Source organism: Paenibacillus sp. BIHB 4019 (assembly GCF_002741035.1).
Classification (GTDB): domain Bacteria; phylum Bacillota; class Bacilli; order Paenibacillales; family Paenibacillaceae; genus Pristimantibacillus.
Map to the genome: position 1 here is coordinate 7,145,343 of NZ_CP016808.1, position 57,671 is coordinate 7,203,013.

The window sequence follows — 57,671 nt, forward strand, 5'->3', positions numbered from 1 at the left end:
GTGAACAGCCAAATTAGCTGCAGCCTGCTGAAATCAGCAAAAGCGACCACTGGAGGGAGGCCCTTCAGTGGTCGCTTTCTTAATTTGCACATACCATCTTCATAATGTTGTTTCATGCTTAAGCCTGCAACTTCCTTCCGCTTCCTCCGCAGCACGGGCAGCGCTCCGTCAGCTGGCCCGCCGCACCCTCCCGCGCCTTTTTGCGGGTCACTTCCATAAGCCCCAGCCTTGTCCAGCCAACGACCGAGCATTTTGTCCGGTCCCGCCTTGCCCATTCATTCAGGCGTGCCATAATCCGCTCGCGGTTTGGTTCATTTTCCATATCGATAAAATCAATAATAATGATTCCGCCCACATCACGAAGCCGCAGCAGCCGGGCAATCTCATCAGCCGCCTCTAAATTCGTGCGGAAAACAGTATCTTCTAAATTCGTAGCACCTGTAAATTTGCCCGTATTCACATCAATAACGGTTAAAGCTTCCGTCTCTCCCCATATGAGAGAGCCGCCGCTTGCGAGCCGAATATTCGGCTGGAATGCTTCATGGACCTGCCTAGTGACGTCAAAAGCATCAAAAAGCGCAAGCGAGGCATTTTTGTCATACAGCTTGAGCCGTTTCTCAAGCTGGGGTGTCATTTCCCTCAGCAGCGCAGCTGCTTCCTGCAGGCGGGATGCATCATCAATCCATACCTCTTCCACTTCCATATCCAGCGTATCGCGGACAATTCGCCGCAGCAGCCCGGCTTCCATATGAAGGCCCATTGGTGCTTTGGCTACCTCTGCCTGGGTTATTATACGATCCCAGATAGCGCGAAGCTGGGCAACATCAGCGGCAAGCGACTGCTCGGTTTCTCCCGAGGCCGCCGTCCTAAGGATGATGCCTTCCTCGCCTTGCAGCAGCTGTTCGCCAACATTGCGCAGTCTGGCACGCTCGCTGTCGGCAGCAATTTTTCTCGAAACGCCTACATATCCAGCCTGCGGCATGAGCACCAGCCAGCGCCCCGGCAATGTAAAATGGGTCGTTACCCTGGCCCCCTTGCCGCCAAGCGGCTCCTTCATCACCTGTACAATAAGCTCTTGGCCTGGCCGAACAAGCTCTTCAATCGAGGGCTTTGTTTCCGGCTGCTTCTCCAAATTGGGATGCAATAAATCATCTATATAAAGAAAAGCATTTTTGCCAAGGCCAATATCTACGAATGCCGCCTGCATGCCAGGCAATACGTTAATGACACGCCCTTTGTAGACATTGCCTACGAGGCCGCTTTTCTCCGACCGTTCCATAAAAAATTCCATGAGCCGGCCATCCTGCAAAACAGCTGTTTGAAGCATTTCTCCGTCACTGTGCATCAACATTTGCTTCATCTCTCAAACATCACCCGCCAGCTCTCACGTTTTCTTCTATATTAACACAAGTCGCGGCGTCAGTTCCTTATCTGTTTTTGGATTCCTTAAGGCAGCAGCTCAATAACAGGCCGGTTCGGATTGCGCTCAAGCAAATAACGATCTACAACACGCTGCTCTGGAGCCACCCTGGCTATGCTGGAGCCGCGCTCCATAATATAAAACAGGTGATACCGCTCGCGCCACAGCAAACGGACGGCATAAACCGCAGAGTGCCTGCCATCCACCACGATAGGGCTGGCAAGCACGCCTTGCGCCATTTTACGGATCGCTACCTGGTCGCGATGCATAAGAAAGCGAAGGAATAAATACGGGATGCTCCGATTATAGGTCCAGTTCGTCATAAACAGAAACGTTCCAATGACGAGCAGATTCATTTGAATGCCGCCGCCGGGACGCAGCAGCCCCAGCAGTGAAACGCTGATCATCAAGCTGCTAAGCACAAGGCTGATGCGTGCCGTCCAGCGCATGACGCTGTAAAAGTTCAAGCTATAGCTAAGGGCAGCCTGCAGCAGCTTCCCGCCATCAAGCGGATAAATCGGCAATAAATTGAATAAGCCAATCATCATATTGGCATTAACGACATAGGCCGACCATTCGGAATCCCACAGCCCTAACTGGCCGAGACCCCAGGCAGCTAGTCCCATCCATACATTTTGCAGCGGGCCGGCTATCGCTACGAGCGCATCCTCTCCTGCCGGCAGGCTGCCCGCATCCTCCACTTCAGCCACACCGCCGAACGGCAGCAGCTTAACTTCACGAATATGCCAGCCAAAATAACGCGCCACCAGCACATGGCCTGCTTCATGGACAATAACGATTAAAAACAAGGTAAACAGCTCGACAAAATAACCTGTTAATACCGAGGCCGCCATTACCAGCACAAACAACGGATGCACCGACCAGCGAATGCCCCTCCATTTAACCAAGCGGGATCACGCTTACCGGATCAATATAGCGGTCGTTTTGCTTAATTGCAAAATAAAGCAGGCTCGGTTCCTCGCCGCTTGCTCTGCGCAGGCTCCCGACCTGGTCGCCCGCTTCTACCCAATCATTCACGCCAACCGATGCATACCCTAGCTTGCCATATACGCTGACTCGTTCATCCGCATGCTGAACTACGACGGTTACTCCATCATCCGATGGCTCCGAGACTACAAGCACTCTGCCCGTCTCCACCGCATTTACCGCTTCCTCCGATGACCCTGCAAGCTCAACACCATTCAGCAGCTCGGCAAATGTACGTACGATAGCACCGCCCTCAAGCGGAGCAACGATAGGCAGCTTGACAGTCCCTTCGGCAGCCGTCGCCTCCTTCTGCTCCTCTTGAAAAATCGGAATAAACGTCGGCGCTCCTGCAAACGTTTCTTTATACCACTTGGCCGCACTTGCAAAATCCAGCTCATCATGAAGCGCCTGTGCTACATAAGTTCGGCTCTCCAATGCCCACTCCTCATCGGTCTGGTATAAGCCCCATATGCCGGCGAACAATACAGCTGCCGCAATCATTTTCCAGCGCAGCTCACGAAAAAAAGGATGTGGTCGTCCCCCTTTTGGCGGTTCCGCATACGGCGGTTCTCCCGGCTCATTTCTGTATCGATAATCGATACGGCTCGTCCGGCTTCGCTGATCATCCTGTATCTGCGTCCAGCCATCCCAAGGATTCGGGCTCTCTTTCCACAGTTTCTCCGGATCCCGCTCCTCCTCATCCAGCACGGGATAGGACGGCGGCACAGCCGGCACACTGTATTCCACTCTTGAAAGCCGCTCTTGCATGAATCCATCCCGAACAGGCTGCTCCATCAATCGTCTAATTTTCTCTTCTCGGCGCTTGCGCACCGCTTCCTTCGTATCCATCATCCGTTCCTCCCCCTCTCGCTTGTCAGAGAGCTTGTTTCCTTCTACATCCTTATGAGGAAACACGGACAAGTATGCAAATCCAGCAGGCAAAAAGAAAAAGAACGCCGCCTTCTCTTCACAGAGAATGGCAGCGCCCTTCCAAGCAGCAGCTTATGTGGTTATTCAGCCAGCTCATATACTTCCTGATGGGCCTTTATACTGAATACGATACCAATACAAATCATATTCAGCAGCAGTGAGGTGCCGCCATAACTGATGAATGGCAGCGTGATGCCGGTAATCGGCATTAGTCCGATCATCATGCCGATATTTTGGAAAATCTGGAATACGAACATCGACGCGATGCCTATCGTCATATAGGAGGCCCGCAAATCATGACATTTGAAGGCGATTATTATAATTCGATAAATGAGCAGGAAATACAGCAGCAATAATACAGCTGCCCCCTGAAACCCAAACTCCTCGCCGATGACAGCAAAAATGGAATCCGAATACGGGTAAGGAATGAACTTTCCATTTTTCATCTCGCCCTGAAGATAGCCATCCCCCGTAAGCCCGCCGGAGCCTATTGCAATTTTAGCATTTTGGGATTGATAGCTTGCATCAGCAGATGCTTCCTCAGGATGCATAAACGTATTAATCCGATTGTACCAGTGCGTTAATTCTTTTTCTTTCAAATACGTATATATTTCTGTATTGAACATATTAAACAGCGTCATGAACAAGATTAAACCGCCGACAACGACAGCAAGCCCTACAAGAACATGCTTATATTTAACATTTCCAATCCACAGCATTCCGAGCACGATAACCAAATAAATAATCGCATTTCCTAAATCGGGCTGCATCATTACAAGTGCGAACGGCAATAAAGAAAAGGCCGCAATCGGTAATAAATCTTGAGAAAAGCCTAATCTATCGCCTTTTCTTCTTCCCATGATGTAGGCAATACCGATAATCAAAAAGATTTTCATGATCTCTGCCGGTTGAAAGGAAAAGCTGCCGAGCTTAAACCAGCCTTTCGCTCCATTGATGACAGAGCCGAAGAAATATACCATTATGAGCAATGTAACACCAAATCCGTACAATACATGCCAGGTTTTCAGTAAAATACGATAATCAAACAATGCGGCAAAAATAGCAATAAAAAAGCCTACTGCATAAAATATCATCATTTTATTTTCTGAACCAGCATAATTCGTATCATGAAAAGTTGCACTATGGATAACAAACAAACTAATAACCATCAGACAGACCAGGATTGCAATAATACCCCAGTCAATTTTTTTGAATTTATTTAGCACAAGGCAATCATCCTATTCCCAAAAACTTGCGGAACCGTTTGAAGGCGCCTGCCTTCTCGTCTAGCAGCATGAGTGGAACCATATCGCCCAAAATGCGGCGGGCAATGTTGCGGTAAGCAATCGCCGCGCGCGAGGAAGGGTCCATTACGGTTGGCTCCCCCGTATTTGCGGATTTGATAACCTTCTCATCGTCCGGCACGATACCGAGCAAATCAACGGCAAGCACCTGGCAAATTTCATCAATATCGAGCATTTCGCCGCTCTTCACCATGTTCTGGCGAATGCGGTTAATGATGATTTTGGCGGCGATGCCTTCTTTCTCAAGCAGGCCAATTACCCGGTCTGCATCGCGAACGGCAGCATTTTCTGGTGTTGTAATGACAATAGCGCGATCTGCACCAGCAATCGCATTACGGAAGCCCTGTTCAATTCCGGCGGGGCAGTCAATAATGACATAATCAAATTCCTTCTTTAGCTCCAGCACCATGTCTTTGACCTGTTCGGGCGATACATCATTTTTGTCCTTCGTTTGGGCAGCTGGCAGCATGTACAGCTCGTCAAAGCGCTTGTCCTTGATCAGCGCTTGATTCAAGCGGCAGCGGCCTTCTGCCACATCGATAAGATCATAAATAATGCGGTTTTCCAGTCCCATAACAACATCCAAATTACGCAGTCCGATGTCGGTGTCAACCATACATACCTTCTTGCCAAGCAGAGCCAGTGCCGTTCCCAGATTAGCGGACGTAGTCGTCTTGCCAACGCCGCCTTTTCCAGATGTGACAACAATCGCTTCTCCCATAAGTTACACCCCTCTTAACATAATCGGATTATTGCGTAAACGGTATAATTGCGAAATTTTATCCATTTGCATCGTTCCCTCATTCAAAAAAGCAAACTCCATCGCCGGATCGCCCGACATCCATTCCTCTGGCGGCCTGCTAATGATATCTGCTATGCGCAATTGCGTCGGCCGCATCAGCGATGCCGCAATAATAACATCCGTTCGTCCGTTCACACCCGCATGAGCAACGCCGCGCAGCGCGCCCATCACATAAATATCGCCGGTGCTTATAATCGTTCCTCCCGGGTTTACATCCCCCGTCAGCAGCAAATCGCCTTCACGCTCCATCGTTTGGCCCGATCGAATAATTCCGCTAATGAGCTGAATGCCCGGCGGCGGCGGCGGCTGGCTGCCTTCCGCGGACTCCGATTCCACCGATTGTACAATCAGATTGCCCTGCGCGCGAATGACCGATCGAATCCGTTCTTTATCCTCATCGCCGAGCTGCCTAGTTCCCAGCTTGACATGGACGTGTACGAGCGGGCCGGTGAGCAGCTGCTGATGGGTTTTCTCGAGCTTGTAGTGCAGCTCATCAAGCAATAAATCAAGCTCACAACTATCGTCGAGAAGGAACACGAGACCTTCCTTGACGCCTTTAATCATAATATGCTGCTTTTCGGCCACGATTGTCCCTCCCCAACGTATTGCATTCTTTTCGAAACAATCGAATTCCTGCTTTTTCCGCCAATTTATTCCTCATCCTGGTCCTGATTAAGCTTCGCATCCTGCTCATACAGCTTTCGAACAGGCACATAAATAATCAAGGCAAAGGCAAGCTGCAAAAATAAGCTAGGCAAAATATGATCCAGCAGCGCGTAAGCATACGACTCCTCCGTCAACCGGAAAAGCGAATAAATGAAATAAACGGCTGAATCGTATGCGATGCATGCAAAGCCAATGACGGACAGGCAAGTGAGCAGCGTGCTGCGGCGGCGATCGAACAGCAGTCCGGCAAAATAGCCGATCAGCCCCATCATAAACGTATGAACGCCGAGCAAATGACCGTAATAGACGATATCCTGAATAAGTCCGATACCTAAACCAAACAGCAATGCGCGATGGCGGCCGCTATACAGAGCAGCATATAAGATAAAGACAAAACTGAAATGCGGGATAATTTTACTCGAATAATCCGCCGGAATGATCCAAGGCATAATGCTGCCTTCTATAATAAAAAGCAGAAACAACAGCAGGATAAGCCGATTTGTGCTCATCATACTCATTTGCCCGCATCCTCCGATGCAGCGACCTCGACGACAAACACCTCTTTAAGCTGGTTCAAATTAGCTGCCATCTCAATAGAAGCCGTATACGTCAAGCCAAAGTTGCCTTCTTCCTTCGTCTCTACTGTTCCAATTACAAGACCACGCGGATAAACGCTGTCGCTCCCTGAAGTAACAACCAGGTCACCCACAATCATTTTGTCGTTCTCGGCGATTCTCGTCATAATCAGCCGCTGCGTCTCATCATCATAGCTGGTAACCATGCCGAAAGAGTCGCTTTTGCCGAGAATAGTCGCCGCAATCGCATTGGAAGTCGGCGACTTGTCATCCAGCTCCGTAATCGGCATGACGGTTGCCGTATTCGGCCTCACTTGGCTGATGATACCGATAATGCCGTCAATTGTCGTAACCGCCATATTCTGCTTAATGCCACTCAGCGAGCCCAGATTGATTTCCAGCGTCTTGCTATATGGATTATTATCAATGGCAATGACATGGGCAATCCGGTAGTTGTAATTGTTAATTTTTTTCTGCTGCTCGGTAAAATTCAGCTCTTTCTGCAAACGCTCATTTTCTTCCTGCAAAAAGTTATAGCCGATTTTGTCGCGTGCATAAGCCGCTGCTGTCAGTCTAAGGTACTCATTCTCCTCATAAATCGACCGGAGATTGCCAATATCCTCAAAGAAACCCGCTATTGAAGCAGCGGGCACATAAAACCATTGCTGAACGAATCCGACTGAATCTCCGATAAACTTCTCCGGCATACTCAGCTCCTTACGGTCACTTAGCGAGAAGCCGATGACCACAATGAACAGAATAAACCCGAACATAAGCATAAACATGCGCTTATTTCTAAACAGCTTAAACAGCTCGATCACCTGCCTGTTCTAATCACATTTTCATTTTTGCCTAATGGACGGAAAGCTCTCCTAGCGTCTCGAACGACCGCCTGAGCCGCCTCTGCTCTTGAACAAATGAATATGGTCAAGCGAACGGCCGGTACCTATAGCTACACAGTCAAGCGGGTTGTCCGCAACAATGACCGGCATGCCTGTCTCGCGCTGCAGCAGCTTGTCCAGATTGCGAAGCAGCGCTCCGCCGCCCGTTAGTACAATGCCGCGATCCATAATATCCGCAGATAACTCTGGCGGGCATTTTTCAAGTGTAATTTTAACAGCATCCACGATAGCTGTCACTGTATCCGCAAGCGCTTCGCTTACTTCATCCGATGTTATCGCAAGCGTCTTAGGCAGGCCGGATACGAGATCACGGCCTCTAATTTCCACCGATTCCGGCGGATCAAGCGGCAGTGCTGTACCCAGATCCATCTTAAGCTGCTCCGCGGTACGCTCCCCAATCATCAAATTGTAAAAGCGTTTAATGTATTGGATAATCGACTCATCCATTTCATCCCCAGCAACGCGAATCGAACGGCTTGTTACAATGCCGCCAAGCGAGATTACTGCCACCTCTGTCGTTCCGCCGCCAATATCAACGACCATGCTGCCCGTCGGTTCCCAAACTGGCAAATCAGCGCCAATCGCTGCAGCGAACGGCTCTTCAATCGTATAGGCTTCGCGGGCTCCTGCTTGCTTCGCAGCATCTTCAACAGCACGCTTCTCAACTGCAGTAATGCCAGACGGCACGCAAATCATGACGTTCGGGTGGCGCGGAAACAACGATTTCTGCTTTTGCGCTGAACGGATAAAATATTTGATCATCGTTGCTGTCGTTTCGAAGTCGGCAATTACGCCATCCTTCATTGGACGTACGGCGCGAATATTGCCCGGCGTTCTGCCGATCATTTTTTTCGCTTGCTCGCCAACTGCTTCTATCGTTTTCGTATCGGTACGCAGGGCTACCACAGACGGCTCCCTCACGACAATTCCTTTTCCTTTTACGTATACAAGAGTATTAGCTGTTCCCAAGTCAATGCCAAGATCTTTCGATAAACCACCAAACATGTTAGTGCTCCCTTCTGAAATGCCACAATCCTTCTTATTATATTACATGTAGCCTTGTTCCTTCAAACTAATAAACCTTCCATCACCAATAACCAAATGATCCAGCACTTCAATGCCTACCAGCTCGCCAGCAGAGACGAGCCTCTTCGTCAGCGCAATGTCTTCAGCACTGGGCGTAGGATCGCCGCTCGGATGATTATGCACGCAAATGAGCGAGGCGCTGCTGCATTTAATAGCCGCACGAAATACTTCTCGCGGATGAACGAGCGACGCATTCAGCGTGCCCATCGATAGCGTCTCTTGGGCGATAATGTGATTTTTCGTATTTAAAAAAAGACAGACGAAATGCTCCTTTTTCAAATGACGAAGCTCATCCATGACATAATTCGCCGCATCCTCTGGCCTCTGCACCGTAACAACGTCGCCATTGCCTGTACGAGACACTCTGCGTCCGAGCTCAAGTCCTGCACGCAATTGAATCGCTTTCGCCGGGCCAATGCCGCGAATCGCTGTCAGCTCTTCCAGGCTCATATCCATCAAGTTGCGCAAATTGCCACATTCCTTCATGATATTACCCGCAAGATGGACAACTGATTCCTTTTTCGTACCCGTTCGCAAAAGAATAGCCAATAATTCCGTGTGACTGAGCGCTTCGGCCCCATATTTAATTAATCGCTCTCTTGGACGTTCTTCCTGTGGGACATCACGAATGAATTGGCGCTGCGACTCCATGCCCATCCCTGCTTTCGTAAGTTAGCTTGAAGTACGTGGATCAAAATACATGTATGCGATACGCCGCCAGCATGTCTGACAGCAGTGACAACGGCAACCCGACTACATTGAAATAACAGCCCTCGATCCGCTCAACAAGCGTAGCCCCATAACCTTGAATGCCATAAGACCCGGCTTTGTCATGCGGCTCTCCAGTAGCTATATACCGATTAATCTGGTCTTCCTTAAGCGGCCTCATATGCACCTTCGTCATGCGATGAGCCGAGGATTGTTCACCATTATGCGTTAAAACACAAGCTACACCTGTATATACTTCATGAGCTCTGCCTTGTAGGCTGCTCAACATCGCAAAAGCATCTGCCTCATCTGCTGGCTTGCCCAGCACATGGCCATCCACAACGACAATCGTGTCCGCGCCAACGACGATAGAGGGTTCCGTATTTCCCTGCTTCCGCAAAAGCTCAGCCGTTGCCCGCGCCTTGCGCAAGGAAAGCTGTTCTACAATTTGCTCGGGGCTCCAATCGGAGGGCACGCTTTCGTCCGCTTCCGAGGACAAAATATAAACCGGCAAGGAAAGGTCAAGAGAGGCGACCAGTTCCTTCCGGCGCGGAGACGACGATGCCAGCACGAACTGGCTGATCGGATTCATAGGTATAGCGCTCCTTCGTTTAAACTTACAGTTTGCGATAAAGCCATATAGCCACTATAACACCAATAATACTGAATAAGCTAATTTGGAAGTTAATCGTCATTGTAAAGCTCAGTACATACAAATCAACGGCAGGAGACCACGAAGCCTCAATCGCTTTGGTCAAGAAAGTTATTCCCGGTATCGACTCCAGCCAGCGTGCCACCAAGGCCCCCGCAAGCAGACCGAGCACTAGGAAAAGCAATAACATCCAGCCGTTTTTCTTCATTGTTCAACGCCTCTCGCCAAGTAATGACAACTGCTCTCTATTATACCTTAGTATGATTTCCGTTTACAATGCGCGTATAGTCTCAAACCACGATTTTTGTGTCAGGATCGCTTCCATTAGAGCTCGCTGCACCGACCACAAGTGCGCCTGGGAAGGATTTTTATCATATTCCGTAAGCGACGAAGCCGCCGTATTTACCGCTTGAACAACCGCACCCATCGACGCTTTACCCGCCTCGCCTTGAAGGCCAGACTCCATCGCCTTTATGCTGAGCGTCCATTTTTGATGCTCCGTCCGCCAAGCCTTCGCCGCATTTTCGCCAAGCGGCGCAAGAACCGGCTGCTCCAGTTGGGCCAGCGCCAAATCGTCCAGCATGCTTATCAAGGCATTCGTCTGCTCAAAAAAACTGCTTGCAGCTGCCGCCTTCCCCGTAAAAGGAAACTGCTCTGGTGCCTGAACAATAAGCTCTTTCACATATACCTCGGTACCAGGCAGCATTTTGCTCAGCGCAATTGCCCTGCTGCGATCGCCCGCCATCCCCGCATATACCCGAAAGTCGTCTGCTGTTGCCGCAGCAGCAGACGCAAGTCCCCTGCTAGCCAGCTCCTCCATTGCAGCATCTCTGCCCTCTGAGTTGCTAAATACGCCATATTGCAGCAAATGGTAGGCCTGTGGCTGAATGGCCAGTTCCACCGTTTCAAGCGGCGCAGCCGAGCTTCCGCTGTTTCCCGCACCTGTTCCCGTACCCAAGCCATTTTCCGCATTTTGCGATGCTGGATTCCCGCTGACCGCGCTCGACTGCCCGCTCCCTGGATTAGAAGAGCTAAGCGAGGAGGAATCCAAAAATAAAGACAACAGCAAATAACCGAATAAGGCTCCCGTTGCCAGCGCCCCTGCTACCGATAAAAAAACATTGATCCAAGATGGCGAATGTCCAAGCCTGCGTATCGAGCGAACCGGACGGTTGCCTAGATCAAGCTCAGGCGAATGCCGCTGGCCGTCATCAGCCCATCCATAGCGGATATTTTCTGGCCCATGCTCCATTGCTTCGCTTTTGCGTTTAGAGCCGCTGTAAGAAGGAGCCTGCTGTTGAAGGTCATTAAACAGCGGGAAAGCTTCCTTCTCCTCCCCCCTTTGCTGCTCTTCAGAAACGAACGCAGGCGGCTCATTGTCTGCGACATGCCTGGATGTTTTCGACGCTATGGACGAATCGGCAGGAGAATGGGTACGATTAACTGCCGCTGTATTAGATTCGTCAGGCAAGTGATGGTCCGACTCGCGAATCAACTGCTCCAGCTGATCCATCTCCTCATCGACCTGGGTGCTCCATGGACTGAACTGCTCATCTGAATAAGAGGCTGTATTTTTATATAAGGGGATGACTCTCGCAAAATCTCCCTGCTTCGAAGCACTAGGCTGCGCAGCAGCAGCTGGAACTTCCGCAGCTGGCTCCGCTGCGGCCATCTGCTTGTTTTCGGAGCGCGAAGCTTGTCCGGCTTGGTCGAAACGGTACGTAATGCGGTTTTTTGAGTTCATGTCACTCTCTCCTTGTCTCATTCTTCTATTCCTACTCTATGAGACCATTAAGAGATTTATGATTATGAACAAACGGATACGTAAATAACATTCGCAGCTTACCTCAAGTTTCGTACAGTCCACAACCTTTTTTGCTATAAAAATCTAAGGGAATTGTATCCAGCCCATCAATGCTGCGCTAGCTCATTGGAAAACTTTATTTAAATGGCGTCAAAGACATTGCCATCGTCTGGGCGCAGCTCCTTCTTATTACGCAACAAAAAACGCTGGAAAACGATTTTCACGTTTTCCAGCGTTTAATGGAGCTGCCTCATGCAGTGGATACCTGCTTTATTTACGTCCTGCCTTTAACCATTTAGCTAAAGCATCCGCTGTTTTCCAAATATCGCCGGCTCCCATCGTGATGACAAGATCGCCAGCCGAAGCAGCTGTCTTCAAATACTCCAGCACTTCTTCCTTTGTTGCAATAAAAGTCGTATTCGCATTGCTGTTCGTCTTAATCAGCTCAACCAGCTTCTGCGAGTTGACGCCTTCAATTTGCTGCTCGCCAGCTGGCGAATAAATATCGGTAATGATGACCTCGTCCGCTTCCGGAAACGCCCGGCTGAACTGGTCGAGAAGGAAATAGGTACGCGTGTAGCGCTGCGGCTGGAACACAGCTACAATCCGTTTGCCCGTCGCTTTGGCAGCACTGATCGTCGCGCTGATCTCGGTAGGATGATGGGCGTAGTCGTCAATAACGAGAATATCCTCTACTTCGCCGAGCACTTGGAATCGACGCTTGGCCCCAATGAATTCACGAATAGCGCCCGCAATTTGTGCAAATGGCAGCCCTGCTTCCAGACAGGTAATAATAGTAGCCATCGCATTATATACATTATGTTTACCTGGTACAGACAGTTCAACCTCGCCCAAGAGCTTTCCTAGATGGGTCAATTGGAACGATACTTTGCGGTCACCCAGTACGACTTGCTCCGCTTTGTATTGGGCCTCGCCATCAATGCCGTAAGTAACGAGCTGAGATGGATCGAGCGATTGGCTTGCATACAGCTTGCTGATGATCTCGTCAATATTGTCATCGTCAGCACATACGATAGCTTTGCCATCTTGCTTTACCTGCGACAGAAATTGAACGTAGGCATCTTTCAGCTTGCCAAAATCACCGTCATAATTTTCCAGATGATCCGGCTCAATATTGGTTACAATCGCAATCGACGGATGGTAATGCAGGAAAGAGCCATCGCTCTCATCTGCCTCCGCTACTACGTATTCGCCGCTTCCGGCTTTAGCATTCGTACCCACGTTTACGATCTCGCCGCCAATAATGTAGGTTGGATCCGTTCCGCAGTTTTCCATCACAAGGGCAATCATCGACGAGGTTGTCGTTTTGCCATGAGCGCCTGCAACGGCGACGCCCTTGCCTTCATTCATTAGCTGGGCAAGCATTTGGGAGCGATGCAGCACCGGAATATTTAGCGCCTCCGCCGCGCGCCGCTCCACATTGTCTTTGGTCAGTGCTGTGGAGTAAACAACAAGCTCCGCACCTTTAATATTTTCCGGTTCATGACCGATATAAATTTTTGCGCCTTTCGCCACCAGCTTCTCTGTGAGTTCCTGACGAGCGACATCAGAACCAGTTACCGTATAGCCCTTCTCCAGCATGACGCGGGCGATAGCACTCATCCCGTAACCGCCTATTCCGATGAAATGAACATGTTTTGCTGTATTCAAAGACGGTTCACCAACCTTTTTCAGAATCCGAGTTGTACAATAAGCGGGCGCGAACGTCCGCTATTAAATAAAGCGTTCCGGTCACAACCCCAAGGTCTGTTTCCCCGGTCAAATGCTGCAGCTGCTGAAGCGCCGCTTTCCAGTCAGGCTCTACAACCAGCTCAAAAGCCTCTTTTCCCTGCACAGAACGTATTAGATCAGCCAGCGCCTGCGCATCTTTTTTGTTGCGAAAATCAGGCTCGGTCACAATTAGCGTATCTACTATTGGCAGTATATGCTTCATAACCTCACGATGATTCTTATTATCCAGCATACCCATCATTAGGATTAAACGATCATAGCGATAGGTTGTTTTTAGTGCAGCAGCAAGCGTCTCCGCTCCTTCAGGATTATGCGCTCCATCAATGAGAATACGCGGGGAATGCGACACCATTTCCAGACGTCCAGGCCATGCCGCAAGGCGCAGCCCCTCCTCCAGCGCATCATCCTCCACGATAAGAGCCGCATATTGGCGAAGCACCTCAAGCGCCATCACTGCAACCGCTGCATTCGTGCGCTGATGGGCGCCGTTTAGCGTAATCGTGAGCGGATGGATAGGGCGGAAAAGCCCATCGAAACGGAACGTTTGCTCATCCTCGCGAACCGAAAGCGCCGTCTCGCTGAACTGCTCGCCTAGCAAATACAGCGAGCTTTTGCTGTCCATCGCCTTTTGCCGAATAACTTCGATCACTTCTGGCTGCGTAACCGCACTCACGACAGGAACGCCAGGCTTAATAATGCCTGCCTTCTCCGCCGCTACCTTCTCCAGCGTATCGCCAAGGCGATCCATATGGTCATGCCCGACATTGGTAATGATGGAGAGAACAGGCGTCACAATATTTGTAACGTCCATTCGTCCGCCAAGCCCCGTTTCCCATACGACATAATCGGGATACGTTACCTTCGCGAAATACAAGATGGCCAGCGCCGTAGACACCTCGAACATCGTCGGAGAGCCCTGCTCGGTTGCCGCAATTTCCTCAACGACAGGCTTTAGCACATTCGACAGTTCAAGCAGTGTCTGCTCCTCGATATCAGCGTTATTATATTGAAAACGATTCGTAAACTTCGTAATGTATGGCGATGTAAACGTACCTACATCATAACCGCATTTAATAAGCGTGCTTGTCAAAAAAGCACAGGTAGAGCCTTTGCCGTTCGTTCCAGCCACATGGATAAATTTCAGTCTGCGATGTGGATTACCGAGCCGCTCCATTAAGAGCAGGACTCGTTCAAGACCAGGCCTTATCCCGAAAGGAATAAGACCATTTATCCAATCTACTGCTTCCTGGTACGACTGCAGCCCGCCGCTTTCCGGCTGGCCCAAGAGCTGATTCGTCATCGTAGAAACGCCTTCTTTCTTCCCGGTGTCTATCCGCGTAAATCCGCGATTCTAGCTTGAACCTTATCGCGTTTGTCCGCATAATCCTTCATTTTGGAGCGTTCCTCTTCGATGACCTTCGCAGGCGCCTTCGCTACAAAGCCCTCATTGCCGAGCTTCTTCTCAATGCGGGTTACTTCGCCATTCAGCGTCGCAAGCTCTTTTTCAAGGCGGGCAATTTCCTGCGAAATATCAATCAGCCCTGCTAACGGGAAGTACAGCTCCGCGCCCGTAACAATACTGCTCATCGCCTTATCCGGAGCTGCTAGCGCAAGACCTGCCTCCAGCTTCGAGGTTCCGCAGAACCGGCGGACAAATTCATCATTGCGGGCCAAAATGATCGCCTCGGCTTCGCTCGTCGGCTTAATCATCAGTTCGATTTTTTTGCTCATCGGCACGTTTACTTCCGCGCGAACGTTACGCACCGAACGGATAATATCCATCAGCAGCTCCATTTCCTTCACCGCTTCAGGCGCTTCCAGCGCAGCATCGTATTCCGGCCATGCTGCAAGTGTAATCGTCTCGCCTTCATGCGGCAGATGCTGCCAAATTTCCTCACTGATGTATGGCATAAACGGATGAATAAGGCGCTGCGTGCGATCAAGCACATAAGCAAGTACCGATTTAGTCGCTTGTTTTGCTTCTTCATCGCTGCCATAAAGGTTAAGCTTCGCAAACTCGATGTACCAGTCACATAGGTCATCCCAAATGAAGTTGTACAACTGGCGGCCCGTTTCTCCGAACTCGTAGTTGTCCATCAAGCGGGTTACTTCGCGAACGGTTTCGTTCAGACGGTGCAAAATCCAGCGATCCGCCGTACCCAGCTTGCCGGTAATATTAATGTCGCTTGCGGTGAAACCTTCCAAATTCATCAGCGCAAAGCGCGAAGCATTCCAAATTTTATTGGCAAAGTTGCGCGACTGCTCCACCTTTTCAAAGCGGAAGCGCAAATCCTGCCCCGGCGTGCTGCCTGTCGATAGCATATAACGCATCGCATCTGCGCCGTACTGTTCAATGACTTCGAGCGGATCAACGCCGTTGCCAAGCGACTTGGACATTTTATTGCCGTTTGCATCGCGTACGAGACCGTGAATCAGCACGTCCTTAAACGGCTTTTGCTCTGTGAACTCCAGTGCAGTAAATATCATGCGAGATACCCAGAAAAAGATAATGTCATAGCCCGTCACCAAAACATTCGTCGGATAGAAGCGTTTTAAGTCCTCGGTCTGCTCTGGCCAGCCAAGCGTCGAGAATGGCCATAGACCCGAGCTGAACCATGTATCCAGAACATCCTCGTCCTGGCGCAGCTCCGTGCTGCCACAAGAAGAACAGCTCGTTACATCTTCGTTTGCAACATGCATTTCGCCGCAGGCGTCGCAATACCAAGCAGGGATACGGTGTCCCCACCACAGCTGGCGGGAAATACACCAGTCATGTACATTTTCAATCCATTGCAAATAAATTTTCTCAAAACGGTCTGGAACGAAGTTTACGCCTTCGCCGGATTTTTGCGCATTAATCGCCTGCTCCGCGAGCGGCTTCATTTCAACGAACCATTGCGTGGACAAATACGGCTCAACAACCGCACCGCTGCGCTCGCTGTGGCCAACCTGATGCACGTGATCCTCGATTTGAACGCACACGCCCTGCTCCTGCAAATCCTTCACGAGCTGCTTGCGGCAGTCGAAACGGTCAAGTCCCGCATAAGGGCCAGCTTCCGCATTCATCTTGCCGGACTCGTCCATAACGATAATTTGCGGCAAATCATGGCGAAGGCCTACCTCGAAGTCATTCGGATCATGGGCAGGCGTAATTTTTACAGCGCCGGAGCCAAATTCCTTGTCAACGTATTCGTCGCCAATAATCGGAATCTCGCGTCCAATGACCGGCAATACAATCATTTGACCAATGAGGTGCTGGTAACGCTCATCTTCAGGATGAACAGCAACCGCGCTATCGCCCAGCATCGTTTCCGGACGCGTTGTCGCAACCGTAATATGCCCTGAGCCGTCCTTCAATGGATATTGCAAATGGTACAAATGGCCGTTCAGCTCTTTATGCTCAACCTCAATATCGGACAAAGCCGTTCTAGCAGCCGGATCCCAGTTGATGATTTTTTTGCCGCGGTAAATGAGGCCCTTCTTGTAAAGCTGTACAAACACCTCGCGCACAGCCTTCGACAGCCCCTCGTCAAGCGTGAAGCGTTCGCGCGAATAATCCAGAGACAGCCCCATTTTTGCCCATTGGCCGCGAATTGTTCCCGCATATTGCTCCTTCCAATCCCAGACCTGCTCCAAAAAAGCCTCGCGTCCCAGATCGTAGCGGGATTGTCCTTGCTCGCGAAGCTTCTGCTCCACTTTCGTCTGTGTGGCAATGCCTGCGTGGTCCGTTCCCGGCAGCCACAAAGCATCAAAGCCCTGCATCCGTTTAAAGCGAATGAGAATATCCTGCAAAGTGAAATCGAGCGCATGCCCGATGTGCAAAATTCCCGTTACGTTCGGCGGGGGAATAACGATCGTATAGGTCTCGGCTTCCGGGCGCTTGCCCGCTTCGAAAAATTTTCCATCCATCCAGAAGTCATACCACTTCAGTTCAGCGGCTTTCGGGTCGTAGGTCGTCGGCATCGCCGGCGTCGTTTGATTTTCAGACATAAGCTCCATCCTCCACATATCGCATAATGGCATCATTACTTTAATTTTGAATACAAAAAAACCTTCCGCCCTTATAGCAAAGGACGAAAGGTTAGCTTCCGTGGTACCACCTTTGTTCCGCGCGTCTTGCAGCTGCACGGCACTCAAACAGATAACGGCTGTGGCCGGCTTGAATTAACGAATAACTATCCGCTTGATTCAAGCAACTCCAGGGCGACTTGTACGAGTAAAATCCTGCGGAACTCTCAGCACTAACGGCTCCGCTCTCTGAAGGCTTGGCTGCGTACTCTTCCCCTTCAACGTCGTTCGTTGACTTTAAGACATATTTATTTAATAATACCCTCTTTGTGAAAAAAAGTCAAACAACAAGACACATTCAAGCTCTTTTATACTTGCTGGGCAAATAAAAAAGAGCTTTGACTGTTATTTCACAGGTCAAAGCTCCTTTTATTTAACAGCCTGCTGCTACGGAATATAAAGCAGCTGCCCTTCCGCTACCGCCGACTCATTCAAGCCGTTGTACAGCAAAATCTCACGCGGGTTCAAGCTGTAGCGCACTGCAATGGAATCAAGGGTCTCGTCGCGCTGCACGATGCATACCCGGATTTTACGGAATTCATGCTCATCGGATTGCTTCAAAAATAAATTGCGCCACTCGATTTCATCGCCTGCCGGCTGCTGAGCCTTCGTCTGCTCAAGCGCATAATCCGCCGCCTCCTGCTCAGCCTGCCGCGCCAATTGCTCGCGCTTGCTCGTTTGCAGCAGCGTCACAAGCCCGACGCCTGTTGCAGGAGCTCCAGTTGCTTCCGGCGCCTTGCTGCCAAAGGCAATGCGCATCTCCTGCTTCTCCGGCTCCGCTTGCTGCTCCGCACCAGCTTCCTCCGCCTCCTGCCATTCGCTCAAACGCTCCAGCTCGCTATCCTGCCACGGGGATGTATCGTAGCTGCTCTGCTCTGCTCCCGCCGGAATGTACGTTTCCTCTGCCTGCTGCGGTTGCCCCCCTGGGCTCCAGCCAAAGTCCTCCGCCTGTTGATAGGCAGAAGCTCCCTGCTGCCTTTCCTGCGCAATGCCATGACCAAGCCCAGTTACGGCTGGCTGCTGTGCAAAAGCAGGCGGTGGATTGAAATTAGCGTTAAAGTTCGGCTGTGCCCCGGAATGATTCTGCCCTTGAAACCACTCTGCTGCTGACCAGCCTGCATCACGCGGCGAAGGCGAGATCGTAACGCCAGCCCCCGGCCCTTCTGCTTCCTCGCTTTCATCAGCCACTTCATACGCCCGCTCATTATATGCATTATTAGCATTGTAAGCCTCAATCTCGGATTCAGACTCAGCGAACTGTTGAGCCCCAATAAACTCTTGAGCCTCATTGTACTCTTGTGCCACATTATACCCTTGATTCTGTCCCTGCTCTTCCCTGAAAGGCACCTGCCCTTCCTGTCCAGCAAAATAGGGTTCAGCTTGCAGCCCATAAGCGGTCTGGCCAGCCACCTCTGCCTCGTCAGCGGCAAATGGTTCGCCCCCGCTACGCTGAAGCTCCTCTTCGTACGAAGCCTGGCTCGTATCTACGCGATCATGGACGACGGTGAATGGCTCCTCGCGCCACGCTTCCTCCAGTTCCTGCTGCGGCTCCACAAGAATGCCGCGCAGCGACAGCACACCGGTAATGTTAAGCGTTCGCGAGGAGAGCAAATCTACGTCAAAATTATCAATTTCCACCGTCACATCGTCCAGCCGTGAAATCCGGTTCAGCGGCATCGTAATTTCGACGGGAATGAAATGCTCCAATGCCTGAAGCGGAGCGGCTTCGTTCGTACTGCGATATACCCCGCTCAGCAGCAGCTGGCCTTTCAAAACTGCATGATCCCCCTGCTCAACAACCTGAATGCGAGGCACAAGCTCAATTTCTTCCAGTTCATCGATATCGGCAACTTCATCCGACAGATGCACGCGTTCATACACGTCAAAGCGCAAGCCTTTCGTTTGATCCGTCACGCTCAAGTCCTCCCTCCCTATACTGACCCATTTCGCCGCAGTCCCTTAGACAATGCTTGGGCTAAAAATGCTACTCTCACTAATTATCTATATGGGCATAGGGGGGAGAGCATGACTATCTTTTGCAGCAGCTATAATTTAGCTCGCAATTCGGTAAGCCAATCGGGCTCTGGCGCCGCAACTTCCACAGGCGAATCAGTCCACGGGTGGGCAAAAATAAGGCGTTCGCCATGCAGCGCCTGCGTCTTCAGCAGCTGCACAGAGCCGCCATAAAGCGAATCGCCAAGCAGGGGATGGCCCAAGTGGCTCATATGGACGCGTATTTGATGCGTACGTCCCGTCTCCAGCTGCAAACGGACCAGCGTCGCTCCGGCATACATCTCGGCCGTTTCATAATGGGTGACAGCGGCATCGCCGCCCTGGGCCACACGCCGTCTGGAGCGATGATGGCGGTCCTTGCCTATCGGAGCGTCAACGGTGCCCGCAGGCGGACGCAGCCGCCCTTGAACAAACGCCATATAGCGGCGGTCGATCGCCTTGCGGCGCATCGCTTCGTCCAGCTTCCACTGGGCGAAATCATTTTTGGAATAAAGCACGGGACCCGATGTATCATCATCGAGACGGTGGATGTGGCGGACAGGCAGCGGATCTCCTTGCAGCAGCATATGACGAGCCGCCGCTTCATCCAGCGTTCCCGCCTGATTGGCGCCTGTGCCATGCACAGGCATGCCTGCCTCCTTATAAAGCACGAGGCAAAAATCATCCTCGAAAAGAACGGTTGGAACGGGACTGCCTTTCGACAGCCTCGCTTGGCGGTACAAGGGATCGCTAAGGGGGTCCGCAGCGGGAAAAGCGAGCAAGCCCAGACGCTGCCCATCAAAGCGGATGCCGCCGACGGAGAACAGCCGATTGATCCATTTTTCTGGAAAAAGAGAACGGGCCAGCAGCCACTGCCGCACTTGATGCGGATGACTGCCGGCCTCTAATGTTCCGGTGCGTTCTCCAGGTTGCCCGTCGTAATTTGGTGCAGACCATGAGCCTTCTGACAGCTGCTGCCAATCGAGCTCAAGCCACTCCCCCGCCCGCTTATAGTGAAGCATTGGCATGGAATGAAACCTCCTATTTTCGAATGCAATCGCCTAAATGGCTGCTTGCTAGAACTACAACCTGCTCAAAGCAGCCCTGTTTGCAGCAATCGTTGCATCGATATCCTCATCGCTATGGACAGCCGACACGAACATGCCTTCAAACTGCGATGGAGCGACGCTCACGCCAAGCTCCAGCATAGCGGCAAAATACGCCTTGAAACGCTCTAAATCCGCTGTTTTGGCTGTATCGTAATTGATGACATGCGTTTCGGTGAAAAACGGGCAAACCATCGAGCCGACACGGTTGATCGTGGAAGCAATGCCAGCCGCCTGCGCATTCGCTTCAAAGCCGCGCTGCAATCGGACCGCTTGGCGCTCCAGCAGCTCGTACGTTTCTGGTGTCAGCAGCTTGAGCGTCGTATAACCAGCAGCCATCGCCAGCGGGTTGCCTGACAGCGTGCCCGCCTGATAAATCGGACCGCTCGGCGCCATAAGCTCCATCAGATCGCGTCTGCCGCCGTATGCGCCGACAGGCAGTCCGCCCCCAATCACCTTGCCGAAGCAAGTAATATCCGGCTTAATGCCATACAGTCCTTGCGCACTGCTGTAGTGGACGCGAAAGCCCGTCATCACTTCATCAAAAATAAGCAGGCTGCCGTATTGCTCCGTAATGTCGCGCAGTCCTTGCAGAAAGCCCGGAAGCGGCGGGACAACGCCCATGTTTCCGGCAATCGGCTCGACGATGACACAGGCAATTTCCTCGCCGTACTTTTCAAATACGAGCTTGATCGACTCGATATCATTGTAAGGCACCGTAATCGTCTGGGAGGCAATGCTTTCCGGAACGCCGGGACTGTCCGGCAAGCCAAGCGTCGCCACACCGGAACCCGCTTTAATGAGCAGGCTGTCGGCATGTCCGTGATATGAGCCTTCAAACTTGACGATTTTGCTGCGCTTCGTAAACCCGCGAGCGAGACGCAAGGCGCTCATTGTCGCTTCCGTACCGGAGTTGACCATCCGGACCATATCAACCGAAGGCACACGCTCGCACACAAGCTCCGCCATCAGCGTCTCTAGTTCCGTTGGCGCCCCAAAGCTGGTGCCTTTTTCCGCGGTACGCTTGATCGCTTCAACGACCTCTGGATGCGCATGGCCCATAATGAGCGGTCCCCATGAAGCAACGTAATCAATGTAGCTGTTGCCGTCGATATCAAATACGCGGCTGCCTTGCCCGCGCTCCATATAAACCGGGTTCAATCCTACGGATTTGAAAGCGCGAACCGGACTGTTCACGCCGCCCGGAATCACTTGCTTGGCCCGCGCAAATGCCTCGCGTGAGCGAATATCGCTTCTGCCTGAAGATGAATGACTCATCAACTATTCAGCCCCCTTCAACCAGCGTGCAGCATCCTTCGCATGGTACGTAATCAAAATGTCGGCGCCCGCGCGCTTCATTCCGGTCAGCGTCTCCAATACGACAGCGCGCTCGTCAATCCAGCCATTTGCCGCTGCCGCTTTTACCATTGCATATTCGCCGCTCACATTGTACGCCGCCACTGGCAGATCAAAATGCTCCTTCAGCAGGCGAATAACGTCCATATACGCAAGCGCTGGCTTAACCATCAGCATGTCCGCGCCTTCAATGACGTCAGACTCTGCTTCCCGCAGCGCTTCGCGCGCATTGGCCGGGTCCATCTGATACGTCTTGCGGTCGCCGAATTGCGGCGTTGAATGTGCTGCTTCACGGAACGGGCCATAAAAAGCAGAAGCATATTTGACCGAGTAGGACAAAATCGGAATATGTGTAAAGCCCGCTTCATCCAAACCTTCGCGAATTGCGCCAACGAAGCCGTCCATCATGTTGGACGGAGCGATCATATCCGCGCCTGCCTCAGCTTGTGAAACTGCTGTACGAACGAGCTGTACCAGCGAAGCATCGTTATCGACCTCTGCATTGCCTGTACGCTCATGCACATGGATAAGGCCGCAATGACCGTGATCTGTAAATTGGCACAGGCAAGTATCCGCTATAACGAGCAGCTCAGGCGCCCAGCCCTTTACAGCACGAATAGCCTCTTGCACAATACCGTCAGGAGCAAATGCGGAAGTGCCTTCGCTATCCTTCGCAGCAGGAACGCCAAACAGCATGACGGATGGAATGCCCAGAGCGACAACTTCCCTGATCTCCTCTTCCAAGCGGTCTAATGAAAAATGATAAACGCCCGGCATCGATGTGATCTCTTCCTTCACGTTCGTGCCCACCGTTACAAAAATCGGATAAATAAAATCATTAGCAGAAAGCGCCGTTTCCCTCACCATACTGCGAAGAGCGGCGGATTGCCGCAATCTCCGATGTCTTACGACAGGAAATGCCATCTTCCATTCCTCCTCCAACTGTTTTGTGAAGCTTGTGTCGCGCCAATTACGGCTTGTGCCCTTGCCTCAACTTATAAATGCTTATATTAAAATAATAATGCCTTATCCGCGTTCTGCGCTGCGGAACTTAATCATCGCATCGATAAGCGACGGTATTGTCGCCTGCTCGGCCTCTGCGGCTACGCGCAAGCCTGCTTCCTTCATCGTAGCTGACGTCAGCGGCCCTATGCTGATCGCCGGAATGTCCAATATCGCCTGCACAGGATTGCTAATGCCGCTGCGGCGCAGCTTCTCCAGCAGGTTCGTTACGGTAGAGGAGCTGGTGAACGTAATCATATGAATCTGCTTCTCGTCGATCCATTCCAGCACCTGATCATCCTGCGTATCGGCAAGTACCGTCTCGTATACGTCGATTTCCGTCGGCAGCAGCCCCTTGGCCGCCAATTCGCGCGGCAGCACCTCGCGTGCCAAATCACCGCGCGGCAGCAGTACCCGCTCGCCAGCTTGCAGGTGACCTGCAAGCTGCTCCAGCAGCCCTTCTGCCTGAAACTTGGCCGGCAGCAGCTCGGTAGTCAGCCCGCGATTTTCCAGCGCTTCGGCTGTTCTCGGGCCAACGGCCGCGATTCTAGCCTTATGGAAGCGCCGAATATCGATTCCGAAACGCCGCAGCCAACGATAGAAATAGTCCACGCCGTTTACGCTCGTGAACATCAGCCAGCCATATTGCTCCGCTTCCTCCAGCGCAGCCCGCAGCGTAGCGACCGCTGTGGCCTCCTCTGGCTCGCGGATATCAATGACAGGGTATTCGCATGGTTCGCCGCCCAGCTCATCTACCAGGTCAGCCAGCTCGCTTGCTTGCGCTCTCGCTCTCGTCACCAGCACGCGCGTGCCGAACAGCGGCTTGCTTTCGTACCACTGCAATTGCTCGCGCTGCAGCACGACATCGCCAACGACAATGACAGCCGGCGGCTGAAAATTCGCCTCGCGCACAATTTGCTCGATCGTAGCAAGCGTGCCGACAACCGTCTGCTGCTCGACCCTCGTTCCCCAGCGCACCAGCGCAACTGGCGTTGTGTCAGGCTTGCCATGCTTCATAAGCTGATCGGCAATATAGCCAATCTTGGCTACGCCCATCAGAAAAATAAGCGTTCCTGTCGCATTCGTTACCTTGTCCCAATAAATCGAGCGATCCAGCTTATCAGGGCTTTCATGTCCCGTTATGATCGAAAGGGAGGATGCAAAATCACGATGCGTAACCGGAATGCCGGCATAAGCAGGCACAGCGATCGCCGAAGTAATGCCCGGCACGATTTCAAAGCCTATGCCGTTTTCCTTAAGCAGACCCGCTTCCTCGCCTACGCGGCCAAAAATCGTCGGATCGCCGCCCTTAAGCCGCGTCACCACCTTGCCTTGCAAAGCAAGGTCCACAAGCAGCTGGTTAATTTCCTCCTGCTTCATCGTGTGGCGGTCGGGAAGCTTGCCTACGTATACTTTCTCGGCGCCCGGCTTCATATGCGCAAGCAGCCTTGGGCTTGCCAAGCGGTCATAGACGACAACATCGCTTTTCTTCAAATATTCCAAGCCGCGCAGCGTAATCAGCTTGGCGTCACCCGGACCCGCGCCAACCAAATAAACGATACCTTTCCCCATCACTACGATCCCCCGATTTCCGCTAAAATGCGGTCCGCTCCTCTTGCTATGAGCGCTGCGGCCACTTCCTTGCCCAGCACCTCTGGATCGCTGCCTGTCTTGATTTCCTTCAGCAGCACTGCTCCATCCGCCGATCCTACAATACCCGTCAGCGCAAGCTCAGCGCCTTCCAGCGTGCCGTCTGCACCTTTACGCACAACCGCATGGGCGCCAATCGGAATTTGGCAGCCGCCATTGAGCGCGCCGAGAAAGCTCCGCTCGGCCCGGACCGCATAAGCGGTTTCGCTGTCATTAAATAAATCAAGCAGCTCACGAATCTGCCTGTCATTTTCCCGGCATTCAATGCCAAGCGCGCCTTGCCCAACAGCTGGGACAGACACCTCTTCCGGCAAAAAGGCAGATATGCGGTTTCCCCAGCCCATTCTGCTGAGCCCGGCTGCGGCCAAAACGATCGCATCGAAGCCTTCCGTCTCCAGCTTGCGAATCCGGGAATCAATGTTGCCTCTAATGGATTCCACGACTAGGTCAGGGCGCAGGTTTTTGAGCTGGGAGGAGCGGCGCAGGCTGCTCGTTCCTACTTTTGCGCCTTGCGGCAAATCAGCCAGGCTTTCGCCCTGCTTCATAATGAGGCAATCCCGCGGATCAACGCGCTTTGGTATCGCACCATTCATTAATCCCTCAGGAAGCTCGTACGGCATATCCTTCATGCTGTGAACCGCCATATCGATTTCGCCATCCAGCAGCGCTTGCTCGATTTCCTTGACGAATAATCCTTTACCGCCAACCTTCGATAAAGTCACATCCAGAATTTGATCGCCTTTTGTGACGATTTTTCGAATTTCAAACGAATAGTCAAAGCCATGCTGCTCGCTGATTCGTTTCAGCTCGTCAATCACTTGTCCCGTTTGCGTAAGCGCGAGTGCGCTTTGGCGGGTTCCGACGATAATGGTACGCTTGTCCTTCATATTTGCTGCCATTTATGTATTCCTCCTGTCAGTTGCTGCGATGAGCCGCTCAATCCAAACGTCTATATCGCCGTCTTCCTCGCTTTGTCTTGGAGCTTCGCACGCCGCAAGCTTCAGTACTTCGCTGCGCAGCCTGCGGTCGCCAATGGTGAGCTTCACCCGTTCGCGAAGCTCTTTCAGCCTAGCTGTGCTGCCGATATATTCCTGACCATACTGCCGCGCCAGCTCCTCCCGAATACGCGAGGACAATGCCGGGCTAGCCCCGGATGCTGACACGGCAACGACCAGCTCGCCGCGCCGCACAACCGACGGATTAATAAAAGTTCCAGCCGCAGCCTCATCTGCCCGATTAACCCAAATGCCCGCCTGCTCGCCATCCAGCGCGATTTGGCGATTCAGCTCCGCCTGATCAGTAGCGGCAAATACCAGCCGCGCCGCCTTCGCGTCCCCGCTCGCATAAGCTCTTGCCTTTGTCTCGATGTGGCCGCCACGCGCAAGCTCCTCTATCCGCGGAGTGAAATCAAGCGCAATGACCGTCACCTGATCGGCTCCCGCTTCAAGCAGCCCTAGCACCTTGCGCTCGGCAATCGGGCCGCCGCCGACCACGATGCAGCGGCACCCCTGAAGCTTTAGCATGACCGGATAGTAGCCGTTCATAAACCTCACCTAACTTCTAATGAAAATTAGATACATAGCTTGCCAGCAAATTGAGAACTAGAAAGCTGAACGCCACAATATGCAGCTTCGCAAGCTGTGTGCTCGTTCGATTAAGCAGCGACCGGTTTACAACAAAAATAATATATACAATTAGAGCGAGGAAAGAAGTAATGACTTTCCAATCCAGCAGCAGCATCGAACGCCCCTCAATGAGCAGCAGCGTCACGGCAAGCGACAACGACAACGCCAGCAGCGGTACGCCGATAATGACAGCGCGATCAGAATATCGCTCAATTTTATCAAGGCTTGGGAGCCTTCTTACATATTTGGACCAGCGTTTCTCCTTCAGCTCCCGATGCAGGAAAATGTACATCCCGGCGAAAATAACGCCTATCGTCAGCGACACATAGGAAACAAGCACGAGGCTAATATGCACAATCAGCAGCTCTCTTGCTGTTGTGGAAATCGCAAACATCGCCTCATTGCCCGGCTTGCTGTAAAGATTAAGCGCCAGCACGGAAAATCCAACGACGTTTACGAGAAATACAATAAACTCTATTTTGAAAAAACGGCTGATTACAAGCGATATAGAGACCAAGAGCCAGCAAAAACCTAGCCAATATTCAAAGGTTGATATCGTCGCCACTTCAAAATGCGACACAATTCGCGAAATGAGAAACAACGTCTGTAATATCCATACAAAAATAAGTAGCCCTGTACCCATCCGTTTCGCTCTCCGGCTTGCGTCCATAAAATCGGAGAAATAAAACAGAAGGCTCAGGGCGTATACGTAAAGTATCGCGTCATACAACCAGTTTAGCGTTGCCATAAATGCCTCCACATCGCCGCCCTATGCGTCTGTCAAGAGCGTGCTTCTACCGAAGGGCAGAAGCCAATGCTGCCGTAGCTGCAGGTGATTGCACAATTTTCATTTTTGCTGCAGCCGCCTCGGCAGCTTCCGCTTTAAGCTCAGCTTGCTGCGACTTGTCCAATTGCTCTTCCAGTGCAAAAAGCTTTACAAACATGTCCATCGCTTCGTCAGCACGTCTTTCTCCGGCCATTTCCTTGATCCGCAAAATAGGGTCCTGCATCATTTGATTGACAATGCTCTTCGTCAGCTTTCTGATTACTTTAAGCTCATGCTCGTCCAGATCCGGGAGCTTGTTCGTCAAGCTGTTGAACGTCTCCTCATGAATCTCTGCCGCTTTCGTCTGCAGCGCCCGAATAAGCGGCACGACTCCCAGCGTTTTGTACCATTGCTCAAACAGATCCATTTCCTGAGCGATCATCGTTTCGATTTTGGCGGCTTCCTTGCGGCGCTGTTCCAAGTTACTTTCCACAATGCCCTCCAAGTCGTCGATGTCATACAAAAAGACGTTGTCCACCGCGGCAATCGTTGGATCAAGATCCCTTGGGACCGCGATATCAATCATGAACAGCGGCTTTGATCTCCGGCGCTGCATGGCGCTTGCGACGACCTGACGCGTAAGCACGAAGTTGTCAGCTCCCGTCGAGCTAATGACAATATCAGCTTCATGCAGCCTAATCGCCGCTTCGTCCATCGAGCAAGCTATTCCGTTAAACTTGTCCGCTAATTGAACGGCACGTTCATACGTCCGGTTCACGACGATAACCCGGTCAGCCCCATTCGCATACAGATGCTTCGCTGTCAGCTCGCCCGTCTCGCCAGCCCCAATCAGCATGACCGTCTTTTTGGAAAATTGGCCGAATATACGCTTGCCCAGCTCAACGGCAGCATAGCTGACCGATACGGCAGATTCGCCAATCGTCGTCTCCGAATGCGCCCGCTTTGCCATCGTAATCGCCTGCTTAAACAGCGTATTGAACAGCGTTCCCGTCGTTCTTTGCTGCTGGGCTAGCGCGAAAGCATCCTTCACTTGTCCGAGAATTTGCGTCTCGCCGATAATCATGGAATCCAAACCGCTTGCAACGCGGAATAAATGCTCAATCGCCTTCTCATCCTCGTACATATATAAATGATTCGTAAATTCTTTCCTTGGCAGGTTGAACCATTGCTCCATAAAGCTGCGGATATAATGCCCGCACAAATGATGCCTGTCCACCACCGCATACAATTCTGTCCGATTGCAGGTCGCTACAATGACACATTCCATAATGCTGTCTGTATTCATAAGCTGTTTGACAGCTTCTGGCAGCTCTTTTTCCGAAAACGCAAAACGTTCTCTCACTTCTACTGGAGCTGTACGGTAGTTAAGACCTACTGTAATAATGTGCATATGTGTCACCTGCCTCCCTTATCAAATTGCCGCGTCTCATTCTTTCTACGCCATTATAGCACAGTTCGACATTCATACTTCCTTCATTTATGAATAAAGTTTGAACCACAAATCCATTATTCCCTAATCATACAAAGAAATAACCATGGAAGCTTCCATGGTTATTTCTGTATCATACATGTGAGAGCTTAAACGAGCTCGATTTGTTTCATTTTCGGTTCTTCAACTTGCAATTCGCCCATACCGCGTATCAGCTTCTTTGCATGAGTTGTTGTTGGCTTCAGCACAGCAATCATATAATCGATAGCCACCTGTGGATCCACGGTTTCACCGCAAGTATAACAATCAAGCGCGGCGAATCCTCTCTCAGGATACGTGTGAATAGAGAGGTGACTCTCTGACAGCAACACGAGTACGGTTGCTCCTTGAGGCTCAAATTGTTTGGATTGCACCGACATTACAGTAGCGCCACAGCTTTCAGCAGCCTCCACCATTTGGGCTTGCAAAAATTCAGCGTTGTTCAGTAGATCGAAATCTACTCCCCAAGTATCAACAGCAACGTGTCTTCCGAAAGTTGAGTATTCCATCTTCCGGTTCCCCCTTCCTAGGAATAAAATGTTTAAAAATTTCATCCGCTAGGACCTACGTCATTCACTTCCCGAGGGAATAATCTCTCGCAACATAACCATGTCCTGAGTGAATCCTGGTTCCTATTATTGTGTTAAACGATGTTTTCAACGAGATTAAAAATAACATCTATCCGTCAGAATTGCAACCTTTTTTTTCAGCCGGCCATATTATTTTTTGCATCCTGCGGACTGAATACGGAAATATGGTCGACCTTTCCGGTTGCTTTCGGGATAATGAATTTGAGCTGGTATTGATCGTTCACCTTGTACACATAAATCTGATCGTCGCCATTCGTCGCTGTTTCATCGGCTTTGCCCAGTGACTTCTCAATATCAATGTAAGACAATTGCTGCAAATTGGCCGCGTAGGAACGCATATCGAACACCTTCATGCCTTTGTTGAAGCCAATCGTAACGCCCCGTTTTGTATAGGCTGCGTAAATCCCTTTTCCCGCTGCCTCCGTGCTGTCAGCCTTGCCCCAATCCTGCTCAATCTCGTCGAACAGCGCAATATGCGCTGCGTATTTCACCTCGGGAATTTTACCTTCCTTCGCCAAATCAACAAGCTGGCCTATGCTGGGTGTTTCGCTCGCTTGCCCTGCATGTGCCGTCTGACCTGCTTGTCCAGCATCAGTTGAGCTTGCCGGCGCTGTTTCCTGACCGTTAGCGGATGTTTCCTGGCTATCTGGTGTTTGTCCAGCTTGCTGCTGGCCATCAGGCGTGCTGCTTTGAACAGCAGAGGTAGCTGCAGGCGCAGTATTCCCCGCTCCGCTGCAAGCAGCCAGCAGCAGCATAAAAGCGGCTGCCGCCATACAGGCAAACGATTTGAATGCTGTTGTTTTTATCATGCTGTATACCTCCAGATTCACGTGAAGCTCCTGCTTCTTTTACTTGTAAAAGATTGTCCTTCGTTATTATGGACTGCTTCTAACCGTTAAATGTTGCAGTATGCAGTCAAAACTAAAATTTACCACTTCATTGTTCTGCCTCAAGCAGCACTTCTTGAAAATAAAAAAAAGAAACCGCAGCAGCGATTCCTATAAGCTTATGTTTACTGTCTGTATGCCATGCATCATTACGCCTCAAGCACAAACAGCTTCTGCGTATGCGAGGCCAAACGCTCATCAATTGCGGCGATTTCAGTTTGATTTTTCGTCTGATTCCGAAGATCAAGCAGCTCGTTAATAGCATTATTCACCATCGAAATCTCGCGTTCAATCAAACGGCTGCGGAATACCCGCTCCAGTTGCCCGATCGTATCCTTGTATTCGAACACAACACGTGCGCCGCTCTTCGTTGTTTCAACGATTTTACGAACGGCTCCCTGTATATAGTGGTAGGTCATTGTATAATGGCTGTAAATGCGATTAACAACGGCGTCCCCATGGAAAGCTGAAACAGCTTTGCGCATAGCATTGGTTAGCTTCTGGTGTACAAGGCGGCAGGTGAGCACACAAACGTAACGGTCTTGTTGACGCTCAAAGATCAGTCTGATCTCTTCCCTCCCTGCTACGTCTTCGAGAACCAGCTCCTGATTGCCGTTATCGAGCACCATCACTTGTAGGTGAAGCTGCTGATCATCAAAAAAACGGACAAATTGGGTCATCTCTTCATTCGTTAACTGCAGTTTGGCATTTACATACTCTGTGGCTAGCCGCTGAGCCATAAAAATCTCCTCAATTCTTTAAACTTGCAATTGGATGCTACAATCAATTCTATTCTTCTATACCCGCTTTACGTAAATTTGAAACGAATCCATCTAATGACCATTCGCCCTTTCACGCTTGCTTACCTATATTATACGTGATTGCATCCATTTATTCCTGCCGCTCAGTGCCGAAATTCTCGCATATTTCAGAAAAAACGGGAAAATTATGCGAGGAGCCCCACATATCTTCCTGTATTCTCTTTCTTATGTGAAAAGTTGCCGCACTTGCTCCCTTATGTGGATATCGTCTCCGTAATAACGCTCCATAATTCATCGCGGCCTTGGCCGGTCTCCGAGGAATAGAGCACCACTTTATCACGAGGGTCAGCTTGCAGCGTCGTCTTAATCATTTTAATATGCTTGTCCCATTTGCCTTTAGGGATTTTGTCCGCTTTCGTTGCAACAATGCAGGTTGGAATATTGTAATGTTTGAGCCAATTGTACATAAGCTGGTCATCCTTCGACGGCTCATGGCGAATATCGATAATAAGCAGTTGCAGCTTAAGCTCCTTGCGATCGCGAATGTACCTTTCAATCATTTGACCAAAAGCTTCGCGCTGGGTTTTGGAAACTTTGGCATAGCCATAACCCGGGAAATCGACAAAATAGATGCTGTCATTAACTCGGTAATAATTAAGCTGCTGGGTTTTGCCAGGCTGCGAGCTTGTTCTTGCCAAGTTTTTACGCATAATCATTTTATTTATTAATGAGGACTTCCCGACATTCGAACGCCCTGCCAGAGCAATCTCTGGCAAGGCATCCTCCGGGTATTGGTGCGGCTGAACCGCGCTTATAATAAAATCTGCTTGTGTAATCTTCATAATATAGGTGTTCCTGCTTTCTCTTCTGTGTTGGCCGGAAGCAGCGCATGCAGGAGGACTTCATCAATATGCCCAACCGGGACAAACGTTATCTCGCTCCGCACACTGTCTGGAATGTCGCGCAGATCGCGTTCATTATCCTTCGGCAGCAATATTTTCTTAATGCCTGCCCGGTGGGCGGCAAGCGATTTCTCCTTGAGTCCGCCGATTGGCAGTACGCGTCCGCGTAGCGTGATTTCCCCTGTCATCGCGACCTCTTTGGACACATAACGTCCAGTCAAAGCCGAAATAAGCGCAGTGGCTATCGTGATGCCTGCAGACGGTCCATCCTTCGGAATCGCACCTTCCGGAATGTGAATATGAATATCGTTTTTCTCATGGAACTGCGGGTCGATGCCAAGCTCCAGCGCCTTCGAACGCGTATAGCTGAACGCAGCCTGCGCCGATTCCTTCATGACATCTCCAAGCTGCCCCGTGAGCGTCAGCTTTCCGCTGCCCGGCATAACGGTCACCTCAATAACGAGCGTATCGCCGCCAACCTCCGTCCAGGCGAGGCCTGTAACGGCACCGATCTGATTTTCGGCCTCAGCCATGCCGTAGCGGAATTTCGCAGGTCCTAGCCATTCCTTCAGCAGCTCCAGATCAACGTTGAGAGTCTTCACCTCGGCAGGCTGCACTAACTCTGCTGAACGTTGCTCAGGCTGCTCGCCAGCCGCTTGCTGCTTCTCCAATCGGCCCGATACGGATGCCGTGTCTTCGCCTTCGCCAAATGCCGCTTCCAGCATATTCAGAGCTGGCTCATCCTGCTCAGCAGCTTCCTCTGCCTTAATCGGAACCGTGCCCGATGCAACAATTTGCTTCGCTGCCTTGCGGCAAATCGCAGCCATTTGCTGCTCCAAATTCCGCACGCCGGATTCGCGCGTATAATCGCGGATAAGCTGAAGCAACGTTTCCTCGCTCACATGCAGCTGCTCATCTGTAAGGCCATGCTCCCGCTTCTGCTTTGGCAGCAAATAACGCTCAGCGATTTTCAGCTTCTCAAGCTCGGTATATCCGGGAATGTACAGCACTTCCATCCGGTCCAGAAGAGGACGCGGAATGTTATGCATTGCATTCGCCGTCGTTACGAACATGACGCTCGACAAGTCGAATGGAACCTCAACAAAATGATCGCTAAACGTATTATTTTGCTCAGGGTCCAGCACCTCAAGCAATGCGGAGGCCGGATCGCCGCGGAAATCCATTGCCATCTTGTCGATTTCATCGAGCAGAAATACCGGGTTGCTTGAACCGGCCGTCTTCATGCCTTGAATAATGCGCCCTGGCATAGCACCCACGTATGTACGGCGATGCCCGCGAATTTCTGCTTCGTCCCGCACCCCGCCAAGCGATATGCGAACGAATTTGCGCCCGAGCGACTTCGCGATGGACCGGGCGAGCGACGTTTTACCAACGCCTGGAGGGCCGACTAGACACAGAATCGGTCCTTTAAGCTTTTTCACAAGCTGCTGGACCGCAAGGTATTCCAGTACCCGCTCCTTCGGTTTTTCAAGCCCGTAATGATCCTGATTGAGAATGTCTTCCGCCTTGGATAGACTGAGATCATCTTCAGTCTCCTTGTTCCATGGCAACGATAAGAGCCAATCGATATAATTGCGTATAACGCCGCCTTCAGCCGAGGTGGTCGGCATTTTTTCCAGACGGTCAATTTCTTTCTCAATCTTTTCTTTCACTTGGTCAGGTACGCCGGCCTGCTCCAGCTGGCTGCGCAGCTCCTCAACCTCGCCGGCGCGTCCTTCCTTCTCGCCAAGCTCCTTCTGGATCGCTTTCATCTGTTCGCGCAAATAATATTCCTTCTGCGTTTTCTCCATCTGCTTCTTGACGCGCTGGCTGATTTTGCGTTCCAGCTCCAGCACTTCCCGCTCATTGTTCAAAATATCGAGCAGACGCTCAAGCCGCTGACGGACATCGATCGTCTCCAAAATATCCTGCTTGTCTTTAATCTTGAGCGGCAGATGGCTCGTAATGACATCGGCCAAACGCCCTGGATCATCGATATCCGAGACCGCAGCATGCGTCTCTGGCGTAATTTTTTTGGACAAGGAAGTATAATGCTCGAATTGGCTGAGCACCGAGCGCATGAGCGCATCAACCTCAGGGTCGGTCGTCTCCTCTTCCGGAAATTCCTTAACCATAACCTCATAAAATTCTTCAGTCGGCAAATAATCCATAATTTCCGCGCGCAGGACGCCTTCCACCAGCACGCGGATCGTTCCGTTAGGCAGCTTAAGCATCTGCCGTACCTTCGCAATCGTACCGACTCTGTAAATATCTTCCTCAGTCGGCTCCTCTATGTTCACTTCCGATTGCGAGCAAAGCAATATCATATGATCGTCAACCATCGCGCGCTCTAGCGCGCGAACCGATTTGTCCCTACCCACATCAAGGTGTAGCACCATGCTGGGATATACCAGTAGCCCCCTGAGCGGAAGCAAGGGCAGCCGACGGTTTTTCGTTTTTCCGGGTCCCACACCAGCACCTCCAAAAGTTCAAGTCTCCCTTATTTTATCATTCTGCGGAATCAGCCTGCAAATAGGGAACAGCCGCCCCCATATACCGTTCGTTTGGAACGTGGTTTTCCACTTCGCTTACGATCGTATTTCCTAGAGGGAACACCAGATTAAATACCTCATCTACACGTTCCACAGGAATGACCTTCAAACCTTTCAGATCAGCAAAAATGGCCTGCCAGTTTTCACGCGGAATAATGACCGTATCTGCCCCTGCCTGAAAAGCTGCCTCCACCTTCGCCAGCACGCCGCCTACAGGCTTGACGTCGCCATGGATGCCGACTTCCCCGGTCATCGCCAGCTTGTTGTCGATGGTCTCGTTTTTGATCGCTGAAGCAATTGCCGTCGCCATTGCAACCCCGGCAGACGGGCCATCAATTGGCGTTCCGCCTGGGAAGTTGATATGCAAGTCATAATCCTGTGGATTCAGACCATACCGGCGCAGCATCGTCAGGACGTTTTCGACAGAGCCTTTCGCCATGCTTTTGCGGCGCAGCGTACGCGAGCCTCCGCCAAGCTCTTCCTCCTCGACCACTCCAGTAATCGTATATTGCCCTTTGCCGCTGGCGGCCGGAATAGCACTGACCTCCACTTCGAGCAGCATGCCCATATTCGGGCCATAGACAGCAAGGCCGTTGACAACGCCCACTTGCGGCGCCTCCGGCACCTTGCGCTCTGGACGCGGCGGAATTTGGCTGCTGTTCACAACCCATTCTACATCGGCTGCTGTAATGCGATCCCGTTTCTCGGACAAAGCAACACCTGCGGCCAGCTGAATGACGTTTACCGCTTCACGGCCATTTGTCGCATAGCGCTGCACGACCTCTACTGCTTCAGGGCATGGGGAAAATCCAATTTTCCGAATCGCATTTTCTGCAATGGAGGAAATTTCACCCGCAAGCAGCGGACGAAAGAAAATTTCCATGCAGCGCGAGCGAATTGCGGGCGGCAGCTCCTGCGGCGAACGTGTCGTCGCGCCGACAAGACGGAAATCGGCAGGCAGGCCATTTTGAAAAATATCATGGATATACGAAGGAATGTTGACATCCTCGGAATTATAATAGGCGCTCTCCAAATACACTTTGCGATCTTCGAGCACTTTTAACAGCTTATTCATTTGGACGGGATGCAATTCCCCGATTTCGTCAATGAACAAAATACCGCCATGCGCCTTCGTTACAGCGCCAGCCTTCGGCTGAGGGATACCAGCAACGCCCATCGCCCCCGCGCCTTGATATATCGGATCGTGAACGGAACCAATCAAAGGATCCGCAATGCCGCGCTCATCAAATCTCGCAGTAGTTGCATCGATTTCCGTAAACTTCGCTTCAGGCAAAAACGGCGAGGACGCATTTTTCTTTGCTTCCTCCAGCACAACACGAGCAGCCGCTGTTTTCCCGACGCCCGGCGGTCCATAAATAATGACATGCTGCGGATTTGCGCTGCACAGCGCGGCTTTAAGCGCGCGCAGGCCATCCAGCTGGCCAACGATATCCTGCATCGCCTGCGGCCTTGTCTTCTCGGCAAGCGGCTTCGTCAACGAGATGGAACGCAGCTTGCGCAGCTTATCCATTTCCTTGCGGGACTCACGGTCAACTGCAGACCGATTTGTTTTTTGATTGCGCAGCAAATTCCAGAAATACAAACCGATAACCACTGCAAAAAACACTTGAATCAACATCAAAATAATACTTAAATTCATTTGTTACCCGCTCCTCTCAAAGGCACACTCCGGCAATAAAGTTCATAACTGGTAGTATTGCCTCATCAGGAGAAAAATAACCATCTATATAAGCGTAAACGGCGTTGCCTTCCGTTGGCGGCAACGCCCGTTTTGCTCAGATATAGGAGCTGATTCGAGGTGAACCGGCTATCGCTGTCCATTGGCGGCGCTGCGCGTTTCATTCCGAGAAATATAGAGAAGGTAACGAGCAATGCAATACTTTCCTATATTTTCAAAAAAACCGTGCCGTCGTTCACATGAACAACAGCACGGCCATGTTTATAAGGCAGGCGTATGATGCTTGCGGCCAGGAATTTCTCCTGTTTCTTCAAAAGCTTGAACGATAATATCAATTTCCTTCTTCAGCTCATTCAGCAGCTCAGCCTCCGGAACTTTGCGAACCAGCTCTCCGTAACGGAATAGCATCCCTTCGCCTCTAGCTCCTGCAATACCGATATCTGCTTCACGCGCTTCACCAGGTCCATTGACGGCACAGCCAAGTACTGACACCTTGATCGGCACCTTGATTTTCGAAATATATTCCTCAACCTCATTGGCGATCGTGAACAAATCAATATCAAGCCGTCCGCAAGTTGGACAGGAAACGAGCGTTGCCGCATTCGTAATAAGCCCAAACGTTTTCAGCAGCTCGCGAGCTACCTTTACTTCTTCTACCGGGTCAGCACTTAGACTAATACGCAGCGTATTGCCGATGCCAAGCGTCAGCAGCGCGCCAATGCCGGCAGCACTTTTGATCGTGCCCGTATGCAGCGTGCCTGCTTCTGTAATGCCAAGGTGTAGCGGGTAACGGATCTTCTCCGCAGCCATCTTGTAAGCAGCAATAGCCATCGGAACGTCAGAAGCTTTGAGCGACACAATAATATCGTGGAAATCCAGCTCCTCCAAAATGCCAATGTGGAACAAAGCGCTCTCCACCATTGCTTCAGGCGTCGGATAGCCGTATTTCTCCAGCAAATGATTTTCTAAGGAGCCCGCATTTACACCGATGCGAATCGGAATGCCTTTTTCCTTGCAAGCTTTCACGACCGCTTCAACACGCTCGCGGCGGCCGATATTGCCGGGATTGATTCTAACCTTGTCAATGCCGTTTTCAATTGCAGCAAGCGCGAGCCTATAATCAAAATGGATATCGGCAACAAGAGGAATATGAATCCGCTTCTTTATTTCCTTAATCGCTTCCGCCGCTTCCTTATTGTTGACGGTCACGCGAACGACCTGACAGCCCGCTTCCTCGAGCCGAAGTATTTCCGCAACAGTTGCCTCTACGTCTGCCGTTTTGGTCGTGCACATACTTTGAATGATGACTTCGTCGCTGCCGCCAATCGTCAAGTTGCCGACTTTGACAGGCACCGTATCTTTACGTGTGTACATACAGTGATCTCTCCCATGAACGTCAAAGTCCACCCTCTTGATGCGAGCTATGAAGCCGCCCAGCGGGTGGAACAGTGACGGTGATGAATATTATTTAGGCGCTTTCTTCCTTCTTCTTGCCCTTCTTCGCAGTCAGCTCAGGCATAATTTTATCCCGAACAGCCTGCTCCGTAACGAGGCAAGTGTTGACATCATCGCGCGATGGAATTTCATACATCACATCAAGCATAATGCCCTCAATAATGGCACGAAGGCCGCGGGCACCCGTATTGCGCTTGATTGCTTCCTTAGCGATCGCTTCCAAAGCGCCTTCTTCGAAGTCCAATTTTACATTGTCCATCTCCAGCAGCTTCTGGTATTGCTTCACGAGCGCATTTTTAGGTTCGGACAAAATCCGTACCAAAGCCGGCTCATCAAGCGGCTCCAAAGTCGAGATAACAGGCAGACGGCCGACAAACTCGGGGATAAGGCCGAATTTGAGCAAATCTTCCGGCAATACCATCGACAAGTATTCGCCTGCTTTCAAATCCTTCTGTACTTCGCCAGTAGAATTGAAGCCGATCACTTTTTTGCCGATACGACGTTTGATCAGCTGCTCCAGGCCATCGAAGGCACCGCCGCAAATAAACAAAATGTTCGTCGTATCAATTTGGATGAACTCTTGATGTGGATGCTTGCGTCCGCCTTGTGGCGGTACAGAGGCAACCGTGCCTTCAAGAATTTTCAGCAGGGCTTGCTGAACGCCTTCACCCGATACATCGCGTGTAATTGAAGGGTTCTCGGATTTACGAGCAACCTTATCAATTTCGTCGATATAAATAATGCCGCGCTCCGCTTTCTCAACGTCATAATCTGCCGCCTGAATAAGCTTGAGCAAGATGTTCTCAACGTCCTCGCCCACATAACCCGCTTCAGTAAGCGAGGTTGCATCAGCAATTGCGAAAGGAACGTTCAAAATTTTAGCCATCGTCTGCGCCAACAGCGTTTTACCCGAGCCTGTTGGGCCAACGAGCAAAATGTTACTCTTTTGCAGTTCAACGTCTTCGATTTTGCTTTGAGAATTTACACGCTTGTAGTGGTTGTAAACAGCAACTGCAAGCGACTTTTTAGCAAATTCCTGTCCGATTACATAGGAATCAAGAATACCGCGAATATCTTGCGGCTTCGGAATGTCTTTCAGGTCCAGCTCTTCTTCATGACCTAGCTCTTCCTCTACAATCTCCGTGCAGAGCTCGATACATTCATCGCATATATAGACGCCGGGACCGGCAACCAATTTACGCACTTGCTCCTGCGATTTGCCGCAGAATGAGCATTTCAACTGGCCCTTCTCATCGTTGAATTTAAACATGGAATCACCCCTTCATCAAAATCTTATATCGGCGTGGTAATAACCTTGTCGATCAAGCCGTATTCCAACGCTTCCTGCGCACTAAGAAAATAATCGCGATCTGTATCGCGGTCGATTTTATCATAGGGCTGACCTGTACGCTCCACATAAATATTATTCAGCTTATGCTTCGTTTTAAGAATCCAGTCGGCATGAATTTTAATATCCGTAGCCTGACCTCTTACGCCGCCAAGCGGCTGATGAATCATAACTTCGCTGTTAGGCAGCGCAAAACGCTTGCCCTTGGCTCCCGCTGTCAACAGAAGGGAACCCATGCTCGCAGCCATACCTACACAAATCGTAGACACGTCCGGCTTAATATATTGCATCGTATCAAAAATGCCCATGCCAGCCGTTACAGAACCGCCAGGGGAATTGATGTACAGATGGATGTCTTTCTCAGGATCGTCGGCCGTTAGAAAAAGCAGCTGTGCAATGATGGAGTTTGCTACATCATCATCAATCGCACTTCCGAGAAAAATAATTCTGTCCTTGAGCAAACGCGAGTAAATATCGTAAGACCTCTCCCCGCGATTCGTTTGTTCGACTACGATAGGTACCAGATTCATCCGACCAACCTCTTTTCGTTTATGGCTTAATTTCTTGGCTTTATTGTAACACGCCAAAAGCTCACTGTCATTTTTCACTACTACCTTATGCGAACGGCGATGCTTGATATGTACGGAGAACTGCCCCGCGCTTGGTTGTACCATTATGTAGTTTGAAAATAAGGCACGTGGGTAGACGTGCCTTATTCTCAGGTTAATGCTTATATTCAGTTAATTGATTAAGCTTCCTGAGCCGCTTCAACGATCTTGCTGTTGTCATTCAGGAACTTGATTGTTTTGCGAAGTTGAACATCTTGCTTCAGGCTGTCGATGTTGCCGTTCTTCGTGAAAAGTTCACGAAGCTCTTCAACTGGACGGTTGTAAGAAGTCGACAGTGTTTCAAGCTCAGCTGTCAAATCCTCGTCTGTAATCTCGATGTTTTCTGCTTTAGCAATCGCTTCAAGAACCAGGTTGTTGCGAACGCGTTTAGCTGCATCGCCTGCCATTTGCTCACGAAGCACGGACTCGTCTTGGCCAGAGAACTGGTAGTACAGGTCCAGCGTCATGCCTTGCATGCGAAGACGGTTTTCGAAATCGCGAAGCATGAAATCCACTTCCGTATCAACCATTGGCTGTGGAATTTCTACTTGCGCAGCTTCGCTTGCTTTTTCAACGAGTTGAACTTCAAGCAATTGCTCTGCATCTTTAGCTTTCTTTTCTTTCAGCTTGCCAGCAAGATCTTGCTTGTACTCTTCAAGCGTATCAAATTCGCTGACATCTTTAGCGAACTCATCATCAAGAGCAGGCAGGCTTTTGCGTTTGATTTCGTGCAGCTTCACCTTGAAAATCGCTTGCTTACCAGCAAGGTTCTCAGCGTGGTACGCTTCCGGGAAAGTTACTTCAACATCTTTGAAGTCGCCGATTTGCATGCCAACGACTTGATCTTCAAAGCCTGGAATGAACGAATTCGAGCCTAGCTCAAGCGAATAGCCTTCGCTTTTGCCGCCTTCGAACTGCTCGCCATCTACATAACCATCAAAATCAATGACAGTTGTATCGCCGTTCTCAGCTGGACCTTCTTCAAGAACAGTCAGCTCAGCATGACGTTGCTGCAGGCGTTCCAGTTCAGCAGCGATTTCTTCTTCGCTAACTTCTGTGCTTGCAGCTGTAACTTCAAGGCCTTTGTACTCGCCAAGCTCAACTTCTGGCTTAACGATAACTTTAGCTTTGAATTTGAACGTTTGGCCTTTGCCAAATTGTTCAACATCGATTTCAGGACGGTCAACCGGCTGAAGATCGTTTTCTTCGATTGCGTTTGTGTAAGCTTCAGGCAGCAAAATGTCGATTGCATCCTGATAGAGGCTCTCTACGCCAAAGCGCGATTCGAACATGCCCCGTGGAACTTTACCTTTGCGGAATCCAGGAACGTTAACCTTTTGAACGACTTTCTTAAACGCCTCATCCAGTGCTACTGCTACTTTCTCAGCACCAACCTCAACATCGATGGATACGATGTTCTTGTCTATTTTTTCCCAAGTTGCTTTCATTTTATGCTTTCCCCTCCAAAAATACGCATACATCCGTAGATTTCACGTTTCATAAACCATTCTATTATAATAGTATTGAGCTTTTTAATCAAGGCTCGGGATCTTCATCCCCTGGCTGCGGTACAACGGCTACCTGACGAAGCGTCCGGCAAGCCTGTTCGTAACGGAATCTAAGTGCTTCTGTAATGCCGTATGTATCTCGAATATCATCATCATTGACGGTGCCATATACGGTAATTAACAAAGTCTGGTGCAGCGCTCCTGCGTAGCAATCCACCGTCTCCTCATCATCCCGCAGCATCCAAGTGTAAGCGGTCGTGCCGTATAAAAATTGCAAGCTATCTTTCCACAACTCTCTTGCAAAATGTGGAAGCGATGGATCATCCGCCTCCGTAATGCTTTCCACGCGCTCCAAAATGCGATTGACGGGCTGCGGGAAATCATCCATTGCAAGCGGCGTTGCCTCAATCTCCAGCTCTACTTGCTCGCCTAGCCGTTCCATAACGAGCCGTCCGGTCGCTCCTCGCTTGCGCAAGCACTGCAGCGCCTTGAACTGCACGATAGGATGAACGTCTGACGCCGTAGTGAGCCACTGTGAAATGATGTCATCCACCTCGGTTGCCCGAATGAATACCGCCCGCTCCAGCGCCAAAATCTGCTGATCAATCATCGGGTGATGCTTCATAATGTAGAGCACCTGTTTCACATAGCCTTCATCCTGTTCAGCAGGATTGAGCAGATCTTCACGTATCGCTTGCTCATCCGCTTCCTGCTCTGCTGGATTCATAGCGTCCTCTTCGCCTGGCACGCGATATTCCGGAAAAGCCATGTCGAGCCAGGAAAGCAAGCTTTCCCATTCCTCATAGTGGCGCTCGTCCTCGCCTTTGCAGGAAAGCAGGAACTGCAGCAGCCGCTTGGCTTCACCGTATTGCTCGGCTTCAAGCATCCGGGTCAATTGAATTTGATACTGATCCAACATTCGCGGGAACAAATACACGTTTTTTCCTGTGCCTTCATTATGCGAGTCATTGGGAGTTGTAATGGTACCACCACCTTGTCGGTCAAACTCCAGCTTCGTCTGTCCATTGCTTGCGATAGATTATACCATGGAAGCGGGCAATATAAAAATATACGTTTATCCGGCAGCATAATTTCAAAAAAAGCTTGCCCTGCCCATTGAAAATGTGTATATTAATTCATGTGGCTTTTTTACCCAACTGATTTCAAACCGAAACATGAAATTGCCTATTGCGTAAATGCAGGCCGCCATGCTATACTCATTCTTACGTGTCCCAGTAGCTCAGCTGGATAGAGCAACGCCCTTCTAAGGCGTCGGTCGGGAGTTCGAATCTCTCCTGGGACGTTTCCAGAAAAAAGAAGAACCATTTTAATAAATCTAAAAATGCCCACAAACGCTGTTATATCAACGTTTGTGGGCATTTTTGTTTAATTATCTATTGGTGAAGAATCCGCTTGAAAACGATTGGTTTTGAAATCGTTTTACACATTTTTTACACACGATATTTCAAGAATGAATGCGTTCGGTATACCATTTTCTTCATTTAATAAAATCCCAATCGCTTGGGATTTTATTTTGTAAGATCGACGCGCTTATTCGCTCCATCCCATTTCACTTTAGCGCCTAACGCCTCCGACACAGGGCGAACAGGGACGTATACAATCCCTGCTTTGCTGTCATACAATCCATCCGCTATTTGTTTCCCTCCCACGTACACTGATGCCTTATCCATTGCCTCGTCCTCCTTCATTTCTGCTTCCACACGATTTTTGAAGTTTGTCCAGCCTGCCCACTTGCCGTCGTCATACATCAGGCGCGGGCAAATCTTGCCGGACCAGTCGTAATGGCGACGCAGTCGGTCTACACCCCATCCGCGCTGCTTAAGCATGTCAGCTACCAGCTCGACGGCGTTATCAAGTACCTTGCTATAATCGCCACTCTCGCATAACTCAATTCCTATACTTGTACGGTTGCCGCTTCCTGCCTTGCTGCCGTCTCCGCTGTGCCACGCGTTTTCGGACAATGGTAGGCACTCTATTGCTCCCAATTGATCCACAACGATATGGTAGGAAGCCTCTCGCCCATTAGTCGGATTAGTAAGCCATGCACGCTCATTTGCTGCCGTGCTGGACTCGTTACCCGTGTTATGGATGGTAATAGTTGTCGCTGTCATCGGCAGCGCAGGACGGCGATTACATGCCGTCCCTTTCGGTATGTGATTAATCGTGTATTTAATCATTTAGAACCCCTCCTTCAGTATTTGCCCCACGCTGCGATGCGCGATCAATTTTTGCCTTTAGCTCTGAACTGATCATTTTCATAACCGGCTCAGGAATCCATTTTCCCCATCCGGCCCGATACGCATTGGCCGTCAACGACTGCCAGGTGTGATAAATCAACCCAATCGTAATCGCGTAGAAAAATAGCCCCGGCATGCTGAGCAGCATGTCGAAAAGGTTAGCAAGTACAGGAAGGGCAAACAGAAAAATCGTTCTTGGAGCTCCTTCGCGTAATCCGTATTCCGAAGAAAAGGTTCCGTCCTTATGCGAAGCTGCAATGCCAGTGATCCAGTCGAGCACAATCACCACAACAAGGAGCAAAATCGGGACCAAACGATCCGGTCCATAAAATACCCCAATCCATGGGGCAAGGAACGCCCCTACTGCTGCCGCCATTGTTTTACCTGGCGTAATGTCTACCGCAAATAATTGTCTGTACATTATTCTCTCTCCTTAAATTTCAAATGGAATAAAAAATGACTCCGCTATATACGGAGTCATTACTGTGAATCTTTTAAACGTGCTTCTGCTTCCTCAATCGTTTTGCCTAGCCACAATTCAATTTCCTTCAATATTTCAAGCTGTCCAGTTCCGTGAAAGATCGATATTCCGATCATGCATTCCTTAATCTCTTCAATCGGATTATCTACGTCTACCGTAAATTCAAGCAACTTCTTTACTTTAGCCATGGTGTACGTTCACCTCCTTTCGGGCAAATTAAAAGAGCGCCCCTATTTCGGAACGCTCTTAATTCAATTCTACAATTTTGAAAGTTTATCTTTAAGTTCTTCAATTTCTCTCTTGTTGTTATCGATGTTACTTTGTGCAGTCGCAATTGTGCGTTTTCTACCTTCTATTTCAGTTTCTATTGACTCTTTATCTGAGCTGTTCGGATTTTCGTTTAAATATTTGGTTCTAACATCAATCGCGTACTGTTGATCAGAAATAACTTTTTCATTCCTAGTGATGTTCTCTTCTAATCTAGCGATTCTTTCATTGATTTTTTCTGCTGTGTTATAAAAAGCATAAGGATCAACTTCCTCATTTGTTGTTCCGCTCTCCAGTTTCACCACCCCTTTACTGTAAGATACATCAAGCCCCACAGTTTCTGTAATGCTGCGCACTGGTGCATAGCTTGTCCCTGCGATAATTACGCCATTGGAAACATTTTTTCCATTAAGGGTGATCTGGATTTCTCCGTCAACTTTTTTTCCTACCAGCGTCCCCGCTGCAAAAGCTGTCCCCGCTGTACTAATTATCGCGCCAACTACGATGCCTGCGACAAATTTCTTCAAATTGAGCCACCTCATTTATGAGTATTTGTCACATTATACCACCTACAACTGTTCGTGGGTATGGGTCCCTGCTGCCGAATAGGTTACGAATCCCGTTACCGCACCTGATGAATCTGTTGTGGCTAGGCGTGTTCCTGAAGGAATACCGTGGTTATGCGCTCCTCCCGAACCGGTAGGTATACCCTTTTGCGCTTTGGTCAAAAAGGCTTCTTGTAGCGTCTGACCTGATGTTCCGTTGACCACACTTGACCACGAAGGCATGATAACGTTATTTGCAGCCAGAGTTATGTTTGCCGCTCCATTTGCAGCATTAATATAAACCCCGTTGTCGCCAAATATTTCAAGATAGCCTAAAAGGGTGTTAATTAATGCCCGTTGAGTCCCCGCCGTTACAAAACGAAAAGCAGGAGCTCCGCCGTAATTTTGAAATAACACATAATTGCTTGCATCAGTGTACACCCCGAACATATTTTCAGTGGTAGACATTACGGACCTTGGAAACTGCCCCTCTACCTTTGTTTGAATGAGAGCCCCCGTTATTACCCCGCCTGTAAGGGTAGCCCCTATAATAGTACCTCCAGTAATTGTTCCGCTGGCCGTGATGTCGCCCTCGAAGCTCCCACCCTTGGCGTGAATCATTCCCGTTATATCTGCCTGTGTGGCGAATAGTTGACCAGCCATATTTACGCGAAACGGCGAGCTCGCAAACGTCTGATGCCCTAAGTGGATACCGTTTTGATTGGCCTTGAAAACATTGTTCCCGATGCCGATTTCAATTTCAATAAAATTGCCGAGCTTTCCATACACTTTTTCAGCGACAAGCCCCGCCGACGTTAACGCTGCATCAGCCGTTACCCCGCCGTCTCTCGTAATATAAATACCGACCGACGACGCTACGACTTGATGCAAGGGATTAACCAGGCTTTGCAGTACAATGCCGCGCTGATCGTAAATGACCTGCGACTTGGAATTGTTTATGTCCGTTATTGCTTGAGCAGCAAATGTTTCAAACGCCGCAGTCCTCACTTTCCCCCCGCTTACTATACTTTCCACGAGTTGCTTGGATTTATTGAAATCCGCAAGAATATCATAATCATCTCGCAAATAGAAATTCGCTAGTTTCACGTCAGGCTGTTTATCGCGATTAAATGGATACTCATTGATTTCCATTACACGGGCTTGTATGCCCTTAATTTGCATTTCTTCATCATACAAAAGAACAGTGTCGCCAATATACGCTTGTTCCTCGTCGGGGTCTATTTTGTGTAAATCAGCCACGCTCACACTAACATCAAGCGCTGGAACCTCCTGTACTCTTAACGACTTACGCGTCGCCAGCAACAGTTCCAGTGGATCTTCGATGTCCTGATCGATGAGTTCGTTATCAAAATATGTGTTTGTTGTATTGCTCCAATAAGCAGCATACGGAGATATCAAGTAATTGACCCTTATTATACCGCCAACGATAGCGCCGGGAATGTCGTTCAATAGCGCGTATTCCTCTGTCGTAAGGTTTGAAGCTGCTAAGCCTATAAACGTCCGGCCATCTTTCATTTGCGAAAACAGGCGCGTTGTGAGCGCTCGGCTTTTATCATTAAAGTGGATGTTAATTATATTTTTGCGAAGCCGGTACTGTAGGCCGCGATCCATGCCTACCGTTTTTTTGACATGGATGACGAAGTTATCCGGCTCGATCTCCGCGCCGTATTTGTCGGAAACATAATTAAGAGCTTCCAATGTGTTCCCGCGCCCGAAGTCCTTCACATCTTTTAAATCAAAGCCAGGATCAACGTTAAATGTGAATTTCCCGTTTGTCGCCGCCGAAATGCTATTGAGCAGCGTCACGATATTAATGCCGTATGCCTCATCGATGTAAGAAGCATAAGGGAATTTGAAATCCGACATTTTGAACATGACATGCATGCAGTCAAACTGCACCATGCGCTTTTTGCCGTCACGTTTACGCGACCTGTCGTTAATGACGTAGAGCTGGCCGCGCTCATCTTTGACATGGCCCTTGGGCTGCACCTTGTCATAATCGTCACTGATCATAGGCAGCGAAAAGCTCAGCTCGTAATCCGAGTTAAGCCGCCGCTTGCGCACGACCTCGATTGCATCCGGCAGTACGCCGACAGTTACAAGGTTTTTATCAAGAACCTGAAGCATTATCTTCACCGCCCGTCACGGCCGCACGGTACAGCTCTGGAATATCCTCCCGTGCTACCCGCTCCATTGATAATAAAAATTGATACAACCTCAGTTTGCGCTCATCCATCGTTTACACCCCCAATTGCAGGCTGGCCAGATCGGCAACAACCTGTTTAAGCTCTGCAAATTCTTGTTCAAGCGTCTTCGTGACTGCTGGCTGTTCCGCTGCCAGTTCCTCGGCCGTCCGCTCGACGATCTCGCCGCCACCCCACCTAAAACGGTATTGGCCGCGCTCATTAATCAATGGCTCATGGAATGCCTGCTGAAAGTGTCGTGGTCCATCCTCCAGCAGCAGTATGTCATTTCCCGCTGGATGCTCGAAGGCAGTAGAAAAGCCGTAGACGATTGTCCCGGCCTCATTGATCCTAATATAGTGATTGTATCCGTCCATGTCGTCCCTCCTTATAGTTCGGCATCAGCGATATAGTGGTAATAGTAATAGCCCGCTGTAGATAGTCCTGTTGACGACACTATCAAAAACCCTTCGGTACCGACGTAGCTAGCTACAGCATTAGCCGTGTCCGTACCCCCGTTTGCCGTCATCCGACTTACGTTACCAGTCTGTGAATACAGGGTAACTGTAGGCGCTGTACGCTTGCTCACTTTAAAAGATGTGCCCCTAACATCGGTCGTACTAAGACCGTTTCCGCCCATCACCATACCGATTAGCGTAGCGCTTCCAGGCACTGCACTGACGCTATAGCTTTTTTCGTAGTATCGCTGACACAGGGCGAGCTCATCTACAAACGATTTAGGCTGGAAAGGTAGCGCTGCGTCACCGCTGCAAACTTGGATTTGGGTTACATCCACATTACCAGCAGCGCCGAATCCCTCAGCAGCTGACGCTCCTGCCCGTGCTGCATATCCAGACCCCCATTGATACATCAGGTTTACGATTAAGTAATCATCGTTATTGGTACCAAATGTTTTTCCTACAAGGGTATTCGTATCAAGGGTTAATGAATACTTGTTCCAATTTGCCGTTAATGTCCAATTGGTACCGTTAATCGTCTCTAGCGCTGAAGGAGTGCCCCCGCTACCATAATATTGTTGGATGTGAAGCCCTATCTTTTTGCCGGGAATGTCTGAGCGCGCCCAGAAGCTAACGGTCACCTTTTTGCTAGCGCCGCACAGATACCTGGTTCCTTGATCTATTTTTTGCCGGAGCCAGTAATAACTCAGGTTGCCTAGACTTGCTCCAGCTCCTCCGAAGATCATCCTGTAAAAATAAAAGCTATCTGCCACAAGTCCAGCTGTCTCTGCTCTTAAATGGGTGATCGCAGGGAACGTCCCACCATCTGACCCGCTGGATACCTGATAACGATCAGCAGTGTATAGCCCGTTACTTGGATTAGCAAACGACGTGCCACGTTGCCATACATCAAAGTTGCCGTTAATAATAGCTTGGCGAGCCATTGATATTGCAGGCAGGTTATCCACGTAAGTCTTATTGGCTACATCATCAGCAGCCGCAGGCGCTGCAACCTTAAATCGATTAGCAGCATCCCTCTTAACAAAAGTCGATGGCGTTGCTGCGCTAGTAGCCCCGGCCATCGCCGCCCTGTCTGCTCCCGGCATTAATCCGCTGTTACCGCCAGATACCGCATCAGGGATAACGTCTGCCCCACCAGTGATATGGCTTGAAGCATGCGCCCCAGGAGTGGCCGTGCCTGTAGCTGTAAAAGTAAGCGTGTCTGTAACCGGATTAGTTGTTATTGTAATACCGGTACCGCCAGCGATGTTAAGTGTGTCCGTCTTTGTGTCTGCATCCACATCCGATTGACCAGCAACAGCGACTTTAGAAAATGCAAACTGATTTACCTCAGCTAACGCTTGGATACCAGCCAGCTTGTCCTTCTCCGTTTGCGTGGTATGGATAGCGTTATTGTTGGCATGAGTATTTAGGTTAGTCTGTACGGCTGTCGCCTTTGCTTGCGCTCCTGCTGGCGTCTCTGCTCCTACTTGAGCAGCCGTTACAGCATGGGGATTGCTTGTATTTGATTTATGGCTGTTAATGTCCGCTTGAGCAGTTGCAGCTTTAACGTCGTTAGCATCCAGTTCCGTCTTGATATCGGCGTAATTGTCATTGTGTTTCTTCAAATTCGCCATATCGAGAAATTTTTCTATGATTCTCGGAATAAAGGCCATGAATAAACCTCCTAGTATAAATATTTGTGCCTGAACAAGAATGTTATGGTCACATTGGGCGAAACGGCGTTCAGAGTAAACGTGTTAACGCCTGGTTTAAGCAGCAAAAAAACGCCATTCGTTTGTGAATAGGCGTTTAGGGCATTTAACTTGATTGTGTATTTCTCCGCATTGACTTCGAGCACGTCAGCAGCATGCATGACGCCGCCGAACGTAAAGGTCTGCTCACCGTTGGATAAGGCGAGCTGCTGCAACGATCCGGATATGCGTATGATTGGCCGGACGTCCACCGAACCACGATTCTCAACCTCAAAAGTCTGCCCGCTGGACGAAATATACAGCGAGTAAGGGCTATACTCATAGCCTTGACCATACTCCAGCTCTTGTCCGTATTCATTTACCGCCGTATCCCGGAGTGCCTCCGGGAATGGATCATGCATTTTCATGGGAATGCTCAGATTGCCGTCGAAGATGATTTTCTCTATCGACATCGTTCCGGCGTAACGCATTTTATAGCGCCTATCCGGCAAATCGGAGTAAGTGATGTACAGATCGCCCCGCTTCGCGTTAAATACCTGAGCCAGCCTGATTACCTTTGCTTGGTAGTCGGTCGTCGGATCGTCGGCCATTAGGATGCATTCATGGTTAATAATACGTGGGCCGTACTCGCTACCAAAATCAATTTCTCCGTCGACGTCCGACAGAGTAACGTTATAATCCCTCGTATCCGGCAGCACGGGTATATCCCTGCGCTTTAGCCCAAGCCCAAGGGACGAAAAGGTTTCAGAGATTCCGTTTCCTTCAATAAATACCTCGATCACCTTTGCTTCGCCCCCTCCCGCGACTGAAATTTGCTTATTAGATTGTCTTTGCCATCCCAGAAGGTCCGAGCTGCCGCCGAGTCCTCATTGTAAACATCCCCCGTTGAAACGCTGTATTGATAGTTATTGATTATAGTCTGACTGGAGCCAGATGGAGCAGGCATAGAAAAATTGAAGCTTGGCATCTGCATATCAAGCAGCTTAAATAAATTCCCCTGTTGCGAACTATTAAGGTACATTTCCCCTGCATGCGCGACAACCGGCACCGCAGCCCCTGTTTGACCAAGCACTACGCCACCCTCGCTAAAGTGTTGAAGCTTACCCGTGTCCTTAGCAACGCCATACTGAGTGCGAATCTCTTGATTGCGAGCAGTAAGCCGCGCCATCTCTGCCGTATCTCCGGATTTTTTCGCAGCATCATAAGCGTCCTTATTGGCGTTGTACTCCAACAGGTCTTTCTCTTCCTGCGTCATGCCCGCTGTTTCGATAGCTTTCATTTTCGCTTGATACTCCGCAATAAATAAATCTAACTGCGCAAGTATCTCGGCATTCTTCTCCTTTTCACGTAAAATCTGCAATTGCTTCAATCTCTCGGCCATACCCGCAGCATCGGACGAAAAGTCATCAAAGGCCGCAAGTAACTCCTCGAAATGATCTTCCGCTTCCTTGATCTGTTGGTCGTAATCCTTCAGCTTTATGGCCTTTTCTTCCTCCAACTTCTTCTTCTGTGCCTCAATATCTCGTTTGTACAGGACACGTTCGCGCTCGACCTGCATCTGCTGAATATCTTTTTCGACCTGTTTGCGCTCGGCGATCCCCTCAGGACCTACAGCTGATTGCAACAGAGCTAAGCGAGCCTGCTTCTCAGCAAGAGCCTTTTCGTAATCTTCGTCCTCATTACTCTCGTTTTCCTTGGCCAACAAATCATCAAGGGCTTTAATCTTCGCATCCTGTGCCTCGACATATGCGTCGCGCTCCGCCTTGATGCGTTCTAGCGCCTCGTTCTTCAATTTTTCAAGTAAAGGCTTCTGGTTAGCGACAAACTTCTCCATATCGGATTGTTCCCGCTCTAACAGCTGCTTTCTGAGCGCATAAACTTGTTCGTCGGCTTTTTTGCGCTGCTCTGTACCCTTGGCGTAACGGGCCTGTACCCTTTCCCAAGCTATCAGTTCCTGCTCCAGCGTCATTCGACCCATAGCCTTTTCATGGGCGATGTATGATTCAGATTTGCTCATCGACTCTTGGAGTAAAGCTTTTTTCAACGCATAAACCTGTTCATCGGCTTTCATGCGCTCCTCGGTTCCTTTAAGGTATCGGGCTTGCATCTTTTCCCAAGCCTTCAACTCAGCTGCAAGCGCTAGTTGTCCCATTGCTTTTTTGTGTGATAGGTAAGCCTCAGAATCGCTCAATGACTCCCTGCGAGCAGCTTTTTCGAGTGCATAAACCTGCTCATCCAGCTGCTTGCGCAGCTCCGTCCCCTTTGCATAACGGGATTGTAGCTTAAGCATGAATACCAGCTCATCATTGGCCGACATCTCACTTGTCGCCTTTTTGTGAGCTAGCCGCGCCATGGATTTATCGTAAGTTTCCTTCTCCAGTTGCTGTTGGAGCGCATAAACCTGCTCGTCTGCTTTGATTCTCCATTCAGTGCCGACTTTGTATTGGGCCTGAATCCTTTTCCAAGCGGTCAACTCCTGTTCGGTAGTCAACTCACCCATTTTTTTCTTGTGCTCGATCCAGGCTTGTGAAGCTGCGAATGCTTCAGCTAACGGGCCCTTTTCTTTTTTGGATGATCCGCCCGAACCGGATTTCGAAGAGTTATCTTTACCGCTACCACCAGCTCCATAGCCGGGATCATTGTAAAGTTTTCCGAGCGCCCCTATTTTATCGTCGTACTCGCCCATTTTCGCAAAGTATTCGTTATAAAAAGCCTCAATTTCAGCTAAAGAAGCATCTTCTTCTGCCATCTGCTTAGCAAGAGCGTCTTTCAGCGCTTCTGCTGGATCGAACATCCCTAAGTCCAAACCGTAAGGGCTGGCACTAGGAGGAGCTGAAGATAGTTTATTCCATAAATCGCGATTCGCAGCTGCCCCATTAAGTTTGGCTTTGAGTGTTGCGAGGTCGCGAATACTTTGCATCTCCACACCATAAGCTCTAATTCTATTTTGAGTCGCTAACAAAGTAGCAGACTCAGACTCTTTCTCAGATTCAAGATCAGTAATTGCTTTCTTAATCTTTATTTGCCTTTGCTCTTCTATTGCTGCGCTTTCGAACATCCATCCATCAGCCGTTTTATATATTTTGTCAGCCAATTCCGGATACTTGATGATCAAGTCTGCTGCACTCTCAGCATTTAGGGCTTGACCTTTAGCCAAATCTTTCAATATCCCATTCAGCTCGCTAATAGCGGAACCATTATTTTCGATTTCTCCGCGAAGGTCAGCAAGAGCCTCTTCTTGGTCCTTCACGCTTTCCGTACCTTTTCCTGCTGAGCCTGCCAATTGATCTTGTGATATCGAAAGCTCCGCGATGGCGACGTTTGTATCAGCCAAGGTTGTAGATAATTGACTATTAGCAGATTTTAATTCATCCACTTTAGTCCTGGCTTTCTCCACCCTTCGTATCCAGTCGCCCTCAGCAGAGCCGTTTCTGTTCCTTTCAAGTATCGCTTCTAGCTCAGTTAATTTTTGTACAGCCTTATTCAATTCCTCCTGCTTCTTCGCCTGTTGTTCTAATGCTTCATTGCGTTGGTCTTGAAGCATTGCCTGCCTTGCTTCATTTTTAATAACGATTAAATCTTTTAATTTTGAAATTTGCTGCTCGGTTGCTTCATCAGTATAACCAGCAGCCTTAAGCTGAGCTGCACCTTCTTCGCCGATTGTAATAACGAGTGCTTTAGAAACCTCATCAAGTTGCTTTTTGACCTTTGTTTGCTGGCCAACAGATAATGATCCGCTGTCTAGCATCTTCTGATAAGAGTTATGAGTGTTTACCAGCTTAGGCAGTAAATCAATTTGTCTATCATATTGGCTGACAAGCTGCTGATTCACCGATTCCTCGTCTTTCATCGATTGAATGCGATCACGTCGAGCTTTTTCCTCTTGACCCATTGCGAAGGCGATTCCTGCGAATGCAGCTCCTAAAACTACTAAGCCTCCGGTGACCACTGTCATGACGGCCGCTTGCGTTGTCATCGCAGCTGTCGCCACACCTGTAGCAGCTGCCATACCCGATTGCGCCGCCGCTCCAGCTGTCGTCGCCGTCGTTCGCTGTACAGTGGACAACGTAGCACCATTAGACGATATGATTTGCACCTCATTGGCTGCTGTAGATGCTATCGTAGCCGCTGTATCAACCGCCTTTGCCCGCGTCAGTACTCCCACCGCAGCAATCAAGGTCATGACAGGTTCTTTCAACGCTTTAAACGCCAAAAAAGCACCGCTGAGCGCCGCCGTCACCGCGAAAACCTCTGTTGGCACTTTAGTCAAGCCGATTAACATCCGATCTAAAACATCAAGTACGTTTTTAATCATGCGTCTTAGGCCATCGTCGCCCGCCTGATTAAATATCTCCAACAGGGACGTTTTGACCTGACTCGCTTTGCGCTGGATCGTATCCATTTGTACTTTTAGGTACTCAAGTGTCGCTCCAGATGACCCGATGGAAGCCGCCGTTCCTAGTAAGATGTCCCCCGCGTTCATACTCGCGGCCAGTTTAGCAAACTGGTATACACCACGCGAAATATCCGCATAGGACTGCGTTAGGTCATAGTTTTTGTTTGTAACTGCAACGGACAAATCAAGTAAGATATCCTCTGCCTTACGCCAATTCTCCATACCTTCAACAATTTCGGTGGTCTTTACTCCCAATCTTTCAAGCTCGCTCACTGCTTTATCCGTGCGAATGGTACCAAGAACAGTTTTCCACATGTTACCTAAATTCGCGCCGCCAAGCGCTGTATTACGCACCCCCGCAGAAATTAAGCCGTTCATGAAATCAAATGAAACGCCCGTCTCCTGAGCAATTTTACCTGTCCTCTGAAAAGCAGCTGCCAAGTCCGCAGCTGGCGCCATCGTATCATGGGCTACTTTTGACCAGGAATCGAGTACACGATTACCGATTACCATTGCTTCATTGGTGTTCTTAATTTGGACGCCATACTGCGACAGAACGCTCTCCATACCCTTTGTAGCATCTTCCAGCGATACCATATCGACGACAGATAGCTGCGTCGATTGCCGGACAAGCTCCTGTACAATCCCAACGTCCTTGTACATACGGCCCCACAGCCGAGCAGACTCGGTTACATCGTCCACACTCGCGCCTAGATCGTGCGCCGTATGAATAAATTTCGTTGTCTCCTCATGCAAACGCTGAGTGTTAATTACCATTTCATGCGTGCCTTCGGTAAAGGAGACAAAATATTTTTCATTGGTTTGCATGTATCCGGCCATGTTGGCCTCAATGCCAACAAGCCCTTCGTGTAACGCTTCCTGAGCTGTGTGTAATGCCGTATAAAGCCCTTGATATACCGTTGCATGTAAAGCAGCATTCTTGACTCGATCAAGTACAGCCGATCCTCCGCTAACTTGTTTCATCTTTTCCGCTTGCATTTGCTCCTGCCTTGCCATTTCCGTTCGGACTCGTTGTTCATAGCGCAAGGCCTGCTCGCGTTCTCTCGCCAGTCGAGAAGCATTTCGTTGTTCTTCGGCAGCCAATTGCCTCTTAACGCGCTGCTCATACTGCAAAGCTTGTTCTCGTTCTCGATCCGCCCTCTTGTTCGCCTGCTCCTGATCCGCCGCTATTTGTCTTCGCACACGTTGTTCGTATTGAAGCGCCTTTTCTGTGCTTGTGTCAATTTTCCCGCTGGTACTGACCTTCTGGGCTGTGTTTAAGCTACTACCTGCTGTTTTCGCTTTATTCGCAGCATTAGCCAGTTCATTGTATAACTGCTGCGTCTTCTTTATTTCAGTATTAAGTATCTGAAATGACTCGGCGTTCTTCCTAGCCCCGCCGTCGATAACCTTAAATGCTGGCGTAATCTTGGACATATCCAAATTCAGCCTGGCACCAACAACGTCCTTGCTCATTGCATCCATCTTCTCACCGTCCTTTTAGCCTCTTTCTCAAGCCAAACAAAGCGCACAACCCGGTTAACAGGTCCCGCGCTTTGTTTGGCTAAGGAAATCCCTAGCCGTTAAAATGCCCAAGTATGGCCGCGATCCCTGAACGCGACAATTTCTTAGGTTCTTCAGTACTTCCGCCATGAAGTCGTATTTGTTCTTTCATTTCGTCGTGCATGTCATCGAATATGGCCGATATCTCATACCAATTGTGATCGTACCATGGTTTGGCAAGCTTCCTCCGAGACAAACGGCCGTATAATTCCGCAATCGTTAAAGGTTTGCTATCCTTCCCGCCTGATTCTGATTTACTTGGTCCCTTACTGACCGTAGAGAAATCGATCAACAGCCGATTCCATCAATTCCGGGATGCTGTTGTCAAACTCCTCCCGCGTGAAACCATCAATGCAGATCATGTTCAAAATTTCCACCCAATTGCTTACCATCGTCTCAGACTCTTCTTCTTTCGCCACGGAAACGGCAGGCTTGATACGATATATGCCGCTATTGTAAATCGCCGCTACCTCTTTAATTTGCTTAATGGTTCCTACCCGAATAGTTTTGCTGACATCCGCCGCAAATTGCACCGTTGGGCCAATGCCCATAATCAAATCAATGTTTTGCTGTTCCAATATAAACGCCTCCTGAAATTTAGTTGAAAAAGGGAAGGCATGAGCCTCCCCATGAAATACTATGAAGCAATAATGTCAATTACTTTCTTGTCGGCTCTATTCGCATCAAGCACAGCCAGTTCTAACGAATTTGAAGTAGCCGATTTTCGTTGCTGATCAATAGAAAAAGTTCCTAGCATTTGGGCTTTGTAAATAATAACAACAACGTCAAACCATTCATTGGTATCATCATCTAGCGCTCTGCCGTATGCGACAAACTTATATGCTTTATTGCGCGTTGTTGTTGTAATCGAGGCACCAGAGGCAGTCGCAGAGTTATAATCTCCGAATACCCTTACATCTTTCCCCGCAAGTGTCGCATCGCCAAAAGTAATAATGCCAGCAGCCACAGTATACTGCAAAGCTGTAGGGGTAGCCGCAACACGCTCTAATTTTTTCCCGGCATTTACATGATCTTTTGATACAACGATTACCCTGTCGGAATTCGCAACCATATCAGCGCCTTTTGTGATGGTAACCGTACTATCAGAAAGCACCGTCAGTTTTTCGAAAAAAGGCACAACTGCTTGACCGTTTGTCAGTTCCGCGCCTGTAGCAGCTAGAAGCATGTTATAATCCAGTACCGCATTTTCCAATTGGATGCCGGATTCAGCATCCTGTTCGGTCAAGTGAAATGCATATTTACTCGTGCCCCCATAAACGCGCTGCTGTTTAGCATCAATTGCGATTGTCATTTTGTTAAGTCGATCAAAAAATCCCACTGGGTTTTCGTTCTCATCAAAAAGAGCCGCATCCGAAATATCATCGACTACCCATTGCTTGGTTGATAAAGACATTTATAATTCCTCCTCTGTAAATAAAAAACGCCTAACCGTTAACGATTTCGGCTAGACGTTGATCAATCTCTTTAATGCGCGTGTATTCCTTTTTCTTCTGGTATCCTTCGACAGGATTGTATGCCTGCCAAATTCCCAACTTCTTGGCTAATGAGATTTTTTCATTCTGAAGCTTCACAGCTTCAGAGAGTTCGACGTTATCTTGCTTTTCTCTCATGTCATTGACCTCACTTTCTTACGTAGTCTACGTCATATATGGCTTTGTAACCTTTGACCCCCGTAATCCCGGTTGCAAAATCCGTGTCATACGCTAAGTGACAACGGAAGGTGTTAAATGATTTGTGCGATATATATGAATCGTGAAAGAGTTTAAACGCCCTTCCTCCGATTAAGCGAGCTTCAACATTACTTTTTGCATAAAACTCTACGCTAAACTTCCCCTCAAAAACTAAGTGATTTCGAGCAAAACGCCCTGGCGTGACATACATGAGCACGGCCGGAACAGTGTCGGATGTAAAGGCCGTATCTGGCTCTAGACCCTTAATTATTCGGCTCGTGACTTCATCGGCCGGCGAAGACGGATCAAGGCCGAAAAACTGCATAAATGAAGCATCTTTAATTAGGGTAATGGCTACCGCATCTATAAGCTCTTGGCTCACGTCTTCACCTCATTTTGAAATATCTATGATACGGGAAATCCTCTATCACCCTTTGCAGCCCCTGCAATATTCGTTGGCGATTAGCTTGCAAAGCTATCCGCAAAAAATAGGTTGGTGGCGTCGGGCCATAGCTCTGATCGATGTCGCCACGTGCTGCCAGCTCCTCTAAATCCACGCCAGCGTAATTACCGCCCGATTCCTGTATCGATCCGTCTATCGCTCGGTATTTCCCTTTGCCACGCCCTACAACAGCCTTGTTGGAGCGTGACCTATAAGAGTTCCATAAATCCGACGCCATATAGCGAGCCAAGCCAGGATTCTCAGCAGGTCCGGCCATTAGCGAGCCTTTGCCAAATTGCTCGAGCCATGCCTGCCAATAATCAGCAGTTATCCGCATGCTGAACATATCCGATGCCAGCGTTTCAAGGTGAGCCCGCACATAATCCCGCACAGCTGGATAATAGCGTATATTGCCTTTGGCCGTCTCCGTTACGATGTTGGCCAATGCAATAATTTCCGCCAGCATAGCATTGCGCAAATCTCTTTCAGCCAACGCATGGTCATAACCTACATAACCATTGCTCATCGGGTATCCTCAGATAGCTGTACATGCAGCAGGTTCGGATATTTAATGCCGTCTACCGCATCAACCTTAAATGCTCGGCCATCCAGTATGATGCGATCAGGTGCCTTTGGATTATTATCCTGCGCCCTCTTCACGTCCACGCTTGTTTGCAACACTAATACATATTCCGTTGT

The 57,671-nt window shown here is 49.7% G+C and carries 53 protein-coding genes, 1 tRNA gene and 1 other annotated feature (1 of these 55 only partly in view); of the genes, 2 read left to right on the forward strand and 52 right to left on the reverse strand.

Translation table 11 applies throughout. The features are described from left to right. Positions 1 to 118: 118 nt before the first annotated feature. The 31 genes from BBD42_RS30960 to lonB form a co-directional block, all read right to left on the reverse strand. Complete coding sequence (locus BBD42_RS30960; protein ID WP_172455683.1) at positions 119 to 1,360, reverse strand: Rne/Rng family ribonuclease; 1,242 nt, start codon at positions 1,358 to 1,360, stop codon at positions 119 to 121. An 86-nt stretch (positions 1,361 to 1,446) separates the two neighbouring features. Next, the gene (locus BBD42_RS30965) at positions 1,447 to 2,328 is read right to left on the reverse strand and encodes a M50 family metallopeptidase (RefSeq protein WP_099521292.1); all 882 of its coding nucleotides are present in this window, start codon (positions 2,326 to 2,328) and stop codon (positions 1,447 to 1,449) included. Beyond that, entirely contained in the window at positions 2,321 to 3,259 is a 939-nt protein-coding gene (locus BBD42_RS30970; protein ID WP_081418972.1) for a M23 family metallopeptidase, read from the reverse strand. The genes BBD42_RS30965 and BBD42_RS30970 overlap by 8 nt, the downstream gene beginning before the upstream one ends. A 158-nt stretch (positions 3,260 to 3,417) precedes the next feature. Beyond that, a complete protein-coding gene (locus tag BBD42_RS30975; protein WP_099521293.1) occupies positions 3,418 to 4,563 on the reverse strand; it encodes an FtsW/RodA/SpoVE family cell cycle protein in 1,146 nt (381 codons plus the stop codon). A gap of 7 nt (positions 4,564 to 4,570) precedes the next feature. Continuing rightward, positions 4,571 to 5,362 carry a septum site-determining protein MinD gene (gene minD, locus BBD42_RS30980; protein WP_046229380.1) on the reverse strand — a complete coding sequence of 264 codons (792 nt, stop codon included), beginning with the start codon at positions 5,360 to 5,362 and terminating at the stop codon, positions 4,571 to 4,573. 3 nt (positions 5,363 to 5,365) lie between these two features. Beyond that, entirely contained in the window at positions 5,366 to 6,031 is a 666-nt protein-coding gene (locus tag BBD42_RS30985; protein ID WP_481855997.1) for a septum site-determining protein MinC, read from the reverse strand. A 62-nt stretch (positions 6,032 to 6,093) separates the two neighbouring features. Further along, positions 6,094 to 6,627, reverse strand: a complete 534-nt coding sequence (gene mreD / locus BBD42_RS30990) for a rod shape-determining protein MreD (RefSeq protein WP_237163294.1) — start codon at positions 6,625 to 6,627, stop codon at positions 6,094 to 6,096. Next, the gene (gene mreC / locus BBD42_RS30995; RefSeq protein WP_237163295.1) at positions 6,624 to 7,457 is read right to left on the reverse strand and encodes a rod shape-determining protein MreC; all 834 of its coding nucleotides are present in this window, start codon (positions 7,455 to 7,457) and stop codon (positions 6,624 to 6,626) included. The genes mreD and mreC overlap by 4 nt, the downstream gene beginning before the upstream one ends. Positions 7,458 to 7,556: 99 nt before the next feature. Continuing rightward, a complete protein-coding gene (locus BBD42_RS31000) occupies positions 7,557 to 8,591 on the reverse strand; it encodes a rod shape-determining protein (RefSeq protein ID WP_099521294.1) in 1,035 nt (344 codons plus the stop codon). A gap of 42 nt (positions 8,592 to 8,633) precedes the next feature. Continuing rightward, positions 8,634 to 9,323, reverse strand: coding sequence for a RadC family protein (gene radC / locus BBD42_RS31005; protein WP_099521295.1), 690 nt, complete (start codon positions 9,321 to 9,323; stop codon positions 8,634 to 8,636). A gap of 40 nt (positions 9,324 to 9,363) precedes the next feature. After that, complete coding sequence (locus BBD42_RS31010; protein ID WP_099521296.1) at positions 9,364 to 9,972, reverse strand: Maf family protein; 609 nt, start codon at positions 9,970 to 9,972, stop codon at positions 9,364 to 9,366. Between the two features lie 25 nt (positions 9,973 to 9,997). Then, positions 9,998 to 10,240, reverse strand: coding sequence for a DUF4321 domain-containing protein (locus BBD42_RS31015; RefSeq protein WP_056039903.1), 243 nt, complete (start codon positions 10,238 to 10,240; stop codon positions 9,998 to 10,000). 63 nt (positions 10,241 to 10,303) lie between these two features. Then, positions 10,304 to 11,776: a hypothetical protein gene (locus BBD42_RS31020; protein WP_099521297.1), complete on the reverse strand. Its 1,473-nt coding sequence runs from the start codon at positions 11,774 to 11,776 to the stop codon at positions 10,304 to 10,306. Positions 11,777 to 12,106: 330 nt separating this feature from the next. Then, positions 12,107 to 13,507: a UDP-N-acetylmuramate--L-alanine ligase gene (gene murC, locus BBD42_RS31025; RefSeq protein WP_099521298.1), complete on the reverse strand. Its 1,401-nt coding sequence runs from the start codon at positions 13,505 to 13,507 to the stop codon at positions 12,107 to 12,109. A 7-nt stretch (positions 13,508 to 13,514) separates the two neighbouring features. After that, a complete protein-coding gene (locus BBD42_RS31030) occupies positions 13,515 to 14,888 on the reverse strand; it encodes a bifunctional folylpolyglutamate synthase/dihydrofolate synthase (protein WP_099521299.1) in 1,374 nt (457 codons plus the stop codon). A gap of 29 nt (positions 14,889 to 14,917) precedes the next feature. Next, positions 14,918 to 17,578 carry a valine--tRNA ligase gene (locus tag BBD42_RS31035; RefSeq protein WP_099521300.1) on the reverse strand — a complete coding sequence of 887 codons (2,661 nt, stop codon included), beginning with the start codon at positions 17,576 to 17,578 and terminating at the stop codon, positions 14,918 to 14,920. A 76-nt stretch (positions 17,579 to 17,654) separates the two neighbouring features. Next, positions 17,655 to 17,887: a binding site (T-box leader), on the reverse strand. 156 nt (positions 17,888 to 18,043) lie between these two features. Then, a complete protein-coding gene (locus tag BBD42_RS31040) occupies positions 18,044 to 19,570 on the reverse strand; it encodes a LysM peptidoglycan-binding domain-containing protein (RefSeq protein WP_150131622.1) in 1,527 nt (508 codons plus the stop codon). Positions 19,571 to 19,701: 131 nt separating this feature from the next. After that, positions 19,702 to 20,676: an RluA family pseudouridine synthase gene (locus BBD42_RS31045; protein WP_099521302.1), complete on the reverse strand. Its 975-nt coding sequence runs from the start codon at positions 20,674 to 20,676 to the stop codon at positions 19,702 to 19,704. 54 nt (positions 20,677 to 20,730) lie between these two features. Continuing rightward, entirely contained in the window at positions 20,731 to 22,032 is a 1,302-nt protein-coding gene (gene hemL / locus BBD42_RS31050; RefSeq protein ID WP_099521899.1) for a glutamate-1-semialdehyde 2,1-aminomutase, read from the reverse strand. Between the two features lie 3 nt (positions 22,033 to 22,035). Then, positions 22,036 to 23,034 (reverse strand): porphobilinogen synthase, encoded by a 999-nt coding sequence (gene hemB / locus BBD42_RS31055; RefSeq protein WP_099521303.1) that lies wholly within the window; start codon positions 23,032 to 23,034, stop codon positions 22,036 to 22,038. 102 nt (positions 23,035 to 23,136) lie between these two features. After that, positions 23,137 to 24,684, reverse strand: a complete 1,548-nt coding sequence (gene cobA / locus BBD42_RS31060; protein ID WP_172455684.1) for a uroporphyrinogen-III C-methyltransferase — start codon at positions 24,682 to 24,684, stop codon at positions 23,137 to 23,139. 2 nt (positions 24,685 to 24,686) lie between these two features. Next, on the reverse strand, positions 24,687 to 25,661 hold the full coding sequence (hemC, locus tag BBD42_RS31065) for a hydroxymethylbilane synthase (protein WP_237163296.1): 975 nt from the start codon (positions 25,659 to 25,661) through the stop codon (positions 24,687 to 24,689). Beyond that, complete coding sequence (locus BBD42_RS31070) at positions 25,662 to 26,306, reverse strand: precorrin-2 dehydrogenase/sirohydrochlorin ferrochelatase family protein (protein ID WP_099521305.1); 645 nt, start codon at positions 26,304 to 26,306, stop codon at positions 25,662 to 25,664. Positions 26,307 to 26,322: 16 nt separating this feature from the next. After that, complete coding sequence (ccsA, locus tag BBD42_RS31075; protein ID WP_099521306.1) at positions 26,323 to 27,135, reverse strand: cytochrome c biogenesis protein CcsA; 813 nt, start codon at positions 27,133 to 27,135, stop codon at positions 26,323 to 26,325. Between the two features lie 46 nt (positions 27,136 to 27,181). Further along, the gene (gene hemA / locus BBD42_RS31080) at positions 27,182 to 28,564 is read right to left on the reverse strand and encodes a glutamyl-tRNA reductase (protein WP_099521307.1); all 1,383 of its coding nucleotides are present in this window, start codon (positions 28,562 to 28,564) and stop codon (positions 27,182 to 27,184) included. Positions 28,565 to 28,752: 188 nt separating this feature from the next. Next, entirely contained in the window at positions 28,753 to 29,151 is a 399-nt protein-coding gene (speD, locus tag BBD42_RS31085; RefSeq protein WP_056039878.1) for an adenosylmethionine decarboxylase, read from the reverse strand. Positions 29,152 to 29,348: 197 nt separating this feature from the next. Beyond that, positions 29,349 to 30,041: a YjgB family protein gene (locus tag BBD42_RS31090; protein WP_237163297.1), complete on the reverse strand. Its 693-nt coding sequence runs from the start codon at positions 30,039 to 30,041 to the stop codon at positions 29,349 to 29,351. A gap of 227 nt (positions 30,042 to 30,268) precedes the next feature. Continuing rightward, the gene (locus BBD42_RS31095; RefSeq protein WP_056039874.1) at positions 30,269 to 30,859 is read right to left on the reverse strand and encodes a hypothetical protein; all 591 of its coding nucleotides are present in this window, start codon (positions 30,857 to 30,859) and stop codon (positions 30,269 to 30,271) included. 275 nt (positions 30,860 to 31,134) lie between these two features. Continuing rightward, complete coding sequence (gene yihA / locus BBD42_RS31100; protein ID WP_046229401.1) at positions 31,135 to 31,722, reverse strand: ribosome biogenesis GTP-binding protein YihA/YsxC; 588 nt, start codon at positions 31,720 to 31,722, stop codon at positions 31,135 to 31,137. Then, positions 31,719 to 34,253: an endopeptidase La gene (gene lon / locus BBD42_RS31105; RefSeq protein ID WP_099521308.1), complete on the reverse strand. Its 2,535-nt coding sequence runs from the start codon at positions 34,251 to 34,253 to the stop codon at positions 31,719 to 31,721. Before lon ends, yihA begins: the two co-directional genes overlap by 4 nt. Positions 34,254 to 34,290: 37 nt before the next feature. Further along, complete coding sequence (gene lonB / locus BBD42_RS31110) at positions 34,291 to 35,994, reverse strand: ATP-dependent protease LonB (protein ID WP_099521309.1); 1,704 nt, start codon at positions 35,992 to 35,994, stop codon at positions 34,291 to 34,293. 159 nt (positions 35,995 to 36,153) lie between these two features. On the opposite strand from lonB, the gene BBD42_RS32600 reads away from it, so the two are divergent. Further along, positions 36,154 to 36,276: a hypothetical protein gene (locus tag BBD42_RS32600; RefSeq protein ID WP_257790758.1), complete on the forward strand. Its 123-nt coding sequence runs from the start codon at positions 36,154 to 36,156 to the stop codon at positions 36,274 to 36,276. An 18-nt stretch (positions 36,277 to 36,294) separates the two neighbouring features. On the opposite strand, the gene ispG is transcribed toward BBD42_RS32600, so the two are convergent. From ispG to BBD42_RS31135, 5 genes are all read right to left on the reverse strand, one after another. Next, the gene (ispG, locus tag BBD42_RS31115; RefSeq protein WP_099521310.1) at positions 36,295 to 37,407 is read right to left on the reverse strand and encodes a flavodoxin-dependent (E)-4-hydroxy-3-methylbut-2-enyl-diphosphate synthase; all 1,113 of its coding nucleotides are present in this window, start codon (positions 37,405 to 37,407) and stop codon (positions 36,295 to 36,297) included. 94 nt (positions 37,408 to 37,501) lie between these two features. Then, positions 37,502 to 38,758 (reverse strand): ATP-dependent protease ATP-binding subunit ClpX, encoded by a 1,257-nt coding sequence (gene clpX, locus BBD42_RS31120; RefSeq protein ID WP_046229405.1) that lies wholly within the window; start codon positions 38,756 to 38,758, stop codon positions 37,502 to 37,504. Positions 38,759 to 38,781: 23 nt separating this feature from the next. Continuing rightward, positions 38,782 to 39,366 carry an ATP-dependent Clp endopeptidase proteolytic subunit ClpP gene (gene clpP, locus BBD42_RS31125; RefSeq protein ID WP_056039867.1) on the reverse strand — a complete coding sequence of 195 codons (585 nt, stop codon included), beginning with the start codon at positions 39,364 to 39,366 and terminating at the stop codon, positions 38,782 to 38,784. Positions 39,367 to 39,584: 218 nt separating this feature from the next. Continuing rightward, positions 39,585 to 40,892: a trigger factor gene (tig, locus tag BBD42_RS31130; RefSeq protein WP_056039866.1), complete on the reverse strand. Its 1,308-nt coding sequence runs from the start codon at positions 40,890 to 40,892 to the stop codon at positions 39,585 to 39,587. An 88-nt stretch (positions 40,893 to 40,980) separates the two neighbouring features. Next, on the reverse strand, positions 40,981 to 41,889 hold the full coding sequence (locus tag BBD42_RS31135; protein ID WP_481855906.1) for a hypothetical protein: 909 nt from the start codon (positions 41,887 to 41,889) through the stop codon (positions 40,981 to 40,983). Between the two features lie 292 nt (positions 41,890 to 42,181). Between BBD42_RS31135 and BBD42_RS31140 the strand changes: the two genes are divergently transcribed. Next, positions 42,182 to 42,255: transfer RNA gene (locus BBD42_RS31140), tRNA-Arg, on the forward strand. Between the two features lie 226 nt (positions 42,256 to 42,481). Here the strand turns inward: BBD42_RS31140 and BBD42_RS31145 are convergent. The 16 genes from BBD42_RS31145 to BBD42_RS31215 form a co-directional block, all read right to left on the reverse strand. Beyond that, positions 42,482 to 43,150: an N-acetylmuramoyl-L-alanine amidase gene (locus BBD42_RS31145; RefSeq protein ID WP_099521312.1), complete on the reverse strand. Its 669-nt coding sequence runs from the start codon at positions 43,148 to 43,150 to the stop codon at positions 42,482 to 42,484. After that, the gene (locus BBD42_RS31150; RefSeq protein WP_099521313.1) at positions 43,143 to 43,631 is read right to left on the reverse strand and encodes a phage holin family protein; all 489 of its coding nucleotides are present in this window, start codon (positions 43,629 to 43,631) and stop codon (positions 43,143 to 43,145) included. The genes BBD42_RS31145 and BBD42_RS31150 overlap by 8 nt, the downstream gene beginning before the upstream one ends. A 59-nt stretch (positions 43,632 to 43,690) precedes the next feature. Next, positions 43,691 to 43,879 (reverse strand): hypothetical protein, encoded by a 189-nt coding sequence (locus BBD42_RS31155; RefSeq protein WP_099521314.1) that lies wholly within the window; start codon positions 43,877 to 43,879, stop codon positions 43,691 to 43,693. Positions 43,880 to 43,948: 69 nt separating this feature from the next. Beyond that, positions 43,949 to 44,485: a hypothetical protein gene (locus BBD42_RS31160; protein WP_099521315.1), complete on the reverse strand. Its 537-nt coding sequence runs from the start codon at positions 44,483 to 44,485 to the stop codon at positions 43,949 to 43,951. Between the two features lie 42 nt (positions 44,486 to 44,527). Beyond that, the gene (locus BBD42_RS31165) at positions 44,528 to 46,651 is read right to left on the reverse strand and encodes a phage tail protein (protein ID WP_099521316.1); all 2,124 of its coding nucleotides are present in this window, start codon (positions 46,649 to 46,651) and stop codon (positions 44,528 to 44,530) included. Further along, positions 46,635 to 46,760, reverse strand: coding sequence for a hypothetical protein (locus BBD42_RS32605; protein ID WP_257790759.1), 126 nt, complete (start codon positions 46,758 to 46,760; stop codon positions 46,635 to 46,637). The genes BBD42_RS31165 and BBD42_RS32605 overlap by 17 nt, the downstream gene beginning before the upstream one ends. Positions 46,761 to 46,763: 3 nt before the next feature. Beyond that, the gene (locus BBD42_RS31170; RefSeq protein ID WP_099521317.1) at positions 46,764 to 47,084 is read right to left on the reverse strand and encodes a hypothetical protein; all 321 of its coding nucleotides are present in this window, start codon (positions 47,082 to 47,084) and stop codon (positions 46,764 to 46,766) included. Between the two features lie 11 nt (positions 47,085 to 47,095). Then, positions 47,096 to 48,841, reverse strand: a complete 1,746-nt coding sequence (locus BBD42_RS31175; RefSeq protein WP_099521318.1) for a hypothetical protein — start codon at positions 48,839 to 48,841, stop codon at positions 47,096 to 47,098. A gap of 11 nt (positions 48,842 to 48,852) precedes the next feature. Further along, positions 48,853 to 49,662, reverse strand: coding sequence for a phage tail domain-containing protein (locus BBD42_RS31180; protein ID WP_172455685.1), 810 nt, complete (start codon positions 49,660 to 49,662; stop codon positions 48,853 to 48,855). Beyond that, positions 49,659 to 54,761 (reverse strand): phage tail tape measure protein, encoded by a 5,103-nt coding sequence (locus BBD42_RS31185; protein WP_099521319.1) that lies wholly within the window; start codon positions 54,759 to 54,761, stop codon positions 49,659 to 49,661. Before BBD42_RS31185 ends, BBD42_RS31180 begins: the two co-directional genes overlap by 4 nt. A 344-nt stretch (positions 54,762 to 55,105) precedes the next feature. Next, complete coding sequence (locus BBD42_RS31190) at positions 55,106 to 55,417, reverse strand: hypothetical protein (RefSeq protein WP_099521320.1); 312 nt, start codon at positions 55,415 to 55,417, stop codon at positions 55,106 to 55,108. Positions 55,418 to 55,476: 59 nt separating this feature from the next. Continuing rightward, positions 55,477 to 56,253, reverse strand: coding sequence for a hypothetical protein (locus BBD42_RS31195; RefSeq protein WP_099521321.1), 777 nt, complete (start codon positions 56,251 to 56,253; stop codon positions 55,477 to 55,479). 31 nt (positions 56,254 to 56,284) lie between these two features. Further along, positions 56,285 to 56,470 carry a hypothetical protein gene (locus BBD42_RS31200; protein WP_099521322.1) on the reverse strand — a complete coding sequence of 62 codons (186 nt, stop codon included), beginning with the start codon at positions 56,468 to 56,470 and terminating at the stop codon, positions 56,285 to 56,287. Positions 56,471 to 56,480: 10 nt separating this feature from the next. Then, positions 56,481 to 56,912: a hypothetical protein gene (locus BBD42_RS31205; RefSeq protein WP_099521323.1), complete on the reverse strand. Its 432-nt coding sequence runs from the start codon at positions 56,910 to 56,912 to the stop codon at positions 56,481 to 56,483. 4 nt (positions 56,913 to 56,916) lie between these two features. After that, the gene (locus tag BBD42_RS31210) at positions 56,917 to 57,498 is read right to left on the reverse strand and encodes a hypothetical protein (RefSeq protein ID WP_099521324.1); all 582 of its coding nucleotides are present in this window, start codon (positions 57,496 to 57,498) and stop codon (positions 56,917 to 56,919) included. Next, positions 57,495 to 57,671, reverse strand: the end of a protein-coding gene (locus BBD42_RS31215) for a hypothetical protein (RefSeq protein ID WP_237163299.1). 351 nt of this gene lie beyond the right edge of the window; the window shows 177 of its 528 coding nt (coding positions 352-528); the start codon falls outside the window, past its right edge; its stop codon occupies positions 57,495 to 57,497. The genes BBD42_RS31210 and BBD42_RS31215 overlap by 4 nt, the downstream gene beginning before the upstream one ends.

What these genes read in the sequence shown, in the direction of transcription:
- BBD42_RS31200 (WP_099521322.1), bottom strand. Translation starts at nt 56,470, where the DNA reads ATGAGAGAAAAGCAAGATAACGTCGAACTCTCTGAAGCTGTGAAGCTT.
- BBD42_RS31030 (WP_099521299.1), bottom strand. Translation starts at nt 14,888, where the DNA reads ATGACGAATCAGCTCTTGGGCCAGCCGGAAAGCGGCGGGCTGCAGTCG.
- BBD42_RS31095 (WP_056039874.1), bottom strand. Translation starts at nt 30,859, where the DNA reads ATGGCTCAGCGGCTAGCCACAGAGTATGTAAATGCCAAACTGCAGTTA.
- hemA (WP_099521307.1), bottom strand. Translation starts at nt 28,564, where the DNA reads ATGCACATTATTACAGTAGGTCTTAACTACCGTACAGCTCCAGTAGAA.
- BBD42_RS31195 (WP_099521321.1), bottom strand. Translation starts at nt 56,253, where the DNA reads ATGTCTTTATCAACCAAGCAATGGGTAGTCGATGATATTTCGGATGCG.
- BBD42_RS31090 (WP_237163297.1), bottom strand. Translation starts at nt 30,041, where the DNA reads ATGATAAAAACAACAGCATTCAAATCGTTTGCCTGTATGGCGGCAGCC.
- hemL (WP_099521899.1), bottom strand. Translation starts at nt 22,032, where the DNA reads ATGAGTCATTCATCTTCAGGCAGAAGCGATATTCGCTCACGCGAGGCA.
- BBD42_RS31165 (WP_099521316.1), bottom strand. Translation starts at nt 46,651, where the DNA reads ATGCTTCAGGTTCTTGATAAAAACCTTGTAACTGTCGGCGTACTGCCG.
- BBD42_RS31020 (WP_099521297.1), bottom strand. Translation starts at nt 11,776, where the DNA reads ATGAACTCAAAAAACCGCATTACGTACCGTTTCGACCAAGCCGGACAA.
- clpP (WP_056039867.1), bottom strand. Translation starts at nt 39,366, where the DNA reads ATGAATCTGGTACCTATCGTAGTCGAACAAACGAATCGCGGGGAGAGG.
- BBD42_RS31035 (WP_099521300.1), bottom strand. Translation starts at nt 17,578, where the DNA reads ATGTCTGAAAATCAAACGACGCCGGCGATGCCGACGACCTACGACCCG.
- ccsA (WP_099521306.1), bottom strand. Translation starts at nt 27,135, where the DNA reads ATGGCAACGCTAAACTGGTTGTATGACGCGATACTTTACGTATACGCC.
- BBD42_RS31000 (WP_099521294.1), bottom strand. Translation starts at nt 8,591, where the DNA reads ATGTTTGGTGGTTTATCGAAAGATCTTGGCATTGACTTGGGAACAGCT.
- BBD42_RS31175 (WP_099521318.1), bottom strand. Translation starts at nt 48,841, where the DNA reads ATGGCCTTTATTCCGAGAATCATAGAAAAATTTCTCGATATGGCGAAT.
- BBD42_RS31210 (WP_099521324.1), bottom strand. Translation starts at nt 57,498, where the DNA reads ATGAGCAATGGTTATGTAGGTTATGACCATGCGTTGGCTGAAAGAGAT.
- yihA (WP_046229401.1), bottom strand. Translation starts at nt 31,722, where the DNA reads ATGAAGATTACACAAGCAGATTTTATTATAAGCGCGGTTCAGCCGCAC.
- BBD42_RS31070 (WP_099521305.1), bottom strand. Translation starts at nt 26,306, where the DNA reads ATGAACGGCTACTATCCGGTCATGCTAAAGCTTCAGGGGTGCCGCTGC.
- BBD42_RS31150 (WP_099521313.1), bottom strand. Translation starts at nt 43,631, where the DNA reads ATGTACAGACAATTATTTGCGGTAGACATTACGCCAGGTAAAACAATG.
- mreC (WP_237163295.1), bottom strand. Translation starts at nt 7,457, where the DNA reads ATGTTCGGGTTTATTCTGTTCATTGTGGTCATCGGCTTCTCGCTAAGT.
- BBD42_RS30970 (WP_081418972.1), bottom strand. Translation starts at nt 3,259, where the DNA reads ATGATGGATACGAAGGAAGCGGTGCGCAAGCGCCGAGAAGAGAAAATT.
- BBD42_RS31155 (WP_099521314.1), bottom strand. Translation starts at nt 43,879, where the DNA reads ATGGCTAAAGTAAAGAAGTTGCTTGAATTTACGGTAGACGTAGATAAT.
- ispG (WP_099521310.1), bottom strand. Translation starts at nt 37,407, where the DNA reads ATGTACACACGTAAAGATACGGTGCCTGTCAAAGTCGGCAACTTGACG.
- minD (WP_046229380.1), bottom strand. Translation starts at nt 5,362, where the DNA reads ATGGGAGAAGCGATTGTTGTCACATCTGGAAAAGGCGGCGTTGGCAAG.
- BBD42_RS32605 (WP_257790759.1), bottom strand. Translation starts at nt 46,760, where the DNA reads ATGGATGAGCGCAAACTGAGGTTGTATCAATTTTTATTATCAATGGAG.
- radC (WP_099521295.1), bottom strand. Translation starts at nt 9,323, where the DNA reads ATGGAGTCGCAGCGCCAATTCATTCGTGATGTCCCACAGGAAGAACGT.
- BBD42_RS31185 (WP_099521319.1), bottom strand. Translation starts at nt 54,761, where the DNA reads ATGGATGCAATGAGCAAGGACGTTGTTGGTGCCAGGCTGAATTTGGAT.
- speD (WP_056039878.1), bottom strand. Translation starts at nt 29,151, where the DNA reads ATGGAATACTCAACTTTCGGAAGACACGTTGCTGTTGATACTTGGGGA.
- tig (WP_056039866.1), bottom strand. Translation starts at nt 40,892, where the DNA reads ATGAAAGCAACTTGGGAAAAAATAGACAAGAACATCGTATCCATCGAT.
- BBD42_RS30960 (WP_172455683.1), bottom strand. Translation starts at nt 1,360, where the DNA reads ATGAAGCAAATGTTGATGCACAGTGACGGAGAAATGCTTCAAACAGCT.
- hemC (WP_237163296.1), bottom strand. Translation starts at nt 25,661, where the DNA reads ATGGCAGCAAATATGAAGGACAAGCGTACCATTATCGTCGGAACCCGC.
- cobA (WP_172455684.1), bottom strand. Translation starts at nt 24,684, where the DNA reads ATGGGGAAAGGTATCGTTTATTTGGTTGGCGCGGGTCCGGGTGACGCC.
- lonB (WP_099521309.1), bottom strand. Translation starts at nt 35,994, where the DNA reads ATGAATTTAAGTATTATTTTGATGTTGATTCAAGTGTTTTTTGCAGTG.
- BBD42_RS31145 (WP_099521312.1), bottom strand. Translation starts at nt 43,150, where the DNA reads ATGATTAAATACACGATTAATCACATACCGAAAGGGACGGCATGTAAT.
- BBD42_RS31015 (WP_056039903.1), bottom strand. Translation starts at nt 10,240, where the DNA reads ATGAAGAAAAACGGCTGGATGTTATTGCTTTTCCTAGTGCTCGGTCTG.
- BBD42_RS31170 (WP_099521317.1), bottom strand. Translation starts at nt 47,084, where the DNA reads ATGGACGGATACAATCACTATATTAGGATCAATGAGGCCGGGACAATC.
- hemB (WP_099521303.1), bottom strand. Translation starts at nt 23,034, where the DNA reads ATGGCATTTCCTGTCGTAAGACATCGGAGATTGCGGCAATCCGCCGCT.
- BBD42_RS31010 (WP_099521296.1), bottom strand. Translation starts at nt 9,972, where the DNA reads ATGAATCCGATCAGCCAGTTCGTGCTGGCATCGTCGTCTCCGCGCCGG.
- BBD42_RS31045 (WP_099521302.1), bottom strand. Translation starts at nt 20,676, where the DNA reads ATGCCAATGCTTCACTATAAGCGGGCGGGGGAGTGGCTTGAGCTCGAT.
- clpX (WP_046229405.1), bottom strand. Translation starts at nt 38,758, where the DNA reads ATGTTTAAATTCAACGATGAGAAGGGCCAGTTGAAATGCTCATTCTGC.
- mreD (WP_237163294.1), bottom strand. Translation starts at nt 6,627, where the DNA reads ATGAGTATGATGAGCACAAATCGGCTTATCCTGCTGTTGTTTCTGCTT.